Raw genomic sequence first — 49,623 nt, 5'->3', positions numbered from 1 at the left:
GTCTGCGTCGAGTTTTCTTCGTCAGCCCCACTTGTAATGTCATTGCTAACGACCCGCATTGTACTTATACATGAGAATACGCCTTCTCGATTGATTTAACGAACACCAGTGACGTTATGGAGTAGGGTATAGGCTGAATGCTAATCTTTTGCTTAAAATAGCGCATCTTGAATTCGTAGCAACTTCAGATCTATGCTCTTTGATCAAATAAGAATTATTGAGTTCGTAAGGCGTAAGAACGATAACGTTGCCTACCGCTGGCTACAAACAGAAATTGGTGCTCAACTAACTTGTGAAGAATCCGCCGCGCATGCTGGTCTGTAATTCGTAAATGGGAGGACAATTCTGATGGCGTAAATGGACGAGGTATCCGTCTCGCGTAACGGATCGTTTCAGCTTCAAGCCAGGTCAAATTTTTAGGCACATCCATCGCAATGAACTTCCCAATAAAGGAAAGTACAAACTGCTGGCAACGTTTGGGTTCATCCGTAATGGAAAGATAGGCAATCGGCATAAAGATCCAATCGTCAAGTGCTAATAAACATTGCCGCCAACATAAGTCCTTAAAGCGACGCACATCGAGGTCTCTTGCGTGGGGTCCATAGCCTTGTATTTCGATTCCTCCCTTTACATCGCCACCAGGCATATAAGCCAAGTCCAGATAACGATACCCATTGTTAGAATCACGCACCTCCCATTCGGGATATAAATCATTGAAATTTCTTACAGCAGGAAACCAGACAAAACGCAAAAATTCACGTGTGCCATGGCCAAGTCCCTTCTCCAATAATTCGCGCCTTCTGTGATTTTCTTCTTGAGCAATGACTGATTTCATCCATTCCTCATAGGCTTGGTCAAATCTAGTTATCACTTGTCACTTCCTTCCTTAAAATTGGCCGCTGAACCGAAAAAGCCACTTTGACACAATCTCACCCAGGAAGGTGGAGAATGTGTCAAAGCGGCGTGTGCTTCACGGCCAATGTTATAGTGTTAGTATAACGAGAATGAGAATTATTTCAATATCTATCTAACATGCGACTGAGCAGCATTTCATCGTTAATGGATAGTGAAGCTGACTGACCCATATCACCCTCATCACCATTATCATCCGCATATGCATCATCATCCAGTGATCATTTATCCTGTTCCATATTCGCATCATCCTCACCATCCGCATCACTATCCAATGCCTTATCATGGTATGGAAGGTGGACAGTGGACCGGCCAACAAGGTGGATGGCAAGGTAGGCATAGAGAAGAACAGACTAACAAATTTGAAACAGAGTCGGGCGAGTTTCTCGTGCGGCTCTGTCCTACTTCCATTTAGGTGGTTTATCATTGGGCCGCATTGATCATAATGGTTTCAGGATTATTATTTGGCTGTTATTTTTTTGGGCTAAAAGCGCTTTTCGGATATCTAACCTATAAAGATTAAAACTCTTCACTTTTGACGATAATTCAAGTATTAAAATAACGGGACTGATAATTATGGATATGATCATTCTTTACTCAGTTTGGATCATTACTGCTGTTCTTCTGGTGATATTTATTAAACCGAAAAATTCGATCAAAGCACAAGTAAGTTTTTTATTCATGCAAATTCCCAGTTGGTTATTTGGTGCTTGGGTTGTCCAAAAAGGATTAATTGAATACCCTGTAGGGTTTCTAAAGATAGTTTACAAATCAAGTTTTACTTTTGAATTTTTCGTCTTCCCTTCCGTAAGTGCCATTTTTAATGTTCATTTTCCTAAAGACAGATCAAGGTTTGTTAAATCTATTTACATTCTTATTTTTCCAACAGTTATTACAATAATTGAAGTCAATCTAGTAAAGTATACTCAATTGATTAAATACTTAAATTGGGAGTGGTATTGGAGTTTCATTACCATAACCTTCACTCTATTAATTTCATACGGTTACTATCTGTGGTTTTTCAAAAAAATAAAGAAAATGTATGGTAATCCATAGATATAAAAAAATTCCTATTCACCTCTAATCAATTGTGATAGATTGATTTTATAACCAGTTGGAGGTATATCACTTTGAATCCTGTCACCGAGAATTTCGTTAAGCAACATCAAAAATATTTGTCCGATAACCCCAACGAACTAGAGAAATTCGGCTCAGTCTATGATCACATGCTATTTTACTTGACCAGTATTCTGAGTATTGATGAGAAGCAAGCTTTGCAATGTATCCTTGATCTCAAAGCGGATATCTCTTGTGATCATCTTCCTTACATCGTTAAAAGCGAAATAATTTGAAAGCGGTTTAAACACCGGTTCAATTGGATCTTAGTTACGAGCTTCTACCAACCAATCCGACAATCCGTACCCTATAAGGTTGCGGATTTTTTGTTTGTTCACACTACCTCCTCGGGGTGGATGCTCTCTGTTATGCAGTTTAGCTTAGCGAAATAGTCCACGATAAACTGCTGAAACCGCCCGGCAGCCTGTGAAAGATAACGACTTTTTGACCAGGCCATTCCGATTGTTCGGTGACAGGCAGGAGACGTGATCCGAAGCCGTACAGGTGAAGGAACCGTTGTATCCGGGAGGGACAAGGCAGGCACGAAGGCAACGCCCAACCCTTTGCGTACCAAGCTGCCGATAATATTCGGTTCATCCCCTTCGAAAGCAATATTAGGCGTAAAACCAGCCTCTCGGCAAAATGCGTCCGTCAGGTTCCGAAAGCCGTACCCCTCGTTCATACTAATAAATGGCTCATCCTTTACTTCCGAAAGAGAGATCGCATCACGATCTGCTAACCGATGCTCAGGCGGGGCTAACAGGAAGATTTCCTCCGTCATGAGCGGTTTCCATTCGATGTCGGAGCCTTCGATCGGAATTGAAGAAATGCACAAGTCGATTTCCCCGTTTTCCAGCAGGCGCCTCATGGAGGAAGTCGATTCAATCAACTGCCGAAGCCTTACATGTGGAAATTGCGTTAAGAAAGCACCCAACAATTCTGGCAATATTCGGGGAATCGTCACGGCCAACGTGACCGTTCCTTCATGCAGCCCTGCTAAATCATTGAGCTCCCTTTTCCCCTCGTTCAATTCCATGAATGCACGTTCCACCCTAGCAAGAAAAGCTTTTCCGAACGGATTCAAGCGGATTTGGCGGCCTTTGCGGTCAAATAAATGTACGCCCAAATCATTTTCTAGACGAGCAATAGTCTTGCTTAAGGAAGGTTGGGCGATTTGAAGTTCTTCCGCCGCTTTAGTCATGTGCTCCAAGCGGGCAACGGTTTGAAAATAGTGCAGCTGTATAAACTCCAATGAGTGATCATTCCCTTACGCTAATAGCCTAAAAGCTATCATTTTATAATAAATTATGTATTATACTTTATCATTTGGAGTAGCTACAATAAAGGATGTGAGTTCAATTAAAGAGCAAATTATAAGGAAGTGAAGATGGATTATGAAGAGTGTTCAACTCATCCTCAGGGATTGGAAGGCTCTGCTTCAGCATAAGCACGGGCGAATCGCACTCGGATTTTTGGTTCTGGTTCCCCTAATCTACGCCGGATTATTTCTAGCTGGGTACTGGAATCCCTATGGCAGACTGACTGAATTACCTGTCGCTATTGTGAATATGGACCAAGGATCCATGTTGGACAACAAGCCTATCCACGCGGGTGACGATTTTGTTGCCGAGCTTCAAAAAAACAAAGAGCTAGACTTTCATTTCGTTACTTCAGTTGAAGCTGAAGACGGCTTAAAAGACGGACAATATTATATGACGATCATGGTGCCTGAAAATTTCTCCAAAGAAGTCGGGACGCTCATGGACGAACATCCGAAGCCGGCACAGCTGATTTATAGAACGAATGCCGGAACCAACTACGTTGCTTCCCAAGTCGGCTCTTCGGCCGTCAAGGAGATGAAGGCAAAAATCGACGCGAGCATTACCAAATCTTATGCTGACGGCGTTTTCGCTAATATGCAAGAGCTGGCAAAAGGCATTAGTGACGCTGGAAACGGCGCCAAATCCTTAAATCAAGGCACATCCCGTGCCAAAGATGGGTTCTCCCAGCTGACGGATGGCATTCGCCAAATATCCGGAGGTGCCTCGAGGTTACAAGAGAGCAGCGGCCAACTAACGGAAACCGAACACCAGCTGCAGCAAGGAGTCCAGAGCACTGCTGAAGGAACTGCCAATATGGCTGAACATATGAACCGGCTTGCCGATAGCCTTCAGTCGATCGAATTCGGCTCGTCTCAGATCTCTCAAGGCTTGATAGAGTGGTCGGACGGCAGCAAACAAGCCGCTCAGGGACAAGCTCAAGCTGCACAGGACGCAAAAAGTCTGAACAAGGCATTGGCCGACTATGTCAGCGCACATCCTGATGCTGCTAATGATGATAAGCTGCAAAGCCTCGTGAAAGCATCCGAAGGATTGACATCAAACTTAGAACGAATGTCCGCAGCTCTGTCCAAGCTTTCGGATAGCTCGCAAAAGTTAAGTGATGGACAAGTCCAAACGAGTGAAGGTATTCAAACCTTCGGTAGCAAGCTTAAGCTGGCTACTGACGGAGTTACGCAATTATCCGGCGGCGCAGCGAAGCTGCAGATGAGCTTTGTGAAATGGGGCAACGGTTTCGAGTTATTTGCTGGAGGAGTTCAAACACTCGCGAACGGCGGTCAAAGGCTAGATACAGGTACAAATGAACTGATGAACGGACTCATTCAGTTGACAGACGGTTCCGGAGAACTTTCGAGCAAACTAAATGATGCGGCACTGAAAACGTCAGGTATTCATATGGATGATGCTAGGTCATCGATGTTTGCCGAACCTGTTCAGCTTGTCGAATCGAAGGTGACGAACGTACCTAACTACGGCAGCGGCATTGCTCCGTATTTCTTATGCCTGGCCTTCTTCGTCGGTGGCATCATGGCGGCCAATATCCTTCCTCTTGGTCGTCGGCAAGAACCTAATATTGCTGGAAGCACGCACTTTACAAATAAACTTGGCCTATTCTATACAATCGGTTTAATCCAAACGGCAATTGTTGATACGATCGTTCTTCTTGGGTTCAAATTGCAAGTTACAAGCATTCCGCTGTTCATATTATTTACCTTATTAGTATCCTTTACATTCCTGACGATTATTCTCATGCTCATAAACTTATTCGGTCTGGTCGGTAAATTCGCAGCGGTGACCTTGTTAATTCTGCAGCTTGCCACATGCGGCGGAACGTTTCCAACGGAACTGAGCTCTCCAGTTATGAAAGCGATCGGTCAATGCTTGCCGATGACATATGCTCTCCATGGGCTTCAACATGTCATTACACTAGGTGGCCACACGCAAATCGGGCATTATGCCTTGATTATGCTCGGGTACCTGTTCATCGCTGCATTGATTGGTTTGACAGCAACGATGATCCAGCATCGGAAGCAAGGAGAAGCCGCGGCCCATTAAATACAGATGTTACATCATTTTTCATGCTAAAATTAACCATAAGTACTCAGTACTAGTCACTACGAATAAAAAGGAGAGTTGATGATGACAAAAGAATTTTGGCTCAATCTGCCAGTGAAAGACCTCAAAAAGTCAAAAGAGTTTTTCACGAGTCTTGGATTTTCTTTTCATCCGCGACATCAAAATAGCGATGATGCCGCTGGGTTGCTAATCGGAAATAGCAACGTTATCGTGATGCTTTTTCCGGAGTCCACTTTCAAAAGTTTCACAAAAAATGATATTGCGGACACTAAGCAAGGCACAGAAGTATTGCTTTCCTTTGATGCCGAGAGCAAAGAAGAAGTAGATGAGATGTTGGAGAAAGCGGCAAAGGCAGGCGGCACAATTTACGGTGAGCCCCATGATCAGGGCTGGATGTATGGCGCTGGATTCACTGATTTGGATGGTCATCGGTGGAATGTGTTGTACATGGATATGAGTAAGATGCCGAAGGAATAAACATGTATAATTATAAAAGAAGAACACTGTAGCCATAAAGGTTACAGTGTTCTTCTTTTGTAATAGCTTATGCTTGAACCGACAAGTCATTCCTTGACGGCACCGATGGAAATCCCATTAACAAAGAACCGTTGCAGGAAGGCGTAGACCACTAATATTGGCAGCACGCCGATAAATATCTGAGATGCCCGAATCGTTCGTTGCGATTGATTGGCAACCGCTGACAGATCAATCTTGGACATATCCGCTTGAACAATGATGGTTTGCATGAAACTTGCAAGCGGGAGATGCTCAGCATCTTTCATATAGATCAAGCCGTCAAAATAAGCGTTCCAATGTCCCACCATCGTAAACAAGGTAATCGTCGCTATGGCTGGTAATGAGATTGGCAAGTAAATCATGAAAAAGGTTCGCAAATGTCCGGCTCCGTCAATAAAGGCAGCTTCCTCAAGATCTTTAGGAACGTTACGGAAGAAGTTAAGAAGCAGAATGAGGTTATAGACTGCTACCATTCCTGGCAGAATAAGCGCCCACAGCGTATTCATCAAACCAAGCTTATAGACAAGGATATAGTTGGGAATCAGGCCCCCGTTGAACAGCATAGTTATGACAAAATACCAGAGATAGCCGGTGCGAGCGCGAAAGACGCGAGTATCTTTCGAGAGCGCGTAAGCTGCAATTGCGTTAACTAACATCGCAAGCACCGTTCCAAGGACAGTCCGTTGTATGGATACCCCAAGCGATGTAAGAAATTGGGCATTGTTAAACGTTTTTGCGTAGGCTTCAAATGTAAAACCGATCGGCCAAAACGTAACCAACCCAGCGTTGGCAGGAGCGTTTGAGCTTAAAGACACCATCAGTAAATGGATTAACGGAAGTAGGCAAAGAATAGAGATTATGATCAACAGCGTATTGTTAAACACGGTAAATATGCGATAAGATAACGTTTTGTGGTACATATGTTGTCCTCCTTAAAGTTTTCGTCAGAAAACTGGCCTCGTAAGCCTTACTGAGTTTTCGCAAGAAAACTGGCTTCGTAAGCGTTACTGAGTTTTCGTAAGCATTCGCTTAGAAAATTCGATACCCAGCGAATCGATAAGCAAGACGGTAGGATATGATGATTAAGATTAAGCTGATAAGCGATTTAGATAGACCGACTGCCGTTGCGAAGCTGAATTGTCCACTAAGGAGACCTTCCCGATACACAAACGTGTCAATAATATCTCCCTGCTGATAGATCAGAGGACTATACAAGTTAAACACTTGGTCGAAGTTCGCATTCAGCACATTGCCGAGAGCCAAAGTTGCAACTACGATTGCGATCGGTATAAGGGATGGTATCGTAACATAAAACGCTTGCTTGAAGCGGCTCGCTCCGTCAACTTCAGCTGCTTCGTACAGCGCTGGATTAATAGCCGTAAGCGCCGCTAGGAAGAAAATCGTATTGAACCCAAATTCTTTCCAGACATCACTGAAGATAATGGTAAATCGGAACCAACTGCCGTCGCCCAGAAAGAAAATCGGCTTAATGCCAAACACACTGGAAAGGAACTGGTTGACAAGCCCAGTCTGGGCAAGCAAATCAATCAGAATGCCTGCGAGTGTAACCCAGGAAAGAAAATGGGGAAAGTAGACAAGTGTTTGGATCGACCTTTTGAGCCCTATGTTCCTTACCTCATTCAATAACAGGGCGAAGATAAATGGGATGATTAAGTTCAGCACGATCTTGGCACAAGCAAAGAACAGGGTATTCCACGTAATTTTCAAAAAGTAATCATTCGCCAACATATAATGGAAATGCTTCAAGCCCACCCAAGGGGAGCCGGTTATTCCCAATCCTGATTTATAATCCTGAAACGCCATGACGATCCCCGACATGGGAAGATAAGAAAAAACGAAAACCAATATGACAGCCGGCAGCACCATGAAGTGAAGCATCCATGGTTGCTTGTAGCTACTTTTCCTTTTCACGCGTTCGGTGGCCTTGTGGGTCACTTGCAGATCTGTATTCGCCTCCATAGCTCTCTCTACCCCGTTCCATAAAAACTCATTTGTGTATTTTGACAAACCCTGATATATATAGTATCAACAAACGCTACCCTTAAACTATAAGACATTGTTAGGATTGATAGGGTTTTGTTAGGACATCTTTTAGGGGGATCGGCTATGGAGCTGCGCAGAGGCATCGAGTTAATCAAAAGAAGGATGAGTTCAAGGTTTAGCCTATTTGCCAAAATGAACGGTCTGATTGTCATTTTATTCATCCCGATCATTCTTGTATTTACCTATTCCAATAGAATCGCATTCAATGTTATAGATAAAGAACTTCAGGCATCCAACATCAAACAACTCTCTTTTCTATCCAGTCAGATTGACTCAAGGATCAATCAGATGATGGACTTTGTCATGACCTTTTCCAAAGATCCAAATGTTCAGAAATTCAATGGATTAAACATCTGGGAAGATCGCTATGATCGCATGCAGACTAGATATGCGGTTCAGGAAAAGATGGTGCTGCAGTCCGGTATTATGAACATATGGCCGGTTAAATACACGGTATATTCCCAACAGAACAAAGAAGCCATTTCTAATGCCATTAGAACGTCCGAGTACGATGATAATTATTTGAAAAGGAATATGACCGGAAAATGGACTTATGGGGATGGCGAAACGGTGCCCAAAGGTGATCTGAAGTCCTTCTATTGGTTCTATACGGATTCTTTCGGCCAACAGGATACGCTTAGTGGAAGTAATTTGGTGGTTGAAGCCAGCTTTGGTCATGAAAATATTCAAAATATGCTGGACACTTATAAGGCAGGCGGTCAAGGAGATCCTTTCTTTTACCACAAGGGAGAGACTCCTATACTGAATCGCAGCGCGTCCACGCAGCTATCCAATGACCTCATCCATTATTTGGACGGGCAGTCTCTGGCAGATACGATGCAGAAGGTCGTGAGATTAGAAAATAAAAATTATTTGGTTAGTGCTGTGAAATCTCCCCTATTGGACTGGCATCTGGTTGACATTGTTCCACTGGATCAAATCTTGGGTCCGATATCGTTCAGCCGCAATCTATTCTATTTATCGATGGTCCTGCTTTTTGTAGTCGGTATTTCTTCCTCCGTGCTGCTTTACCGGAACGTTCAACGTCCGATTAGAAAGCTGATTCGCGGATTACAGAGCGTGCAGCGGGGGGATTTTTCAGTTAGGATCAACGCCAATGCACATAATGAGTTTTCTTTTCTGTTTTATCGATTTAATGATATGTCTCAGCAAATTCAAGGTTTAATTGAAAACGTGCTCAATGAGAGACTACGGGCCAGGGATGCGACTTTGAAGCAATTGCAGGCTCAAATTAATCCGCATTTTCTTTATAACTGCCTAGGCTACATTGTTAACATGGCCCAGATGAAGAACGAAGAGGCTGTCGTTTCAATGGCGTATAATCTGAGCGCATACTACCGTTACACGACCCGAATGGAAAGGGAAACGGCTAGTCTGGACGAAGAAATTCGACTGATCGTCAACTATTTGGACATTCAGAAACTGCGTAACGGCAGAATTGATTATCATATCGATATACCCGAAGAGCTGCTGAACCAACAAGTTCCACGCTTGCTGCTGCAGCCGATTGTGGAAAATGCCGTCATTCATGGGGTTGGGAAATCGTATTCATCGGGTGAAATTCGAATCAGCGGCGAGATTGTAGGCGGCTACTGCAGGATTTATATCGATGACGACGGTCCTGGGATGACGGAGGATCAGCAAAAGGCGCTAAATTGTAAAATGCGGGAGCCCTTGCAAGAGAAAATGGGCTGCGGTCTTTGGAATACCAACCAGCGGATCATTCATCAATTCGGGGATAATTCTTACCTTTATTTCACGAAATCGCCTCTAGGAGGCTTTCGAACAGAGATTATTTGGGAAATAACCTCAGGAGAAGAGCATCGCCATCATCCCTTCATACAAGGAGACACGTAACATGCAAATGATCATAGTAGACGATGAAGCTCACTGGGTAGACAACCTATCCATGCATAAGCCTTGGCATACGCTCGGCATCGAACAGGTTCATAAAGCTTATTCTGCGCATGAGGCGCTTCAAATCCTTGAGTCGCATCCCATCGATATTGTCATATCTGATGTGCTCATGCCTGAAATGACCGGTATAGAGCTGATAGAGCGAATTCGCATGTTTGATAAAAAAATAAAATGCATTATTTTATCCGGTCATTCCGACTTTGAATTTACGAAAGAGGCGGTCCGCCACCAAGCGGTGGACTACCTGCTTAAACCGCCTACCGACAACGAGTTGTTTGACGCAGTCAAATCTGCGATTGATCAATTGAATACGGAATGGGAAAGCATTAGCTCCTATGAACGCACCCAATACACGCTTCGGGAAAACTTACCGCTTCTTCGCGGCCAATTGCTTCTTGATGCCTTACGGGGTCATCGCATGCCCACCGAAGAATGGAGTCGGAAGCTGGAGAATTACGGACTACCGTTTCGTTATGGGGACTGTGCCCTCCTGCTCGTCCGAATGGAGGAAGAATTCGGGCAATATAAACACAATGGGCAGCAATTAATGGAATATGCCATCATCAATATGGCCGAAGAGATTATCGGAGAATTCACAGAGGTCTGGGGTGTTAAGGAAGAGCATGGGTATCTTGCCTTTCTTCTTCAGCTCAAGGAAGACCATTCTGACGTTGGGAAAGAAACTATTTTAGAAAAGCTTGCCATGCAGCTTCAGTATAAAGTGAAACAATTCTTGAAAGGATCTCTGTCCATCGTGATTACGGAATGGTTTCAATTTCCCGACCAGCTACCTGATCATTATCGGCAGGCCTCAGCCTATTTCCGGCAAATTGTAGGGGATGAACGGGAGTTCGTTATGCGGGTTGGTGATTTCGAGCAAAACGTTTCGAAGGGAACCTTGGACGCTATTCACATGCCTCCAACATTGATTAATCTGCTTGAGGTTGGGCGTTGGGATGCAGCGGAAGATAAACTAGGGACCGTGTTCGCGGAGCTAGATGATAGATGGTCCGAATCCTGGGAGCACTGTATGGAGGCTGGATTTTCAATCGCTGCTTCCTTCACGCATCTAGCGCATCGGAACGGCTACACGTTGGCCAACTTAATTGGCCCGGAGATTGAAACCTTACAGAGCGGAGAAGCCTTCTCCTCCATCAGCAAGCTTAGAAAGTGGTCTCTGGGCGTGCTTGGCAAGCTCAAAGAGAATACATCGAATGAAATCAAGGATATTCGATCCCTTTATGTGAAGAAAGTCCAGGATTTTGCGGAGAAAAACCTTCATCTCGATGTTTCGCTGCGTGCGCTGGCAGACCACGTGAATTTGCATCCGACACATTTATCCAAAATTTATAAGATTGAAACCGGTGAGGGAATAAGCGATTACATGTCCTCTCTCCGAATGGAGCGTGCTTGTCATTTGCTAAAAACAACCGACAAAAAAGTGTATCAAATCAGCATGGAAGTCGGTTATTTGGATCCAGCTTACTTTATCAAAGTGTTTAAACGCCAGTTCGGTGTAACGCCGCAAGAATTTAGAGACAGCAATTAATTGCCTAACAAAGTCTTACGGAAACTAAAATAATCATATAGATACCTTCCCCAATAAGTTGGTAGAGTTAGCATGTAGTAATCTTACACCGTAGGGGGAAATCAAAAGTGAATACATTCAAAAAATCATGGCTGCTGCTCGTGGCCACTTCACTCATCGTAGTCTCGGCTTGCAGCTCAAAGACCGGTGAAGCCGGAAAACCAGACACTACCGGTTCGAAAGACGTTGCTGCATCCGATGCTGGATTCACCAAAGGCAAATACGATCCGCCAATTGAAATTAGCACCGTCGTCATGTTTGCCCCGCCAAAGAAATATGTCAAAGGCGACACCAAAGAAAACAATGTCCACGACCGTTGGATGTTGGAGACACTTGGTATCAAGCACAAAGATACCTGGTACCCTGCAGGCGGGGATCAATATAAGCAGAAGCTTCAGCTTGCTATTGCTTCCGGCGAGAAACTGCCAGATTTCGTATTCGTACCAACGGACCCCGTACTAACCAACCAATTGATCGATTCTGGCCAGTTTGTTGCCATTGACACGTTATTTGATAAGTACGCTAACAAAACTTGGAAAGACCATGCCGCTCAACATCCAGAACTATGGTACCCATTCACGAGAAATGGCAAGAAGTACAACCTGCCAATTCTGGAATATACAGATAATGACGATACGATGTTGTGGCTTCGGGAAGATTGGATGGAGAAGCTGAATCTTTCGGCTCCTAAGACGATCGCAGATTTAGAGAACGTGATGGACAAATTCAAGAATCAGAACCCGGACGGGTTGTCTCCTAAGGACGTCTATCCGCTCGCGATTTCCTTGAAAAATAATACGAACACATGGATGGGCGGGCTTGATTGGCTGTTCGGGGCTTACGGCTCCGTTGAGGAGCAATGGAACAAAGATGCGAATGGCAAGCTTGAATATGGTTCTATCAATCCGGGGGCCAAGAAAGCGCTAGCGAAGCTTCAAGAGTGGATGAACAAAGGCTATATTCATCCAGATGCAGCTTTGTGGGACGAAGGTAAATCTGCCGAGATCTGGACAAAAGGAAATGCAGGTGTGTTGCCTGGAGCTAACTGGGTTCCAGACTGGCCGGCTCCGGATTTAATTAAGAACGTAAAAAATTCGAAATATAAAGCCTATCCGGTTCCCGCAGGTCCAGATGGACTGGCCGGCACGAAATGGCAAAACTCTGGCGTAAACAGCAGCTTCATGATTAATAAAGATGCTAAGCATCCAGAAGCCATCTTCCTGTACTACAACTATATGCTAGACAACTTGGCCAACCCGCCAACCGGCAGCAAATTCGAAAACGGCTTTGCCAAAGGCTACGACTGGGACATCGTGGACGGAAAACCAACCAGTGATAAAGATAAAATCAAGGACTTCAGCAATGACTTCACATTCATAACCGGACCAGCGCGGATTCCAGACCTGTATATGAAGACGCTGGTTAAGCTTGCGGACGGTAAAACTCCGGAAACTCCTTACGAGAAGCAGATCGCAGATTTCCGCAAACCTGAAAACTGGTATGCTGCGAAAGTCGTTATGTCCCAAATGGATATTCGCAAGCAAAACTATTTTACTGGTGCGGCGACGCCGACCATGATTTCGAAATGGAACCTTCTACGTCAGTCTGAAATGGAAACATTCAACAAAATCATCTATGGCAAATTGCCAGTGAATGCGTTTGACGAATTCGTCGCTAGTTGGAAGGCTAATGGCGGTGATCAGACAACGAAGGAAGTCAACGAGTGGTACACATCAGTAACCAAAAAATAAAATGGTAATATGAAAACTTCGATTTAGAAAACGGGCGAAAGCCCGTTTTTTTTACGTCCTATTTGAGCAATGAAAGTGTGAGTTCTATAGAATTATTCATAAATGAGCGATCTGGCCGTGATTTCATCATGACAGTAAGCCCAATTAACGATACTACAAGCGTCTGTGCTAAGGCTAATGCATTCGTAACGTTCTCAAGCTCACCCGATCGTATGCCCCGCTCAATCGTTTCTTGAAATATAGCGGATAGATACATCTGATGCTCTCTTGTGAGTATTTCAAATTTGGCGTCGTGAGGTGCAAGTTCCACCATCGTGTTCAGGCAGAAGCATCCCCGATTAGGCCCCTCCTCGTATTCTTCAGTCACTATACTTTCAAAATAGAAACGAAATGCTTCTTTAACGGATGACTTTTTTTGAAGTCGAGCTCTAACATTAGAAGCGTGAAACTGCGTATATTTACGAAGCGCAGCTTCAAACAGTTCTTTTTTGTCACCAAATGCGGAGTAAATGCTTGGACGCTGGATTCCCATTTTGGACGTCAAATCACTTAACGAGGTTGCCTCGAATCCTTTTTCCCAAAATACATGCATAGCTGCGTCTAATGCCTTTTGCTCATCAAATTCACGGAGCCTCGCCATGCTAATTCCCTCTTTTCATAACGATCAGTATGATATAATACTATACTTCCCGGTGATTCATTGTCAAACAGTTGACAAAACAGAGTTATTCGACATATATTTTTATCTTAATAACGTACTGATCAGTATGTTATTATGTAATTTATTCAAGGAGGCGAGTGCACAATGGAAAAGCTTGAAGAAAATATGGTGGTTACTATTGGAGATGCAAGCGGGGTAGGAGTGAATACAGTACGAATTGAGTCCGACATATCTGAATCGGGTGAATCCCAATTGATTCACACTTCATCACTTTCATGCTCGGCCACACTGATGCTAACAGTCGCCAGCGGGCTGGCTGTCGCCAATATCTATTTCGCACAACCGCTGCTCGACTCTATAGCTAAGGAGTTCAGCATCAATCATTCGTTCATAGGCATAATTATTACAATCACTCAGATTTGCTATGCTTTGGGACTTCTACTTTTAGTACCGCTTGGCGATCTATTTGATCGACGTCGTTTGGTTGTCAGTATGCTGCTATTATCCGTATTAGCACTTTTCACTGTAAGCATTGCTCCTACAATAACTGTGCTTTTGGGGGGTATGGCTGTGGTAGGGCTGCTTGCCGTCGTGGTACAGGTGCTTGTCGCATTTGCTGCAACTTTGGCTGCACCGACTGATCGTGGCAGAGTGGTTGGCTTGGTGACAAGCGGTGTCGTGATCGGCATTCTGTTGGCACGCACCATCGCTGGTGTACTGACGGATCTCGCTGGCTGGCGTGCCGTCTATTATGTCTCCGCGGCAATAACGCTTTTCATGGCTATCGCTTTATTTCGGATGCTGCCACACCACGATAAAGTAAAAGTTCCCCTATCCTATCCGCAATTGCTGCGCTCCGTGGTCACCCTGTTCATTCAAGAACCGATACTGCGCATACGTGCTGTCATCTGTATGCTAATCTTTGCTGCGTTCAGCATTTTATGGACTTCGCTCGTACTGCCGCTCAGCGCTCCTCCATTATCTCTTTCACATACATTAATCGGGTTGTTTGGACTAGCAGGTGTTGCGGGAGCGCTAGCAGCTGCGCGAGCTGGACGTCTCGCCGATCGTGGACTAGGACAGCGAACAACCGGTATAGCTCTTGTTCTGCTTCTAGGATCTTGGTTGCCGATTAGCTTTACCGAGCATTCGCTATGGGCATTGATCATCGGAGTTGTCGTTCTGGATCTCGCGGTGCAGGCTGTGCACGTCACCAATCAGAGCATGATTTTGAAGTTACGTCCAGAGGCACGCAGCCGTCTCACTGCTGGCTACATGATCTTCTATTCAATCGGCAGTGCTGTCGGTTCAATTTCTTCAACTGCTGTCTACGCTCATACTGGCTGGATCGGCGTATGCTTGCTGGGTGCCTCAGTAAGCGTCTTGGCTCTGCTCTTTTGGGCATTAACTCGACGCCTAATGCTTACGTCTTAAATTTACGAACTCTAGGAGTTAAAATACAAAACCCGGTTTACTGCCTATCAGCAGCAGAGCCGGGTTTATCATGAATGGAAATCATTATCCTCCTCACAACCGGTAGGCATAACGCTATAATTCGATTTTTAAGTCTTTCAATTCAATAGAATTCTCCTCTTGTTGCCTAAAATAGTTTCATGAATGCAATCATATCTGGAACATGTTAAATGTCTTCAGGATGAAATGTTTAATTACTATTAGATTCCCGTTAGCCATCCATGTCCCTCACAGGACACCACAGAATAATGAAAATTAGTTTCGTGAACAGCTACTTTCAGGGTAGTTATTTAACACGCTTGGCGTAAATGTTAGGATAAATAAAATTGAATAATCGATTACTTCTGTACGATTAATGGTAGAATATTCATTACGGAACGTACATTCGATACAATTGAAGTGAAAGGTGTGATAGATTTGAACGTCCTTCTTTTCGGAGCTACAGGCATGGTCGGACAGAGCGTGCTGCGCGAATGCCTCCTCGATCCTCAAGTTCAGAGCGTGCTAACTGTAGGTAGAAACACCACCGGTCAGAAACATCCCAAATTGCACGAACAGGTGCATGCTAATCTTCTGGATCTATCTGACATTGAGCATAAACTGTCGGGCTTCGACGCTTGTTTTTTCTGCCTTGGTGTCTCTTCCGCGGGCATGACCGAAGACCGCTATCGGGCAATCACCTATGATATTACGATGCATGTTGCTGAGACATTAGTGAGATTGAACCCCAACATGTCGTTCTTTTATGTAACAGGAATGGGAACAGATAGTACGGAAAAGGGTCGCAGTATGTGGGCGCGGGTGAAGGGAAAAACGGAGAATGATTTGCTTAAGCTTCCATTTAAGGCGGCTTACATGTTCCGTCCAGGAGGTATTCTTCCATTGCACGGCGTCAAGTCCAAGACTAAACTGTACCAGAGCATTTACACCATAACGAAACCTCTCTACCCAATGTTAGAAAAATGGTTCCCGAATTCGATTACGACTTCAGAGAAGATCGGACGCGCAATGATCAAAATTGCCAAACAAGGGTATCCAAAATCAATCATTGAAGGCCGTGATATCAATCTCATTTGAGAATTTGGCAATGATGAATCTCCCATAAACTTGGGGCTGTCCAAAGTGGATATTATGCCTCTACGGAAGAGCATGACCATTGGGAAAAACCTTCCTTTCGTGTACGCAGTAAAATATGCAAGAACAACACAATGAAGAATATGGGTTCCCCAGTGTGGATATTCTCATGCGGATTATAACGAAATAACGAAATGTACGGCTCAGAATGGTTGCAAATAGCTTCAAAAAGTTCATATCGAATGAAATATTGACAATAAAATAAAGGAGTGTTATAAAAGTAAGGAATGGCACTCAGCAACTGAGAGTGCTAATAATCATCTCTGACTAATTTCTACATATTCGAAAGGAGATCTCCCATTGGAAAAGAAACAGTTTCAAGCTGAATCCAAACGCTTATTGGAAATGATGATCAATTCGATTTATACGCAAAGAGAGATATTTCTAAGAGAGCTTATCTCCAATGCCAGTGATGCTATCGACAAAATTTATTACAAAGCTTTGACCGATGACACGTTGGTATTTGACAAAGATAGTTATTTCATTAAAGTGGTTGCCGACAAAACGAATCGCACACTCACACTGCGTGATACGGGTATTGGTATGACGAAGGAAGATTTGGAGAATAACCTGGGGATCATAGCGAAGAGCGGATCTTTGGCTTTCAAAAAAGAAAATGAAGCAAAAGACGGTCACAATATCATCGGCCAGTTCGGCGTTGGCTTCTATTCAGCGTTTATGGTTGCAGATGTTGTTACGGTTATTAGTAGAGCTTTAGGCAGCGATACTGCTTACAAGTGGGAGTCCACTGGCGCCGATGGCTACACGATCGAAACAGCGGAGAAAAGCGAAGTGGGCACGGAGATCATTCTGAAAATTAAGGATAATACAGAAGATGAGAACTTCGATGAGTTTTTAGACGAGTATCGTTTAAAGGCGATCATCAAAAAATACTCTGATTTCATCCGTTACCCGATTAAAATGGACATCACGGGAAAAAGGCTGAAAGAAGGCAGCGAAAGCGACTTCGAGGATTACCAAGAAGAGCAGCATGTCAACAGCATGGTTCCTATTTGGAGAAAAAACAAAAGCGAACTGACTCCGGATGATTACGAGAAGTTCTATCACGAGAAACATTACGGCTTCGACAAGCCGCTCAAACATATTCACGTTAGCGCAGATGGCGCTGTCGTCTATCAAGCCATCCTCTTTATCCCGGAAAATATTCCTTTTGACTATTATTCCAAAGAGTACGAAAAGGGCTTGGAGCTCTACGCCAATGGCGTATTGATCATGAACAAATGTGCGGATTTGCTTCCTGACTATTTCAGCTTCGTTAAAGGAATGGTTGATTCCGAAAGCCTATCGCTCAATATTTCCAGAGAAATGCTGCAGCATGACCGTCAATTGAAGCTGATTGCCAAAAACATTTCAAGCAAAATCAAAGGCCAGCTGCAAAGCCTGCTGAAAGACGAAAGAGAGAAATATGAGCAATTCTACAAATCCTTCGGCCGACAGCTCAAATTCGGTGTCTACAGCGATTATGGAAGCCATAAGGACGTCTTACAGGATCTGCTGATGTTCCACTCCTCCAAGGAGAAAAAGCTGGTTACGTTGGACGAATATGTGGCAAGAATGCCGGAAGATCAGAAGTACATTTACTATGCTTCTGGAGAATCGATGGAAAGAATCGATAAGCTTCCACAAACCGAGCTTGTCACTGACAAAGGCTATGAGATTTTGTATTTCACTGATGATATCGATGAATTCGCGATCAAAATGATCATGACTTACAAAGAAAAAGAATTTAAATCCGTTTCAAGCGGCGATCTTGGTATTGAAGTAGATGACAGCCAAGCGGAATCTGATGCTGACAAAAATGACAACAAAGAGCTTTTCGATTATATGAAAAATCTGTTGTCAGGCAAAGTTACAAACGTCAAAGCATCGAAGCGTCTTAAAAAGCATCCTGTGTGCTTATCGACGGACGGCGATGTGACCATCGAAATGGAAAAAATCTTAAATGCGATGCCAAATAACCCTAACGTGAAGGCTGAGAAGGTACTGGAAATCAACGTCAATCACGAAGTGTTCGCATCCTTAAAAGACGCTTTTGACAAAGATAAAGAGAAGCTGAATCTTTATACAGCCCTGCTGTACAATCAAGCACTCTTAATCGAAGGTTTGCCTCTTCAAGATCCGGTTGAATTCACGAACGACATCTGCAAAATCATGGTTTAATACGATTAAAGCACTACAACCCTTACGTTGTAGTGCTTTTTTTATACGATCAACCACTCTTATAATCTGGAAAGGTTTCCTTTACCTCATATTGTTCCTTCGAGTCCGAGTTTGCATACACATAAGCCAATAAGCGATCTTGATCAATTCCGAGAGAGTTAGCAACTTTTACGATATCTAATTCATAAGAAATGCTTGGAATTTGATTGGACTTGACGGACATATGCTTCAACCATCCTTCGAATAATGTAATAAATGGATACTCAATCCGTAAATATGATATAGTTTTCTTACAAACATAAATCGGTACGATAAAGGCAAAACCACTGAAAAGTGGTGACGCAAAGCTACAGGGACTAAAATGGCATTCTAGGAATGTCCAAAATGTCAGCCAGCTACCGCCTCCGTCCGATTGATGTAGAAAGACTAGGAGGGAACAAAGATGATGGGAAAAATTACGGTGGATGGTAGAATGAGTTTGGATGTACAGCAATTAATAGATAACTTGCATCTTCCAGAAAGTGATCTTTTAAACATGTTCTCCTTTAAGTTTGATAACAACGTTTTAACCCCAGATGAAGCTATTCGGTTTATTCATTTTCTTAGGAGTGAACTGGACAAACGCACTCAATAAAGGAATTATGCACGAAAGCATACAAAAATACAGTCGGTTGATGTCTAAAGATTTATTTTTTTCAAATAAATTTTAATCCCATGATTGTTGATTTCACGGGAAAAATAAGAAAAGACAACGGGAATCCCGCTGTCTTTTTCTTATTTTTTGTCATATTTACAGATTAAATTATTCATTTTGCATTATTTATCCCGGAGCAGTCCGGTATCATGCTTTCCCAATATTTGCGTAAGCTCCTTCAGGAACATATTGATGTCCTTAAACTGTCGGTATACGGAGGCAAAGCGAATGTACGCCACTTCATCGACGGGGTACAGCTGTTCCATGACGATTTCGCCAATGCTTAAACTATCCACTTCAGCATGAGCCGTGGTGCGAAGCTGCATTTCCACTTCAGATACCATCATCTCAAGCCTCTCCATCGATACCGGGCGCTTCTCACAAGCTCGAATCAAGCCTCTTAATATTTTCTCTCGACTAAATTCTTCCCTACTTCCATCTTTCTTAATCACGATTAACGGCGTTTCTTCCACCATCTCAAATGTGGTGAATCTTCTCGCACATTTCTCACATTCTCGACGACGACGAATCGATTTGTTTTCATTAGCTGAACGTGAATCAAGAACTTTCGTACCGGAATAGTCACAGAACGGACACTTCATTCGCTATCTCTCCTTTCTCTTTTTTGATCTATTACCATATGTTACATGTCATGAACTTAGGAGATATGCACACAATACTATTACCAAACGACAAGGAGGTGAACAGACATGGGCGCAGGACAAAACCGTAACAGCAATACTTTAGTTGTTCCTCAAGCTAACGCAGCCTTGGATCAGCTAAAATATGAAGTAGCACAAGAGCTTGGTATCGCCATCCCACAAGATGGTTATATGGGTAATATGGCTACTCGTGATGCTGGTGCCATTGGTGGTAACATCACTCGTCGCTTAGTACAAATTGCAGAGCAATCCTTGGCTGGTCAATTCAAGTAATCTTGAATCCTAGCTACTGAAGCTCCAAAACAGGAAGTATTGGACTCTAAGCCCCCACAAGGAGCTAGTCCAATGCTTCTTTGTTTATGAAGAGAAGGAATCCTAATTCTTATTCCCCCATTGTTCCGAATAAAGCTTCGTGTATTTCTCGTAATAATAGAGCACCCGCTGAACATAATGACGTGTTTCCCCGAATGGAATTTGATTAATATGCGCTTCCGAACCATCCCAAACGTTATTTTGCTTCCATTTATTCACATTCCCTTGGCCTGCATTATAAGCCGCAATCGCATAAATTAAATTACCATTATAATGCTTCTTAAGCCAGCTCAAATACCAAGAACCAAGATTAATATTTACGTCCACTTTTAATAAATCTTCCTGCATGTGAGGCCCTAAATTCGTGGATTCTACTATCCAGTCTGCTGTGTCAGGCATAAGCTGCATAAGGCCTAACGCGCCTTTTCTTGACTCCAAATGATACTTGTAATTCGTCTCAACCTTAATAATCGCAGCAATTAAAAATGGATCTATATTGTGTTTCGCCGCGCTCTGCCTAATTTCCTGCTCAAAGTAGATCGGGTATAGCTTTCTTCCGATAAAATCACTATTCATAAAGAGAACCAGAACAAAACAGACAAGAAGCAGGGCAAAAACTCGTTTTTTACGTAAAAAGATCATGAAAGCCCCTTGTCTAGCCAAAACCGCTCCACTTCAGCGTTCGTTTCTTCCCATGTACCACTATTGTCAATGACAACATCCGCGAATTTACGTTTCTCCTCAATAGACATCTGAGCTTCTATGCGATTATTCGCCGCACTTTCCGTCAGTCCATCGCGCTCAATAAGCCGCTCCAACTGTACCCAACGCGGCACATAAACAACCATAACCTCTTCAAACAGGTAGGATAAATTAGATTCGAATAATAAAGGGACATCCACCACAACCAGTTTATCCGGAAATTGCCGTTCATAGGCTTCCATCTGTTCACGTATTTGTGCACGAATTGGCGGATGCAGAATACTTTCCAACTGCTTGCGTGCCTCCGTATTCCCAAAAATGATCTCTCCGAGCTTCTTGCGATGAAGCGAGCCGTCTGCCTGAAGAACGGCTTGTCCAAATTGTGCAGCAACCTGTTCAAGAACAGGGCTGCCGGGCTCAACAACATCGCGTGCTATGGTATCCGCATCTACTAATAGGGCGCCGCGGCTGACCAGCATGGCGCTAACCGTGCTTTTGCCGCAAGCGATTCCTCCTGTTAACCCGATATTCATGGGCAGATCTCTCCTAATCGTTTTCCACTCGGAAAACTTTCTCATATCCCAATGATTTACGAAATAAATGATTTCTTTGCATAAAGGACGTGCTACAACATTTTCAAAAGCCCCATAATAATGAGTACACATCCCGGCAGAACAGACAGTTTCTTCATCCAATTCATTTCCGCGTACCGTAAACCAAACCGCAAACCTAACGCTATAAATGAACCACTGGATATCGATATGACGGAAGCTGTTAGCAGTGGAACGAAACCAATTAATGCTGCGCCTATGCCTGCACCGAACGCATCCAAAGATAGCGCCAAACCAAGCAATGTAGCTTCTGAAGCTGAAATATAACCCGATTTGTCAACATCTGCAATGGATGGAGTGCGCAAAATTTGAATAACCAGTCCGAAGCGTTTCAGTTCGATATTCAGTATTTCCTTCGTTCGCTGCAAAGTATCAAATGTGAGAACCTCTCCAGATCCAGGTTGATTACCCTCTGATGAAGGAAGAACACTGCTTATTGATGCTTGATCCAAAGAGGAAGCTCCCTCTCGTTCCTGATGCTCTTGCGACTTTTGTTGTCTCGTTTGTGCCAATGCCCAGATGCCAATCCCGATCAATATAAGAGCACCGAAACGCTTAGCTACCAAGGGAGACATGAAGGAAGACATCAATACACCGATCTGCATCGAGCTGTAGATAATGATACCAGACCAAAGTGATATAATCGCAATGGATACGAACGGAATTCTTATTTTACGTAATCCATACATCACTCCAACGCCGAAACCGTCCAAAGAAACTGCGAAAGCAAGAATAAGTAGTGAAACTACAGGAAGCATAATACCCCTCCTAAGAGTTTTACCTAGAAACCAGCTTGTAAGCCGATTCTCTAGGCTAAGTACTCCTTATCATATGGGAAGGGCATGCTTCACGTGCCTATTTCTCTAATTTCTTTCGGGTTCTCGTCTTCTTTAACGGTTGACAGGTTGGGCAAATATGCGTTCCTCTGCCGCCAACAACGGTTTTGTAAATCTCTCTCCCGCATGTTTTACACGGTTGTGACTGTCGGCCATAAATGTTGAATTGATGCTGGAACAAACCAATTTCGCCTTGTCCATTCACGTACGATTTAATGGAGGAACCTCCAACTTCAACCGATTCACGAAGTGTACGAATGATGGCGGAGTGAAGGAGTTCGAGTTCCTTCTTGCTCAGTGAAGAGGCTTCGCGTTCGGGATGGATGCCAGCCAAGAAAAGGGACTCGTCTACATAAATATTCCCGATTCCCACGATATATTCTTGATTGAGCAGCAGCGGTTTAATCTTCGTCGAACGATGAGCGATCCGGTCTCGAAAAGCCTCGAAGGTGAAGTCTTCATCAAGCGGCTCAAGTCCGAGCTTATGCAGCGGAGGCTGTGTGAGCTCTTCCCCTTTGGGGAACAGATGCATCGTTCCAAATTGTCTTACGTCCTTATAACGGAGCTCGCTGCCATCTGTGAAACGGAACAACACATGAGTGTGCTTCTCCACCGGATCTTCAACATCATACAGACCATATCGTCCTTCCATCCGCAGATGCGAAACCATGACGTAATCGGTAAGAATGAAGCGCAGAAATTTCCCTCTGCGTTCTATCGTCTCGACCGTTTGACCTTGCAGCAAAATCTCAAACATACGAATATCATCAGGCTTTTGGATAATGCGAGGCAGTCTGACCTGAACATGCTCAATCGTTTTTCCGGTGATTAATTGGTTCAGCGTACGTCTGACCGTTTCGACTTCAGGTAGTTCAGGCACGGATGTTCACCTCTTTTTGTGTGTGATGTAGCATTACTTACTTAGCATCGTACCAAGTAAGACCAAAGTCAACATCTGCGCTCAGCGGGACATCCAGCTTAAGAGCTCCAGCCATGACTTCCGGTACGACGCGCCGCATGGTCTCAAGCTCCTCTTCAGGGACTTCAAAGACGAGCTCATCGTGTACTTGAAGGAGCATGCGGCTTTTGAGTCCGTCTTGTTTCAAACGATCAGCCATCTGGACCATGGCTAGTTTAATGATATCTGCGGCCGTACCTTGTATCGGCGTATTCATGGCTGTACGTTCGGCAAAGGAACGCAGATTAAAGTTCGATGCCGTGATCTCTGGAAGATAGCGGCGGCGCTGCAGCAAGGTCGTGACATAACCGTCTCTGCGAGCATCCTTCACGATCTCATCCATATATTTGCGTACCCCTTGGAAAACAGCAAAATACTGTTCAATGAACTGAGCTGCATCCCTGCGGGTAATGTCTAAGTTCTGGGACAAGCCGTAATCGCTGATGCCGTAAACGATCCCGAAGTTGACGGCTTTGGCCTGGCGGCGCATGTTCGCGTCAACGGCGCTCTCTTCCACCCCGAAGACATCCATGGCCGTCTTCGTGTGGATGTCCATATTCTGAAGGAACGCTTCCTTCAGATTGTCATCCTGCGAGATGTGCGCCAGCACGCGCAGCTCGATCTGCGAGTAATCCGCAGCAAGCATGTACCATCCAGGCTCGGATGGAACGAATACCTTGCGGATCTTACGCCCCTCCTCCAGACGAATAGGAATATTCTGGAGGTTCGGGAACTGGCTGCTGAGACGGCCCGTGGCGGCAATCGTCTGCCGGTAATAGGTGTGCACCTTACCGGTCTCCGGCCGCACCTCTTTGAGCAGCCCCTCGACGTACGTCGATTGCAGCTTCGCAAGCGAGCGGTAGTTCAAGATCTCCCCTACGACTTCGTGGTGGGGCGCAAGGCGCTCAAGCACCTCGGCATCCGTCGAGTAGCCGGTCTTGGTCTTCTTCCAAGCTGGCAGCCCCAGCTTCTCAAACAAGATCTCGCCAAGCTGTTTCGGCGAGTTGATGTTGAACTCTACACCGGCGAGGTTGTAGATGCGGGTCATGATCGCATCCAGCTTGCTTGCAAGCTCCACGCCGAACGCTTTAAGCCCCTCGGCATCCAACGCGATGCCGCGCAGCTCCATCTCTGCGAGCACGCCCGCGAGAGGCAGCTCTAGCTCGTAGAAGAGGCTATGCATCTCGCTCTTCTCCAGCTCTTCGCGCAGCACCGGCACGATGCGCGCAATAGCCATCGCTTTGCGCCCTAAGTGGTCGCTAAGCGCTTCAAGCTCAGGCATGCGAAACTTCGCTCCCTTGCCGAATACTTCCTCGTCGGTCTTGACGCCCGGCAGGCCATACTTGCCCGTTAAGCCGCTCAAGCTAAGATTCGACTCTGTCGGATCGAGTAAGTAAGCGGCCAGCAGTGCATCGAAGTCCACACCTCTGAGTTGGACGCCTTGCCAAGCCAGCACAAGCTGTGCGCGGTGCTGGTCGAAGAGCTGTTTCTTCTTGGTATCATCGCTTAGCCAAGTACGCAGCGGCTCGCCCGCTTCACTTTTCAGCAGCGCTATAGGCACGAAGTAAGATGTATTTGTTTCCCCATCAAACGTAAACCAGACAACGCCAACCATCACAGCTTGATGCGGATTTTCCCCTATAGCCTCAACATGGATGGCTGCGTTATCGCCTATTTTGCCAATCAGCTCTTCCATGTTGTTTTCTGTTACAACAACTGCTTCCAAACTTTCGACAGCTTGTCCCTCTTCGACAACGCTTGGGCCGAAATCCATCTTTTCCAGGAGTGATTTGAATTCCAGCTTACGGAACATACTGGATAAAGCTTGTCCATCAAAGCCATCATAGCGGAAAACATCCCATTCGGTTTCCATCGGAACCTCACGGAAAATGGTCGCGAGTTCTTTACTCATCATGGCACTTTGCGCATGCTCCTCGACTTTTTCCTTCATTTTGCCTTTGAGGCTTGCTGCATTAGCAAGCACTTCTTCCACCGTTCCAAACTCATGCAGCATCTTGAGTGCAGTCTTTTCCCCAACACCCGGAATGCCTGGGATATTATCCGACGTATCCCCCATCAACCCTTTGAGATCGATAATTTGCGCAGGCGTGAGCCCGTATTTCTCTTTTATTTCTGCAGGATTATAAAGATCAACTTCGCTAATTCCTTTCCGTGTGATCGCAACGGTCACATGCTCGGAAGCCAGCTGCAGCATATCCTTATCTCCCGAAACGAGAAGCACCTTCTCGCCTTTTTCATCGGCAGCTTTGGTCAAGGTTCCAATAATATCGTCAGCCTCATAGCCTGTTAGCTCAAACTGTGGGATCTTGAACGCTTTAAGCAGCTCTTTGATCAGCGGAAACTGTTCGGAGAGCTCAGATGGCGTTTTGGCACGTCCACCTTTATATTCCGTATATTCTTTGTGTCTAAACGTAATTTTCCCAGCGTCGAATGCAACGAGAAAATGCGTAGGCTTTTCTTCTTCTATTAATTTCAGCAGCATCGTTGTAAATCCATAAACCGCATTCGTGTGTAAACCACTGGAATTACTGAGCAAAGGTAAAGCATAAAAAGCTCGATTCGCGATAGAGTTACCATCAATAATAATTAGCTTATCCATAAGTTCGCACCCCGATTTTTGACATACTTCCTTCATCATAGCATACGAAATTAAAATAAAAAAACGGTTCCGCACATAAACATGTATGGAATCCATTATTCAATGGGCCGGTCTTCAGAAGGAGGTTCTCCATATGAGCCCTTTTTTCTCACCAATACGCAAAAAGGTTATTTTTTTCGATATGAATAATACGATCCTGGATCGCAGACAATGCTTTGATTCGGCCTTCCTTGAAGTCATGAACGACTTTACGGCGAGATGGGATCCAGGCGAAATGCTTTTTACCTCCCAAGAAGCCCTACAAAGCTATAAGATGGAGTGGAGCCGTCACCGAAAGACACCGATCCGGAGCCCCATATCCCCTGATGAGCTGCGCCACATTTGTTTACGTAAAGCTCTTCAGCCTATGCCAGTAAGCGTTACACCTGCTTTTACGCGGTCTTTTTTCGAACAGGTGGAAGAACAAGAAGATCATTTCGTTGCTCTCTTTCCCGGCGTTGAAGACACACTTGAGGCACTATCACATAACTATAAACTGGCTATCATTAGTAACGGGAATCGAAAAAGGCTGCTGAACAATTTGGAGAAAATGAAACTCACCAGGTGGATTGATCAAGATCGTTTATTTAGTTCGGAGAAGGATGGGCCGCGAAAGCCTCACCCCGCTATCTTCGAAAGAGCTTTAAAGACGATGAGCACAGCCTCAAACCAAAGTGTCATGGTTGGGAATTCGTGGCGTAATGATGTCGTAGGGGCCGCGTCAAGCGGAATGGATGCGATCTGGATACATCCGGGGAATATCAAGAAAATTTCCGAGCGCCGAATCGGCAAACAGAAGGTCATTATTATCCGTTCTTTTAAACAATTGTTATACACTTTCTAGTTCAAGTCCACTTGAGCCAATTTTTTCGAAATAATAAATACTTCCTTGATGCGCTTTTGCTTTCTTTTTAAGTAAAGCGGCCGTTTGAGAAATGTGTTCGAGTGAAATGGGAGATTCGCATTCACAGACGACTAAAGAGAGCGAAAGCGTTACTCCCTCGCTCTTCACCTTGTTGCCGCTCCGATCCCATACATACTCCCACTCCTCATCCTCATAGAACATCTGCACTCCCTGTTCGAAGCGGCGAATGATTTCCTGACACAGTTGTTTGGGAGATAAAGTGGCAGAGATCGCGATAAAATCATCGCCACCCACATGCCCGACAAAATCATGCGGTGTCCCACAAACCGCGATAGATTGCTGCATGACATCCGCTGTATATTGAATCAGTTGATCCCCTTTTTGAAATCCAAACCGATCATTGAACCATTTGAAGTAATCCAGATCCGCATAAACCACCTGAAAAGGTTTCTTCTCACTTATCCTCTTATTCAATTCGCGATTGATTTGCAAATTCCCTGGCAGTCCTGTTAGTGGACTAGCCACTCGCGCAGACTCCATCCGTACATTCGTGATACTCTCAAGAATCGTTCGGATGGATGCTACTCCTCCCATCTTCCCATTGTTTGTAACGATGACAAGGTCGTATAGGTGGTTTATTGCCCGTGAAGTAGCCATTTGCGACACTTCCTCAACTGGCATGAACTCGTCCACAATTAGCGGCGATTCGTCCATAATGCTGTCAATGGTTCGATTCCAGAACAAGGAGAAAGCGTATTGCCCGGTTAGCTGTTGAAATAAGCGATCTCTCATCATGAGGCCAAGCGGTACATCTTCGTCTACGATGACGGCACCCACTGCCTCTTGATTTTTTTTGAAGTAATCTGCCACTTCCGAAATCAGTTTTTTCTTATCAAACACTTTCACAGGAGTTTTCAAATCGCCAATGCTCCAAGTCATACTGCCTCCTTGTACTTTGCGATGCTGCCAAATCAACATTTTATGAATGTCCTGCACCTTCGCAGGAGATTCATTTGGCTTTCCAAGCAAATAGCCTTGGGCATAATGTACGCCGAGCCGTGTTAATTTGGTTAGTTCATCCGCATGTTCAATGCCTTCAGCAATAAGGGAAATGTTCATTTTATGGGCAAAAGTAACGAACGTTTCAAGGATATACTCTTTCACTTTGTTTTTATGTATATTTTCTATGAGGGAACGATCTATTTTAATAAAATCCGGTTGAAGCTCCGCAATGGCTTGTAGGGAGGAATATCCCGCACCCGCATCATCTATGGCAATTCGATAGCCTTGTTTACGGTAATGCTCCAGAATCTTTTGAGCTAAGGAGAAATCCTCAATCGAACTTCTTTCCGTAATTTCAAAAACGACATTGCTTGGGCGAAGTCCGTACTTCTGTAAAATCTCAAGCGTTTTACCAGGAACAAACCCTGGATCGTAGAGGACTTGGGATGAAATATTGATAAAAAGCAATTGCTGCGGATGCTCCAAAATGGATCCTTTAATCGCTTTTTCACGAGCAAGCTGTTCAAGCATATAAAGTTCACCTTGCTGCTCAGCAAATTGAAACATGGTCAAAGGTGAATGAAAGGGACTATCTTTAGGACCTCGCGTTAACGCTTCATACCCCATTACATCACCATCCTGCAGCGAGATAATAGGTTGATAAACGGAATAAATGTACTCTTTATCTATCATCTTATAGAATTGTTCCAGCATTTCTGACTGAGCACTCATGTCCATCATCCCTTACCTGAATATACTTATTTCTCTAGTCTATCAAACCAAATGACTGGCTTTATTATCCAAATGTAAAATGTATGTAAAGACTTCAAAAAAAAAAGAGGGAATTCAATCTTTTTCCCGAAAAAGAGAGGGATGGATTGTTAGGTGCGTACAAGCTTGTACAAGCACGGAAAGGATTTGAAATGGAACAACAAGTAAAAATCTTGGCGGTAGATGACCGCTACGAGAACTTGCTGGCTCTGAATAGCATTCTGGCCTCTTCCAACTATGACGTTATTTCTTTGCAATCAGGCGAGGAAGTTCTAAGATATTTATTAAAAGAACCCGCTGATCACATCGCTGTTATATTGATGGATGTGCAAATGCCTGGACTTAGCGGCTTTGAGACGGCCGAACTGATCAAGCAGCGTAAAGCTTGTCAGGATATTCCCATCATCTTCCTAACAGCGCTCAGCACCTCTATCGAGCATGTTTTGAAGGGTTACCATGTGGGCTCTATTGATTATTTATTCAAACCTATTCATCCTAAAATGCTGCGCATGAAAGTCGATGGCTTCGTCAATATGCACCTCAATCATCAAAAAATCAAAATCCAAAGTGAATTGCTGCATAAGCGAACGTTAGATCTCGAAGAGACGAATCGCAAATTAGCTGAAGCGGAAGAGAAATTAAAGCAGCAAAATTTTCTTTTGGAACAATGGGTGGAAGAGCGAACCTCCGAATTAGTGGACGCCCATGAAAAACTGATAAAATCACAAGAACATTTCAAGAAAATGTTCATGCTCTCTCCTTCTTTGATGGCCATCCGTCGTCTATCAGACCTCACCTATCTCGAAATTAATGAAAGCTGGAAACAATATACAGGGTACGGCGATGAAATCATTGGAACCACATTAGATCTCTTATCTGCGGAAGCTGGGGATTCAATGAACTTTAGTGATGTCATCCATAATTGCAAGGTCAAGTACGAAACCAAGTCCAAGGAAATTCGAACAGCTCTGCTTTCAACGGAAATCATTGATATCGAAAATGAAAGCTGTTTGCTCGAAGTTGCTGTCGATATCACGGAAAGCTTGCGGTTTGAATCGGAAATGGCTCGTCTAGCTCAACTTAATCTAGTGGGGGAAATGGCCGCCGGTATTGCCCATGAGATTCGCAACCCGATGACGACCATTCGCGGCTTCCTCCAATTATTTCGCGAGAACGATCGTCATATGCAAAAAGAATACATCCCTATTATGCTAGAAGAGTTGGACCGAGCGAACGAAATTATTACCGAATATTTATCCCTAGCCAAAAATAAGCAGTCCCACCAACAGCCTGAAAATATCAATCGTATTATTGAAATGCTCCTCCCCCTCATCCAAGCAGAAGCCGTCATGTCCGGTAAGCATGTTCATTTCCAATTGAAGGATTGTCCTGTCATTCAACTCGACGATAAAGAAATGCGTCAACTCATATTGAATATGTGTATGAATGGTCTGGAAGCCATGAGCCTCGGCGGTAAGCTCAGAATTGAAACCTACACGGAGGCAGAACACGTCGTCCTGCTTATTGCTGATGAAGGTATAGGAATTAATGAAGAACATCTAGAGAAGCTCGGAAGACCTTTCTTCACGACCAAAGATGAAGGTACAGGGCTCGGTTTAGCTATTTGCTACAGTATTGCTGCCAGGCATCAGGCTTCGATTGAGGTTCAGTCCAGTGAGAAAGGAACAACCTTCCTCATTCGCTTTCCTATCCCAGCGGCGCGCATACAAGGATAAACGACTCCGTCGTCCTTTTGGGACGAGCGCGTTTGTCAAGACTGATGACGCGAAGCAAAAGTATAAAACTTATACTTTCTTACGCCAATCAACGAAAACAAAACATATAAATTCTGTAGAAAAAGGGACGCTCACAAGTCATAATGACTTAGGAGCGTCCCTTCTATGTTGGAATTACTTTGATTTACTCTGATTTACTTAGATATTCAAATCTTTACGTTTCCCAGTGACCATGTAAATAACACCTTCACCGATATTCGTTGTATGATCAGCTACACGCTCTAAGAAATGAGCAACAAACAACAAATGAGTCAATTGACGGTTACGATTGAAATCCGAACCCATCATCCCCATCAATTCATGCATCACTGAGCTGTAAAGCTTATCAACACGGTCATCTTTCTCGGCAAGCGCTGCAGCCCTATGAACATCGCGCTCCGTATAAGAAACGAGGCTCTCATGCAGCATCTCTATGGCAATATCGGCCATTTCGGGAATGACTTCGAGCGGCTTAACAAGCTCTTCTCCAGCGAGACGGATCGTAATCTTCGCGATATCTACGGCATGATCAGCAATTCGTTCCAAGTCTGTAGCTATCTTAAGGGCTGTACCAATGATTCGCAGATCACTCGCCATTGGTTGTTGCAAAGCAATTAATCGAAGACAAAGCTCATCGATTTTCGTTAAATAATCATCAATGTGATCATCATTCTTAATGACCTGCCGCGCCGTATTCTCATCGGACTTGGCTAACGAATCCACCGACTTGAGAATTAAATCCTTAACGCTTTCCCCCATATCTTGCAGTTCTTTTTGCAAAATTGACAATGATTGATGAAACCCAGGTCTTGCGTCCATTTCGTGTCTCTCCCCTCAGTTGTTGGTTAACCAAATCTTCCCGTAATATAATCTTCCGTACGTTGATCATTCGGATTAGTGAAAATTTTATCTGTCTTGTCCGTTTCAACTAAGTATCCATTTAGGAAAAAGGAGGTCATATCCGAAATCCTTGCCGCCTGCTGCATGTTATGCGTAACAATGATAATGGTATATTTCTCTTTCAATGTTTGTGTCAACTCTTCAACTTTGAGCGTTGAGATTGGATCTAGCGCGGATGTAGGCTCATCCATAAGAAGAACATCCGGCTCTACAGCTAGTAAACGAGCGATACATAAACGCTGTTGTTGTCCACCAGACAAGCCTAGAGCAGATTTATGCAAACGATCCTTTACTTCATCCCACAAAGCCGCTTGTACAAGACTGCGCTCTACGATTTCGTCTAGGACTGCTTTCTTCTTCGTTCCATGAATACGAGGACCGTAGGCAATGTTGTCATAAATGCTCATCGGAAATGGATTTGGACGTTGAAATACCATCCCTACGCGCTTACGCAGTGAAACAACATCCGAATCGGAATCATAGATATTGTGACCATCCACGGCTACATTTCCTGTAATACGTACACTGTCGATGAGATCATTCATGCGGTTCAAGGTGCGCAGGAAGGTGGATTTCCCACAGCCTGAAGGACCGATCAAAGCGGCGATTGTACCCGTTTCAATAGCTAATTCAATATCGTGGAGAGCATGATTATCTCCGTAAAATAAATTTAATTTGTCCGCTTTAATCTTATGCTTGGTCGCCACGATTTATTTCCCCCCGGAAAGTCTTTTTTGTAAAATTCGGCTTGGAATACTGACAAGTAGGTTAAAGATGAGTACGACGATCAGGAGCAGCGCGGCACTTCCTTTAGCAATTTCCTTGGCATCTGGAACTAACGCTTCAGCACCAACATACCACAGATGAACGGATAATGTTTCCCCCATCTTCAGTGGATTGAAATCTGGAAAGAAGCGAGAAACCGATAAGCCGGCCGTATAAATTAGGATGGCAGATTCGCCTAATGCGCGTCCTGCAATCAATGTAATCCCTGTAATTAAGCTTGGCAGCGACGCAGGGATGAGTACTTTGCGAATCGCCTGCCATCTAGTTGAGCCAAGAGCAAGGCTTGCCTCCCAATACGATTCAGGGACCGTACGGATAGATACTTCTGTGACCCTTACCATAACAGGTAAATTAAGCAGGGCAACCGTCGCGGCCCCACCAATAATGGAAAACTTCAGACCTAGCAAATTGGCGAAAAGCAAGAAACCGAACAATCCAAATACGATTGAAGGAACAGAAGCCAGAGCTTCAACCGAGATTCGCACGAGATCAGTAAACCAATTTTTTTGTGCATATATCGCCAAGTAGATCCCTGAGAATAAACCGATTGGAATGGATATCAAAAGGGATAAGAATAGGACATAGAAGGAGTTGAACAATTGCGGGCCTACACCACCGCCAGCTTTGATCTCTTCTGACTTCCCGAAGATGAAATTCCATGATAAATGCGGAATGCCATCACCTAAAATACGAAATAGAAACCAAGCTAGAATCAATATAATAACAATTCCCGATGCCCAGAAATACAATGTGGCCAAACGGTCAGTCGTTTTGCTTTTCATTTAAGTTCACTCCTTTTAGCTACGATACGGATAATAAGAATTAAGGACAAGGAGATCACGAGTAATAATAGCGCCATCAAATAAAGCGCATTATTCCAAGTGCTTCCGTAGTTCGTATTCCCCATATCCTTCACGATCGCGGTCGTTAATACCGTCGTTGAGTCAAGGAGTGATTTCGGCATTTGCGGGGAGTTACCAATGACCATGAAAACAGCCATGGTTTCACCGATCGCACGCCCCATGCCAAGGATGATTGCTGTTAGAATACCTGGTCTAGCGGCAGGCAAAAGGACACGCCACATCGTTTGCCAACGTGTTGCACCTAATGCGAGTGATGCTTCCTCCAGACGGCTTGGCAATGCGCGGATCGCATCTTCGGAGATAGAGAGAATGGTTGGTAAGATCATGATAGCGAGAATGATGGAAGCTGGTAAAATACCGTATCCAACCCCGCCTGTAATTTTACCAAGCGCTGGGACGATAACGGTCATACCGATTAGACCATAAACAACCGAAGGGATACCTACGAACAGATCTGTTGCAGGTCGCATAATTTCACGCATCCATTTCGGAGCAATTTTAGCCATGAATAATGCCCCTGACAAAGCAAGCGGCACTGAAAACACAACCGAAACCAATGTCATGAGCAGTGTGCTGTATAGAAAAGGAAAAGCTCCGAATTTATTTTGACCTGGTGTCCAATCCGTTGAAAAGAAAAATTCTAAAGGATTGACTCCTTGAAAAGTCTTCATCCCTTGCATTCCCACAAATACAATGATAGAAAAAATAATGGCAGACACGAGTGCAGCACTTCCAACAAAAACCCACCTCATGATGTTATCTTGTCTATGTTGTCCTTGGGTCCATTTCGTGACAATTGGACGACTTTCGTCTGATTTCGCGTTCGTTAGTTTGTCTGCTACGGAATTCAATGGGTAATTCCCCTTTCTCTTAAATACACATTACTCTTATGATAGTTCATAATTGTAATTGGATCGTCAATGAATTGTTAAGGGAATGTAAAAGTTTCGTTTATTTAGGTAAATAAAAAGAGCGCGGCATAGGATGCCAGCGCTCTTAGTTTATTCTAATTCTTATTTTTTAAGCAAATCAGCAGGTAAGAATTTCAAGTCACGAACTTGTTTACCTTGGAATTCTTTGCTTGAGATGTAAGCGATGAATGCTTTAGCAGGATCTTTCGCTTCACCTTTCGTGTACATATGCTCAACACCAAACAATTTGTAAGTACCGTTTTTGATGTTGTCCTCGGAGAACGCTACACTATCAATTTTCAATGCTTTAACTGTGTCATCAATGTAAGGTGTATCTACATAACCAATGGAGCCGGACTGACCAGCAACAGCCGTTTTCATTGCACCGCTGTTTTCTTGTGTGATACCGTCTTTTGTGAATTCTTTGCCATCAAGAATGATTTGTTTAACTAATGTACGGGAACCTGAGCTATCTGGACGGTGAACAAGAACGATTTTCGCGTCATTGCCGCCAACTTCTTTCCAGTTCGTTACTTTACCCATGTAAATGTCTGCTGCTTGTTGTTTTGTAAGATTATCAACTTTAACATCTTTGTTTACGATCAATGCGAATGGAGCAATGGCAACAACATGATCTTTAAGATCTTTATCTTTATATTCAGCAGCTGGCTCAACGTCGGAGTTACCGATGTCTGAAGTACCGTCTGCTACGTTTTTAATTCCTGTGCCTGATCCGCCTGCAGTAACGTTGATCGTTACTTTTGGATTTTTTTCCATAAACTCAGTAGCAGCTTGTTTAACTAATGGAAGAAGCGCGCTTGAACCTGAAGCAGTAACCGTACCGCTTAGTTCTGTTTTTGTTGGAGCAGCAGAAGCAGCTGCACTAGCAGCTGGTGTTGCAGAAGCAGCATTTTTAGTATCTGTTTTGGCGCCGCAACCAACCAATGACCCCATCATTAATACCGCGGAAAGTGTAAATGTAATTCCTTTTTTCGACATGAACTTAAACATAGTTAGCATGTCCTCCTTTGATTTGTATGTTGCTTGTTATGTTAGTATCGATTCCCACATGATTGTCCGTCGAACTAACTTACTTACCTATCGTAACAACCGAATGTAAAATTCACACCCACGAAACGTAAACGTAATGTAAAACTTTTATTTTTTCTTTCAATTCGTTAGAAGTATGGGTAATTTTACATATCTCTAACATAGTTAGATGCTTTAGTTAATAGAAGTATCCTATATTAATAGGTATCAACACGAAAACAGTCGAATATTGTCAAGTATTTATAGGAGGAATGACTTATGAAGAAGATCAAAATCAATATGACCATGCGCCTAAAATTAATTGCCAGCTTCAGCGGAGTGCTTCTCATTTTTCTTTCCGTTTCGTTGTTTAATCTGAATCAAGTTAATCAGATCAAGAATCACATGACGGATCAGAACGATAAAGTCGAACTAAAGGTGCTAGCGTTGGAGCTTAAAAATATGGTTCAGGATATGAATATCATTGCTTCAGGTCTGGAGATTTCCAAGAAACCGGAATACATCGAGAAATACAATGCAAAACGAAAGCCTTATAACGATTTCATTCAAAAAATTGGCGATACGGCTTCCACAACAGATCAAAAGAAGTGGCGAAGCCAATTAATTCAACTATCCGTTGATTACATCAATAATTTCGACTCTGCAGCCAAAATGGTCCAAGATCCTAACTTGAAACCGACGGATCTGCAAATTAACCTCCTTTACCTCTATAATGAGTCTCAGGATTTGAAAGATAAGATTTTTGATCTAGTTGATAAATTCTATGTCACTTATGCTGATTCCGCCGAACAAGCAATAGCCCAATCAACGAAAGCACTCAATGAAAGCAGCAAGGTGATGTTGATTGCTTTTGCTATCGTCGTTATTGTAACCATTATTATTGCTTTTCTAATCATAAGTTCCTTCACACGTCCTATTAAAATTTTACAAAATGCTGTAACTCTCATTGCCGCTGGGGATTTGTCCCATACGATTAATTCTAAATCCAATGATGAGCTTGGCATGCTAAGCAACAGCTTCGACCATATGATCATTCAAGTTCGTCAGATGCTGAGTGCTACCATGCAAATTGCTTCTTCATTATCAGAGCATTCCCATGAATTTCATCGCTTCTCCAAGCTTACAGCATCAGCGAATACGGACATCTTGAAGGCAATTACAGAGATATCGACGGGTGCTGATGAGCAAGCCATGAAAACAGAACAAAGTTCTATGATCATAGCAGAACTAGAAGCGGAGATTCGAGATATTTCAACATATACATATGAAATGAAGCGTTCCAGCGAAGAAGCTGCGTCTGGTACATTACAAGGGACAGCATCCGTAAGAGCTCTGAAATCATCGTCAGACCAGTCCCAGGCTGTCCTGCAGAAGGTCGATGCCGCCATGTTGTCCTTGTCTGACAGCTCCAAGCAAATTGGCGCTATTATTCACTCGATCACGGAAATTTCAACACAGACAAACGTGCTTGCCTTGAACGCAGCGATTGAAGCAGCTAGAGCCGGCGTACATGGCCGCGGCTTCTCGGTAATTGCCGATGAAGTTCGTCAGCTTTCTCAGCAAACGAATGATTCCTCCAAGACAATCGGCGGCATCATTCAAGCGCTTCAGAAGCAAATCAAAGAATTACAGAGTTCACTGATCGAAGCTCGCGAATCTGCGGTTACACAAAACCATCGAGTAGCAGATACACTCGGTTCTTTCGAGGGCATCGAGCAATCGATGAAAGGAATTATCGGGCAAATTGAACAAATCCATGTGAAAATTGAACAGGTACAAGCGAAGAATGACCGATTAGTAAATTCCGTTCAGTTCGTAGCAGCCATTGCGCAAGAAACAGCAGCCGGTGTCGAGGAAGTTAGCTCAACCTCGATTCAGCAAGATGCATCCATTCGCCGAATCGCCGAAGAGTCGGATGATATCCTTGAACTTGCGCAGCAATTATTTGCGGAGATCAGCAAATTCCAGATTAGTGAGACTGCTGAGATGAATGATCAGGAGAGTTTTGAACTTCAATCGGAGCCAACCCTGTTCAAGAATGTGGCGCAATTCGAGGTTTTTGAAGATAATCAAGTTAGCCATAAGCCGCAACATAATGAACTTTTGACAGTTACAGACGAAGGTTTGACAACCAATAACAGCAATGAGGTTCTTTCGCAAACTGAAATGGATTTGTTTGAAGTGGAGCTGGAAAGATCAGCTGCTGAAGCATTGCCGGATGATCAGAACAAAAGTGAATCTAAGAAAGACGAATCTAAGAAAGAAAACAAAGAGCCTGCTCTCGTAGGAAAAGATTAGCTAGCAAACCGTGGGGAACGTCGATTCGCTATTTGGACGAAAAACCCCTGAAATCAGGAGGAAGAGGAACGTCGATGCGTTATATCGCGGTTTTTGCCTTAGGATCGACGTTCCGCTAACCTAAAGATTCAAAAGGCTTTTCTTGCAGGAATCCAATAATTATAGTCTAATGCACAAACCGACCATCCTTAGGTATCGCTAACTCCTCAAAATTCTCCGCAAGACGGCCTAATTCGCGGCTTAGTTCTTCACCGACCATCGGTTTGCCATGTCCCGTTATCGCTAAAGATGGATGCAAATCTCGAAGCTTTCTAACCGATTCCCCCGCTGCTTGCCAGTCTGTCGTGAAATACTTAGGCGGTCCGCTTATTTCTTGCTCTTGCGTGAACACCTTGTAAAGCGACTCTTGTTTAACGGTAACGAAGGCATCTCCGACAATTAATGAACGATCTTTGGCGCGAAAAAGAGAAATGTGTCCTGGTGTGTGGCCCGGCGTATGAATCCATTGCCATCCGGTCAGTCCTGGAACAATGCCATTAGCAGGCAAAGGATGTACATGATTACCAATATCAATACCGTGGTTTGGAAAAAGGGGGGACAATTCGCTTATTAGCCCGCCATCTACGGTAGAATCCCCTTTAGGATAATTGGATTTTCCCGTCAAATAAGGGATTTCCAACTCATGGGCATATACCGGAACATCCCAGTATTCCAATAGACTCTCTATAGCCCCGACATGATCGAAATGACCATGTGTCAAAATGATCGCCGTTGGCTTCTGATGTGCTCCAAATCGCTCCTCAGCGACACGAATGATCTCATCTGCCGATTGCGGCATACCAGCGTCAACTAAACACCATTCTTTATCTCTGCTAGTTGGGTTGCCCATGATACAAATATTCACGAACTGAATGCAATAACCGTATATATCAATGGCTATTTCCTTGCCTTCACCGCTGGATAATGTCGTTAGCGGGATATACGTATGCTCATATGTAAGCTCTCTATGCTCCGTTTTCTCCAAGTAAACCTCTCCTCGTTATTACAAATTCTACATTACTTTCCCCAATTCGTTGTTAAATTACTCCGTATTTCTCGCTATGAACTGTGTTAATGAACAAAAAAAGGCCAGAGTCTGGCGACTCTTGGCCTATCTTTCATGATAAATCTTATGGGTATTTGCTCTTATTTTGCAATCTCATCCGTTTTCTTAATGTTACGCAAAATGTTCACTTCAACACGCCGGTTCTTTGCTCTACCTTCTGTTGTATCATTTTCAGCGATTGGCCGGTATTCACCGAATCCGATCGAAGAGTAAGAAGCAGGCTCAATTTTACTGTTATTCAGAAGTATTTTCATAAAATTGACCGCACGCTTGGCGCTTAAATCCCAGTTCGTTTCAAAGTCCGCTCGGCGAATCGGGATATTATCCGTATGGCCTGCTACCTGAACCTCGTACCCTGGATATCTGCCCAGCAGATTAGACATTGAAACAGCAAGCTTCTGTGATTCTTGTTTAATTGTGGCTGATCCTGAATCAAAGAGCGCACGGTCACTAATCGTAATGGTCAGCTTCTCATTATCCAGCTTCGTGGTTAGCTGCTCACTCATATTGTTCTCTTTAATGTAAGCATCCATGCTTTGCTTTAACTCTTTGAGATCCTTCTCTTCCTTCTGTAGCTTGGCAGCCAGTTGACTGTCGGTTTTACTCTCTTCCTTCGGCGGAGGATTTTGGCTCTTATTATTGTTTTTCGTAGAATTCCCCGCATCATTTATTGGAACCATATTTGACATCGCGAAGGGTGCTTCTCCCCCCGTGAAGGCATTATTCAAGGAACGCATAATCGAGTCGTATTTCTTAGAATCCACCTGACTAGAAGCAAACAGGATAATAAAGAGGGCTAGAAGCAAGGTAAGCAAATCCGCATAGGGAATGAGCCAAGTTTCATCAATATGTTCTTCATGATCCTCATGCTTCTTCTTTTTACTCACTGTGAAGCGGCCCCCTTCGAATCTTCGTCATACGACGCACGTTCATTATTGGCAACGAAGATCATCATTTTTTGCTTCACGGAATTGGCAGATACACCGGATTGAATGGAGAGCAGCCCTTCTACGATCATAAGCTTAATTTCAACTTCCTTCTTAGACTTCTGCTTCAGCTTATTTGCAAATGGGTGAAATATAACGTAACCAAGGAAAATCCCGAACATCGTTGCAACGAATGCCGCTGAAATCAGATGTCCTAGTTTCTCTACTTCACTCAAATTACCAAGAGCTGCGATGAGTCCAACTACGGCGCCAAGTACGCCGAGTGTCGGTGCATATGTACCAGCTTGCGTAAAAATGCTTGCAAATTTCTTATGTCTTGATTCCATTTCAGCAATATCTTCGAGCAATACGTCACGTACAAAATCTGCGTCATTCCCATCAATAATGAGGCGCATACCGCTTTTCATAAAAGGGTCTGACAGCTCTTCTGCTTGCTTCTCCAAGGAAAGTAACCCTTCACGACGTGTAATGGACACCCAGTCGATGAAAGTTTCGATCAGTTCTTTCTTAGGCATTAATTTCTGTTCCGTAAAAATAATTTTCAATAAGGTCGGAATCTTCTTTATTTCTTCCATTGAAAAAGCGATAAATAAGGCTGATGCCGTACCACCGAAAATAATTAAGGCAGCAGCAGGATTCAGCAGTGCAACCAGGCTTGCCCCTTTCAATACCATACCCATGCCAATGGATATAAAAGCTAATACAATTCCGATTAGTGATGACTTCTCCATATTCAAGGCACCTCTCCCTATGATCTAATTTTCATGAGTTGTCATGCTTCCTAAAGATCTCAACAAGCTTGTCAACGTTTCCTGTTCTTCCCCCAGTTTAGAAAAAAAACGGCGATCGGCTTGCTCGACAATGTCTATCGCCTTGGTTATCAGTCTCTCTCCAGCATCCCCGAGAGGGGATTGCGAATTTAACCACTCTGTGGTGTATTTATTATTATACAATCGTTTTTTGTCGAAAACTAGGACTAAAGTCTTGTTTTTTTGTGAATACAGATAACAAATTGACGAATGCTAGCGTCCTTCTCTTACTTATTTTATACTTGAGGAGAACGAATTCCTGCTTGAACCGATAACCGTGTGAAGAAAACAACTTTCATTTTTAAATTTGGTATGACCTGGCATCCTTTTTGGAAACGATAGGAAAGAATGAAATTAGCCATTATACATACAAGGAGTGAATCATGTGGAGAAGCGTTCGTTTGGTTCGACCGGGCAGCAATTTCCTGTCCTAAGCTTTGGTGCTCAGCGCATTGTCGACGAGCACAATTGTACCGAAGCAGAAGCGATTCAAATTGTGAATCGTGCGATTGACGAAGGGATCACCTATTACGACACAGCACCTAGCTATTCGGACGGACAATCCGAGGAACGGCTTGGCAGAGCATTCGCACGCGATGGACGAAGGAATGAGGTATGGATTGCTACCAAAACGCATGATCGAACCAGAGACGGTTCCCTGAAGCTGCTGGAAGCCAGTCTAAAGCGTCTGCAAACCGATCATGTCGAAGAATGGCGATTGCATAATATCATGACCATGGAGGAGCTTGATCAGTGCTTCGCCAAAGGCGGAGCGCTGGAAGCGCTTCTTGAGGCGAAGGAACAAGGGATAATCAAGCATATCTCGATCAGTGGGCACACGAACCCTAGAGTTCAACTGGAAGCGATTGAACGATTTCCGTTCGACAGCGCACTTGTTGCTTTATCCGCAGCGGATCATCTCATCTACAGCTTCGCTCATGAGTTTTTGCCTAAAGCCAATGAGAAAGGTGTCGCTGTCATTGGCATGAAAGTAATGGCGCTCGGTAAGCTGGCTCCTTGGTACGAGAAAGCACTCCAGTATACATTCTCGCTGCCGATATCTACGGCGATTGTCGGGATGGAATCCATGGCGCAGCTGGAACAAAATCTGGCCATTGCTAAGAGCTTCAAGCCAATGACTGAGCTGGAGCAGCTCGAGTTCCTCAAAGAAATTGCCCATCTTGCAACGCCAGATGTCTTGCGTTGGAAAACAACCGATTGGGTATCTGGTGAATGGTACGTTCGTAATTAAACAAGGATAAACGACTCCGTCGTCCTTCAGGACGAGCGCGTTTGTCAAGGTAGATGCGAAGCAAAAGTATAAAATTTATACTTTCTTATCTACTAAAACAAGCCAGCAGTTAAGTGCCACGATTATCGGCACTAACCTGCTGGCTTTTTCAATTGATATGGATTGGGTTTGCCACTCGTTTATTCTTCGAAGATATGAGTCAAAAGCGCCCCTAGCTCTTTGATTGCCTGCTCCTCTTGCTCGCCGTCCACTTCCAAAGTGACTTCGTCATTCTGTTGAATGCCAAGTGTGAGCATGCTAAGCGAGCTTTTGCCATTGACCTTCTTATCGCCTTTGATCACATTTACTTTGCAAGGAAATGTGCCCACCTTCTGGACGAATACTTTCGTCGGACGGGCATGAAAACCAGATGGATTAAGGACAGTAAATGTTTGAGATATCATTTCAAGTCACTCCTTGTTCTCTGTTCTACGAATTGTTTAATTTGGGCCTGACTGCTCATGGATAAAATCTGCTCCGTGTAGCCTGCCCACTCCCTATGTGAAATTTGTTTAATTAAAGCTCTCGCTGGCAATATCGAGCTGGCACTCATGCTGAACTCATGGAGTCCCATGCCAAGAAGAATCGGTATAGCCGTTTCGTCACCAGCCATTTCTCCGCACATGCCAACCCATTTTCCTTCTTTTGCAGCTGCCTTGATAACCATTTGAATTAATCGTAATATAGCTGGATGGCAGGGTTGATATAAGTATGAAACCGTTTCGTTCATCCGATCAGCTGCCATCGTATATTGGATAAGATCATTCGTTCCAATACTGAAGAAATCGGCCTCTTTCGCCAAGAAATCCGCTGCTAGCGCTGCAGCCGGCACTTCAATCATAATACCGACCTCTATATTAGAGGACACGGCAATGCCTTCTTGAACTAGCTTCTCTTTCTCTTCTTGAAGCAATTGTTTGGCTGCCAGCAGCTCATCCACAACGGCAATCATCGGGAACATGATCTTCAATTGTCCATAGCTGCTCGCTCTGAGAAGCGCCCTTAGCTGTGTGCGGAACAGATCCTGCTTGCTCAGACATAATCTCACCGCGCGCAAGCCAAGGAATGGATTACTTTCAACAGGAAGCTTCATGTATGGGAGCTCTTTATCTCCGCCTATATCGAGTGTACGTATAACGACGGGCTTATTGTCCATTCGTTCCAACACATGCTTATAGACCTGGAACTGCTCTTCTTCACTAGGCAGAGCGCTGCGCCCCATATAAAGAAATTCGGTCCGAAACAATCCGATGCCTTCCGCCCCGTTAGCTAACACCTTCTGTAAATCTTCCACACTGCCGATGTTGGCAGCCAGTTCTACGCGGCGCCCGTCAGAAGAGATTGTAGGTTGATCCAACAGCTTGCGCAGTTCGACTCTTCGCTCATCGTATGCTGCTTTACGAGCCTGGTAGGTCTCCATCTCTTCATCGTTTGGAGCGATAAGTACGGTGCCTTCTACAGCGTCCATAATTATCATTGTGCCTGTTATGATTTCCGCTGCCGCTGCTCCAGCACCAACAATAGCCGGGACCTCCAGCGAGCGAGCCATGATCGCCGAGTGAGAAGTACGGCTGCCGATCTCTGTTACAAAGCCGAGCACATAATCGAGATTTAACTGTGCGGTATCGGACGGCGTCAAATCCTCCGCTATCAAAATGCACGGCTCGTTGATGGCCGCAATCGCCGCATAGGAGACTCCGCGGAGCCTGCTCATGATTCGGCCTGTGACGTCGCGCACATCACTAGCGCGTTCACGGAGCAGCTCATTATCCATAGAGCTAAGCACTTCGATGAAGCTGCTTGCAACTTCATGCAGCTTAAATTCAGCATTCAAGCCTTCGCCTTCAATACCTTCGATAATGGCATCTATATAATCAGGATCTTCCAAAAGCATCAAATGGGCTTCAAAAATTTCAGCTTTTGCTGCACCCATGCGCTGTTCAGTCAAATCTTTAATCTCTTCTAACTCAAGTTTCGCTTCCTCGACAGCTTTGCGAAAACGTTCTACTTCTATAAGAGCGTCTACCACCTTCTCACGGACAGGTTCGTAATGATCGTTGTTCAACCGAAAAGCTTTCGCTATCGCAATGCCGGGGGAAGCAGCAATGCCGGTTAGTCGTTTTGTCATCATTTTAGCCAATAGGGAACTCCCCTTTCTCAAGATCGATCTGATTGCTGTAATTGTTCATATTGCGTTTTAATCATCTCATGGATCAGGTGATCTTCACCAATGGTCGTATACTTCGTAATCGTTTGGGCAACTCCAAACTTTTGCAAATCCGCTTGAATCTCTACCGCTTCAGGATCTTCCTGATCCTTAAATAAGAAGGCAGCGGCCATCGCCATCGCTAAATAGGTCGGTTTCATCCCAAGCTCATAGGCCTGCAAAGCGGGCCGAACAAGACGATCATTGCTTGATAACTTACGAATAGGCGATCTTCCTACCCGAGTAACCTCGTCGATCAAATGGGGGTTTATGAATCTGTTCAAAATTTTATCGATATACTGCTCATGCTGAGCAAGATCGAAGCCGTGCTTTTTGACAAGCAGTGCACCGGTTTCATGCATCACATGACGCACTAGCGAGGCAATTTGCGAGTTCGCCATCGCATCTTGAATCGTCGTGAAGCCATGTAAATATCCAAGATAAGCTGCGCTGCAGTGCCCTGTATTGACAGTAAACAGCTTTCGCTCAATGTACGGCTCCAAATGTTTCACATAATGGATGCCATCCATGCGATGGAAGCCCTCCATCATTTGGGACTCGTCAACAACCCATTCGTAGAAAGGCTCGACTGTCACATGCAGCGGGTCTTCATTATGTTGGATGGGAACAATCCGATCAACAGCAGCATCAGGAAATGCGATACTTGCGCTAACTTTATCGTGCAGATCTTCATTAAGATGAGCGAAAACGTGTTCTTTGAGCTGTGTGCTTCCACCAATTGCATTCTCACATGCAATGATGTGCAGTGGCGCCGCGCCGCGTTCGATCCGCATTTCAATCCCTTTGGCGATGCCAGCGGCAATATGTTTCAAAATATTTACGCCAACGGCTGTTGTAACCAGGTCAGCCTCAGCAACGGCTCTAGCTACATCTTCCAGATTTTTACCATTAATCGCTGTAACATTTGAAACCGTGAACGTGTCTTGCTCCTCATTAGCTAAGCGTACGGTATATGACTTTCTCTCCTGCAGCAGCTCAACTAAGCTATCATTCACATCGGAGAAGATCACCTCATAACCGGCTTGGGACAAAATTAAACCAATGAACCCCCTGCCGATATTTCCTGCACCAAAATGGACAGCTCTCATGACGCCATCCCGCTTTCAAATATTTTCACCATTTCTTCCGGCGTCGCCGCTTTCATGATCAGCTCCATGTTCTCATCTTCGGAACAAATCATCGCGACATTCGTTAAGATATCGAGATGATCATTACCCGCGGCTGCAATACCAATGACTAAGTTAGCTTTTTCGCCTTCACCGAAATCCACACCCTCCGGAATTTGTACGATCGACAATCCTGTCGATAAAATCAATGATTTGGAATCCTGCGTACCGTGCGGGATAGCCAGACCATTTCCCATATAAGTAGACAAGGTTTGTTCTCTTTCCAGCATTTTATCGATGTAAGCAGCTGACACATGACCCGCTTCTACTAATAATTGACCTGCCATCCGAATGGCCTCGAATTTATCCTTGGGCTTAGCGTTTAGTTTAATTTTATTCGTTGATAAGATTGTCATAGTTGTTTGTCTCTCCCTATATCCGATTTATTTTTTATTTTCTAAAAAGGCAGCGAGTTCCTGGGATAGAAAGTGCTTGATCTCTGATTGAGTCCCCGATTTCAACAGGTCGATCATTTCTGGAATCAATAGAAAAGAACTTATTTCACTGAGTACTTCTAGGCTTTCTTTCGGTAGCTCTTTCGGACCTAGCATGAGAAGCAAATGCTGTACATCTGACCCCATACCTTGGTCTAACAGCAGGTCTTCCTTTAATCGAAACAAGGTGAAAGATGGCTTCTTAACCTGTTCGCTTCGAATGTGAAAGAGAGCAAGGCCCGTGTCTGGGATCACTTGACTGCTTAACCGTTCTCTTTCAAGCAGCAGGTTGACAATGGGTTCAACATCGTCGATCACTCCTGATTGTCTCACATATCCACAAATAACTTCCAACGTATCTCTCAAACTGTGAAAGGATTGATCGATGTGATACACCATGAATTGATCGATGATGCTGACAATTTCGTTTATATAGTGTTGAATACGATGTAATCTGTTCGTTGAATCCGTGTCTTGAAGCGATTCACTGCGTTCCCCAGCTTCTTTTTGCAGCGTAACATTTTGAATAAATAGCCTTAGCCGCTCGGCTTCTTCCTTCGTTAACAGTGGGCTTAGCTTCAAGTACTGATCTTCATCCAAGGGCAGATCTACCGTAGATATGATCAAATCGTATTCCTTTTCGGGGATGCGCGCTGCTTCAAACCAAGATGCATGACCGATGATATCAATTTGCGGAAGCTCTTTCGTAAGTCTTACGGCCAACATTTTGGAAGTCCCGATCCCACTTGTACATACGAGAATCGCTTTTACATTGCGCCTAAACTGCTTTTGTCTCTCGATTGAAGCTCCGAAATGCATGACCAGAAAGCCAATTTCTTCATCTGGCACTGCAATCTCGGTTATCGTTTTATCTACAGCTCTTCGTATAGCATCAAATAGAGCCTCATAATCTTTCTTGATTTGCGATAAAAGCGGATTACGAATGGTTGCTCCTGCTTGAAGCCGCCTCAAAGCGGATTCCAAATGGCTAAGCAGCCCCTCTCGTAATGAACGATCATCGCTGAAACGGACCGCAATACTGCTCTCCATGCTCCGGATGAGCTTCCACACAATTTCCATATAGCTTAGTTCTTGCATAGGAAGCAGCTCATTCGGATGTTTGAGTGACTTGGGCTCCAGTAAATCGGCTATATAGAAAATTTCCGGTGTTGTTAATTCAATTAGAATGACCTTTGATAACTGCTCAATCGTATGCGTAAGCAGCTTATTGGGACGAAGCGAGTAAGGTTCAGAGTGAAGTTCAATCTGTCTCCCCTGCTGAATTCTAGCAATAGTTATCGAAATATGAATGAGCAGATTGGTGTAATCCTGCTCGGATAGTTCACTTAAGCCTTCATCTTCAGCAAGCCAAAGAGCGGCTTCCACTTTAGTAAAATTTTCTTTCCCAATGAGCTCCAACAGTCTTTGTGTAACGGGCGATTGCGAATTCACATGTTTCCCAAATAAATCAGCTTCATCGAGACCGTTTTTGGCCAGCTGAGCAATCATCCTGCGTTTATTCGCCTCAGAACCGCTCAAACCAACACCATACCCTCTTTTTCGTACAAGGATTAGGTCAGACTTCTGTACCCAGCTATCCAGCTCATCGAGATCGTGCGTGATGGTTGGAACCGTTACACCCAGATCATGAGACAGAGTGAATAGTTTGACAGGCTCATCTTCTTGCAGCAAGGTGCACAGAATCATGATTTTGCGATCCTCGGCAGAAAATTCAATGTCCATCATCCCATATAACAATCGCCGGAATGCCTCAAGTTTATCCGGTTCTGCTTGAAGATGTATTCCCTTCCCCGATTTTTTTTGCAACGTTAATCCGTAAGCTGCCAAAATCGTCTCCAACTCGGACAGCTCCCTATGAACCGTTCTTGTGCTTACATTGATTTCGGCAGCGATTTCTCCTGCTGTAATATCATCCGTTCGATTCATTAACAGCTCTAGGATTTGACGATTCCTGTTAGACAGGCTCATGATTATTCTCCTCGCGAACAAAATGGAGATAACGCCGGCAAATAGCCAGCGTTAGAAAGGTGTTTTAACTTAATCTTTTAACAAGTTCATCGTATTCTGGACTTTTCATGAAATTGTCGATGGAAATGTGTTCAGCCTCCGGAGCCTTATTACGCGCTCGATCGGTTAATGACTTATGGGTGATAACGATATCTGCATCGGGTGGAATCTCACTAATAGCTGTATTGACCACGATGACATCGATATCAGCTTCTTTCATTTTCTTTCTTAAAATGGAAGCACCCATCGCGCTTGAACCCATGCCTGCATCACAGGAGAATACAATCTTTTGTACTTCGGAAGCTGGCGTCAACGTCGAGGCGTTGACTTTTTCAGCTGCCGCAGCTGCAGGCGCTTGTTTCATTTCTTTCATTTTCGCTGTAGCCTGCTCCAAATCTTCTTCGTTTTCGCTTTGCTTCGTCGTTTTCAACAACAAGGCACCGACTGCAAAAGAGACAATCGTGGATGTGATAACCCCAGTGAAAATCGGCAGCATACCGCCTTTAGGAGCCATGGCAATGTAAGCGAAAATGCTTCCCGGTGACGGTGGAGCAACCAGACCTGCATTGAACAAGGAGAACGTGAACGTACCGGTTACGCCACCTGCGATAACTGCCAAGATCAGACGAGGATTCATGAGAATGTACGGGAAGTAAATTTCATGGATACCACCAAAGAAGTGAATAATAGCAGAACCAGGAGCCGAAAGCTTCGCAGCGCCGCGTCCAACCAACCAATAGGCGAGCAGAATACCAAGACCTGGACCCGGATTGGACTCCAGCATGAACAAGATCGACTTGCCTGTTTTGGAAGCTTGATCCAAAGCTATCGGACTTAGCACTCCGTGATTAATCGCATTGTTCAAGAACAAAACTTTACCTGGTTCAATCAGAACGTTCGCTAGGGGGAGCAGACCTGCATTCACAAGTGCTTGAACTCCCGAAGCAAGAGCTTTACTCACGACCTGAACGGCAGGACCAACTACCGTGTAAGCAAGAACGGCAAGTATAGCGCCGAGGATGCCTGAGGAAAAGTTGTTGACGAGCATTTCGAAGCCGGATTTAATTTTGCCTTCAATCGATTTGTCGAACTTCTTGAGCACCCAAGCGGCGAACGGACCTACAATCATCGCCCCAAGAAACATGGGGATATCCGTTCCGATGACAACCCCCATCGTGGTTACAGCGCCGATGACGCCGCCGCGTGTCCCGTGTATCATCGTCCCTCCCGTATAACCAATTAGAACAGGGAGTAGGTAAGTAATCATGGGGCCGACGAGCTTAGCCAAATATTCATTTGGAATCCAACCAGTCGGAATAAATAAAGCCGTAATCAATCCCCAAGCGATAAATGCGCCAATATTAGGCATCACCATACCGCTCAAGAAACGGCCGAAACTTTGTACTTTCACCCGGAATCCTCCGGACGTTTCTTTCTTTTGTGCAGCAATTGCACTCATTAGGATAACCTCCCTTTGTCTGTTTCATGTTCTTATCGTAATGCAAAAGCGCTTACATATTCAATCAAATCATAATCCCTTTTCGTCATGAACAATGTTGACAACATTTTAAGGTGTGAGTTGTCTTGGCTTACACATCTTGGATGAGCGTTTTTTTCATTGTTGATGCAAAGCAGGTTGCACCCAAGATAATTCTCAACTGGCGCGAATCCTAGGCGGTTGCAGCAGCGCCACACGGTGGGTGGTCAACACTTGTATAAATATTCGATGTATTCGCTGGCTCCATCCTTGTAAGTTGTATTCTGTACAACAATTAGCAAGTTAATCCACGTTTTCCCCGCGAATGTTGCAAAAAATACAACAATTTCACGAGAAAGTAGCTCAATAGCAGGAAATACGGCTAAATTGTTGAGCAACATACATTACCGATGCAAAATAGCTGACATGATCAGTAAGTCTTCACGTATAAATACAATTACTTAAATATATTGTATTTATTACCATTTTGTTTTTCTGGGTACAAGCCAAAAAAGTAAAGACTACAGAAAATGACGCGTTTTTACCATTAATTTACATTTTATTCTTGTGTCTCCGCTATTCTCTCACTATGATGCGCTGTGAACTTAGCCGTTCTTTTGTCTTGCTCGTCTTCTGTCGACCCTTTGAAGTTCTACTTGGCGGGCGAAAGACAGCATTTACAAAGTTAGACCAGCTATCATAGAAATAGATTCGCAATAACTTTAGCGTTGTCC

The 49,623-nt window shown here is 44.1% G+C and carries 43 protein-coding genes and 1 riboswitch; of the genes, 16 read left to right on the top strand and 27 right to left on the bottom strand.

Features of this window, described 5'->3' with window-relative positions:
- Window positions 1–214 precede the first annotated feature (214 nt).
- A complete protein-coding gene (locus tag G519_RS0140265) occupies window positions 215–868 on the bottom strand; it encodes a transcriptional regulator (RefSeq protein ID WP_029199346.1) in 654 nt (217 codons plus the stop codon).
- Window positions 869–1,488: 620 nt separating this feature from the next.
- Here G519_RS0140265 and G519_RS53215 point away from each other — a divergent pair.
- Entirely contained in the window at window positions 1,489–1,968 is a 480-nt protein-coding gene (locus G519_RS53215; protein WP_051254194.1) for a CBO0543 family protein, read from the top strand.
- A gap of 74 nt (window positions 1,969–2,042) precedes the next feature.
- Window positions 2,043–2,264, top strand: a complete 222-nt coding sequence (locus G519_RS0140255) for a hypothetical protein (RefSeq protein ID WP_029199344.1) — start codon at window positions 2,043–2,045, stop codon at window positions 2,262–2,264.
- Window positions 2,265–2,362: 98 nt separating this feature from the next.
- Here G519_RS0140255 and G519_RS0140250 read toward each other — a convergent pair whose 3' ends face one another.
- On the bottom strand, window positions 2,363–3,280 hold the full coding sequence (locus tag G519_RS0140250) for a LysR family transcriptional regulator (protein ID WP_029199343.1): 918 nt from the start codon (window positions 3,278–3,280) through the stop codon (window positions 2,363–2,365).
- A 142-nt stretch (window positions 3,281–3,422) separates the two neighbouring features.
- Between G519_RS0140250 and G519_RS0140245 the strand changes: the two genes are divergently transcribed.
- The gene (locus tag G519_RS0140245; protein WP_029199342.1) at window positions 3,423–5,423 is read left to right on the top strand and encodes a YhgE/Pip domain-containing protein; all 2,001 of its coding nucleotides are present in this window, start codon (window positions 3,423–3,425) and stop codon (window positions 5,421–5,423) included.
- Between the two features lie 84 nt (window positions 5,424–5,507).
- Entirely contained in the window at window positions 5,508–5,921 is a 414-nt protein-coding gene (locus G519_RS0140240) for a VOC family protein (RefSeq protein WP_029199341.1), read from the top strand.
- A gap of 86 nt (window positions 5,922–6,007) precedes the next feature.
- On the opposite strand, the gene G519_RS0140235 is transcribed toward G519_RS0140240, so the two are convergent.
- Both G519_RS0140235 and G519_RS0140230 read right to left on the bottom strand, forming a co-directional pair.
- Entirely contained in the window at window positions 6,008–6,880 is an 873-nt protein-coding gene (locus G519_RS0140235; RefSeq protein ID WP_029199340.1) for a carbohydrate ABC transporter permease, read from the bottom strand.
- Between the two features lie 109 nt (window positions 6,881–6,989).
- Window positions 6,990–7,940, bottom strand: a complete 951-nt coding sequence (locus G519_RS0140230) for an ABC transporter permease (RefSeq protein WP_036635827.1) — start codon at window positions 7,938–7,940, stop codon at window positions 6,990–6,992.
- A 147-nt stretch (window positions 7,941–8,087) separates the two neighbouring features.
- On the opposite strand from G519_RS0140230, the gene G519_RS0140225 reads away from it, so the two are divergent.
- The 3 genes from G519_RS0140225 (at window position 8,088) to G519_RS0140215 (ending at window position 13,301) form a co-directional block, all read left to right on the top strand.
- Entirely contained in the window at window positions 8,088–9,902 is a 1,815-nt protein-coding gene (locus tag G519_RS0140225) for a sensor histidine kinase (protein ID WP_051254193.1), read from the top strand.
- A gap of 1 nt (window position 9,903) precedes the next feature.
- Complete coding sequence (locus G519_RS0140220) at window positions 9,904–11,511, top strand: response regulator transcription factor (protein ID WP_029199337.1); 1,608 nt, start codon at window positions 9,904–9,906, stop codon at window positions 11,509–11,511.
- Window positions 11,512–11,618: 107 nt separating this feature from the next.
- Window positions 11,619–13,301, top strand: a complete 1,683-nt coding sequence (locus tag G519_RS0140215) for a type 2 periplasmic-binding domain-containing protein (RefSeq protein WP_029199336.1) — start codon at window positions 11,619–11,621, stop codon at window positions 13,299–13,301.
- A gap of 58 nt (window positions 13,302–13,359) precedes the next feature.
- Here G519_RS0140215 and G519_RS0140210 read toward each other — a convergent pair whose 3' ends face one another.
- The gene (locus tag G519_RS0140210; protein ID WP_029199335.1) at window positions 13,360–13,941 is read right to left on the bottom strand and encodes a TetR/AcrR family transcriptional regulator; all 582 of its coding nucleotides are present in this window, start codon (window positions 13,939–13,941) and stop codon (window positions 13,360–13,362) included.
- Between the two features lie 312 nt (window positions 13,942–14,253).
- On the opposite strand from G519_RS0140210, the gene G519_RS47010 reads away from it, so the two are divergent.
- The 3 genes from G519_RS47010 (at window position 14,254) to htpG (ending at window position 18,750) form a co-directional block, all read left to right on the top strand.
- The gene (locus G519_RS47010; protein ID WP_244280379.1) at window positions 14,254–15,396 is read left to right on the top strand and encodes an MFS transporter; all 1,143 of its coding nucleotides are present in this window, start codon (window positions 14,254–14,256) and stop codon (window positions 15,394–15,396) included.
- A 456-nt stretch (window positions 15,397–15,852) separates the two neighbouring features.
- Window positions 15,853–16,512: an NAD-dependent epimerase/dehydratase family protein gene (locus G519_RS0140200; protein ID WP_029199334.1), complete on the top strand. Its 660-nt coding sequence runs from the start codon at window positions 15,853–15,855 to the stop codon at window positions 16,510–16,512.
- Between the two features lie 357 nt (window positions 16,513–16,869).
- The gene (gene htpG / locus G519_RS0140195) at window positions 16,870–18,750 is read left to right on the top strand and encodes a molecular chaperone HtpG (RefSeq protein WP_029199333.1); all 1,881 of its coding nucleotides are present in this window, start codon (window positions 16,870–16,872) and stop codon (window positions 18,748–18,750) included.
- Between the two features lie 49 nt (window positions 18,751–18,799).
- Here htpG and G519_RS51000 read toward each other — a convergent pair whose 3' ends face one another.
- Window positions 18,800–18,973 (bottom strand): hypothetical protein, encoded by a 174-nt coding sequence (locus G519_RS51000; RefSeq protein ID WP_154669677.1) that lies wholly within the window; start codon window positions 18,971–18,973, stop codon window positions 18,800–18,802.
- An 83-nt stretch (window positions 18,974–19,056) separates the two neighbouring features.
- A riboswitch (cyclic di-GMP riboswitch) is annotated at window positions 19,057–19,153 on the top strand.
- 39 nt (window positions 19,154–19,192) lie between these two features.
- Here G519_RS51000 and G519_RS0140185 point away from each other — a divergent pair.
- Window positions 19,193–19,384, top strand: a complete 192-nt coding sequence (locus tag G519_RS0140185) for a hypothetical protein (RefSeq protein WP_029199332.1) — start codon at window positions 19,193–19,195, stop codon at window positions 19,382–19,384.
- 182 nt (window positions 19,385–19,566) lie between these two features.
- Here G519_RS0140185 and nrdR read toward each other — a convergent pair whose 3' ends face one another.
- A complete protein-coding gene (gene nrdR, locus G519_RS0140180) occupies window positions 19,567–20,046 on the bottom strand; it encodes a transcriptional regulator NrdR (RefSeq protein WP_029199331.1) in 480 nt (159 codons plus the stop codon).
- A gap of 108 nt (window positions 20,047–20,154) precedes the next feature.
- Here nrdR and G519_RS0140175 point away from each other — a divergent pair, with 108 nt between their 5' ends.
- Window positions 20,155–20,379, top strand: a complete 225-nt coding sequence (locus G519_RS0140175) for an alpha/beta-type small acid-soluble spore protein (protein ID WP_029199330.1) — start codon at window positions 20,155–20,157, stop codon at window positions 20,377–20,379.
- 102 nt (window positions 20,380–20,481) lie between these two features.
- On the opposite strand, the gene G519_RS0140170 is transcribed toward G519_RS0140175, so the two are convergent.
- The 5 genes from G519_RS0140170 to polA all read right to left on the bottom strand — a co-directional run bounded on the left by G519_RS0140170 (window position 20,482) and on the right by polA (window position 26,145).
- A complete protein-coding gene (locus G519_RS0140170) occupies window positions 20,482–21,081 on the bottom strand; it encodes a lytic transglycosylase domain-containing protein (protein ID WP_322786742.1) in 600 nt (199 codons plus the stop codon).
- Entirely contained in the window at window positions 21,057–21,653 is a 597-nt protein-coding gene (gene coaE, locus G519_RS0140165; protein WP_029199328.1) for a dephospho-CoA kinase, read from the bottom strand. Before coaE ends, G519_RS0140170 begins: the two co-directional genes overlap by 25 nt.
- Window positions 21,654–21,745: 92 nt before the next feature.
- Window positions 21,746–22,489 (bottom strand): MntP/YtaF family protein, encoded by a 744-nt coding sequence (locus tag G519_RS0140160; RefSeq protein ID WP_029199327.1) that lies wholly within the window; start codon window positions 22,487–22,489, stop codon window positions 21,746–21,748.
- 97 nt (window positions 22,490–22,586) lie between these two features.
- The gene (gene mutM, locus G519_RS0140155) at window positions 22,587–23,447 is read right to left on the bottom strand and encodes a DNA-formamidopyrimidine glycosylase (RefSeq protein WP_029199326.1); all 861 of its coding nucleotides are present in this window, start codon (window positions 23,445–23,447) and stop codon (window positions 22,587–22,589) included.
- Between the two features lie 37 nt (window positions 23,448–23,484).
- Entirely contained in the window at window positions 23,485–26,145 is a 2,661-nt protein-coding gene (gene polA, locus G519_RS0140150) for a DNA polymerase I (RefSeq protein ID WP_029199325.1), read from the bottom strand.
- A 133-nt stretch (window positions 26,146–26,278) separates the two neighbouring features.
- Between polA and G519_RS0140145 the strand changes: the two genes are divergently transcribed.
- A complete protein-coding gene (locus G519_RS0140145; protein WP_029199324.1) occupies window positions 26,279–27,028 on the top strand; it encodes an HAD family hydrolase in 750 nt (249 codons plus the stop codon).
- Here the strand turns inward: G519_RS0140145 and G519_RS47005 are convergent.
- Window positions 27,014–28,783, bottom strand: a complete 1,770-nt coding sequence (locus G519_RS47005; RefSeq protein WP_051254191.1) for a GGDEF domain-containing protein — start codon at window positions 28,781–28,783, stop codon at window positions 27,014–27,016. The genes G519_RS0140145 and G519_RS47005 overlap by 15 nt on opposite strands.
- 191 nt (window positions 28,784–28,974) lie before the next feature.
- Between G519_RS47005 and G519_RS47000 the strand changes: the two genes are divergently transcribed.
- The gene (locus G519_RS47000; protein ID WP_036635838.1) at window positions 28,975–30,558 is read left to right on the top strand and encodes an ATP-binding protein; all 1,584 of its coding nucleotides are present in this window, start codon (window positions 28,975–28,977) and stop codon (window positions 30,556–30,558) included.
- 198 nt (window positions 30,559–30,756) lie between these two features.
- Here G519_RS47000 and phoU read toward each other — a convergent pair whose 3' ends face one another.
- The 5 genes from phoU to G519_RS0140110 form a co-directional block, all read right to left on the bottom strand.
- Window positions 30,757–31,416 carry a phosphate signaling complex protein PhoU gene (gene phoU, locus G519_RS0140130; RefSeq protein WP_029199323.1) on the bottom strand — a complete coding sequence of 220 codons (660 nt, stop codon included), beginning with the start codon at window positions 31,414–31,416 and terminating at the stop codon, window positions 30,757–30,759.
- A gap of 26 nt (window positions 31,417–31,442) precedes the next feature.
- Entirely contained in the window at window positions 31,443–32,207 is a 765-nt protein-coding gene (gene pstB, locus G519_RS0140125) for a phosphate ABC transporter ATP-binding protein PstB (RefSeq protein WP_036635822.1), read from the bottom strand.
- On the bottom strand, window positions 32,208–33,065 hold the full coding sequence (gene pstA / locus G519_RS0140120) for a phosphate ABC transporter permease PstA (protein ID WP_029199321.1): 858 nt from the start codon (window positions 33,063–33,065) through the stop codon (window positions 32,208–32,210). It lies immediately after the preceding gene.
- Window positions 33,062–33,997: a phosphate ABC transporter permease subunit PstC gene (pstC, locus tag G519_RS0140115; RefSeq protein WP_029199320.1), complete on the bottom strand. Its 936-nt coding sequence runs from the start codon at window positions 33,995–33,997 to the stop codon at window positions 33,062–33,064. Before pstC ends, pstA begins: the two co-directional genes overlap by 4 nt.
- 162 nt (window positions 33,998–34,159) lie before the next feature.
- Complete coding sequence (locus G519_RS0140110) at window positions 34,160–35,068, bottom strand: phosphate ABC transporter substrate-binding protein (RefSeq protein WP_029199319.1); 909 nt, start codon at window positions 35,066–35,068, stop codon at window positions 34,160–34,162.
- A 297-nt stretch (window positions 35,069–35,365) separates the two neighbouring features.
- Between G519_RS0140110 and G519_RS46995 the strand changes: the two genes are divergently transcribed.
- Window positions 35,366–37,405 carry a methyl-accepting chemotaxis protein gene (locus tag G519_RS46995; RefSeq protein ID WP_051254189.1) on the top strand — a complete coding sequence of 680 codons (2,040 nt, stop codon included), beginning with the start codon at window positions 35,366–35,368 and terminating at the stop codon, window positions 37,403–37,405.
- 166 nt (window positions 37,406–37,571) lie between these two features.
- On the opposite strand, the gene G519_RS0140100 is transcribed toward G519_RS46995, so the two are convergent.
- From G519_RS0140100 to motA, 3 genes are all read right to left on the bottom strand, one after another.
- Window positions 37,572–38,429, bottom strand: a complete 858-nt coding sequence (locus G519_RS0140100) for an MBL fold metallo-hydrolase (protein ID WP_029199318.1) — start codon at window positions 38,427–38,429, stop codon at window positions 37,572–37,574.
- Window positions 38,430–38,590: 161 nt separating this feature from the next.
- Window positions 38,591–39,397 (bottom strand): flagellar motor protein MotB, encoded by an 807-nt coding sequence (gene motB, locus G519_RS0140095; RefSeq protein WP_029199317.1) that lies wholly within the window; start codon window positions 39,395–39,397, stop codon window positions 38,591–38,593.
- Window positions 39,394–40,188: a flagellar motor stator protein MotA gene (gene motA, locus G519_RS0140090; protein ID WP_029199316.1), complete on the bottom strand. Its 795-nt coding sequence runs from the start codon at window positions 40,186–40,188 to the stop codon at window positions 39,394–39,396. Before motA ends, motB begins: the two co-directional genes overlap by 4 nt.
- A gap of 463 nt (window positions 40,189–40,651) precedes the next feature.
- On the opposite strand from motA, the gene G519_RS0140085 reads away from it, so the two are divergent.
- Window positions 40,652–41,518, top strand: coding sequence for an aldo/keto reductase (locus G519_RS0140085; protein WP_029199315.1), 867 nt, complete (start codon window positions 40,652–40,654; stop codon window positions 41,516–41,518).
- Between the two features lie 179 nt (window positions 41,519–41,697).
- On the opposite strand, the gene G519_RS0140080 is transcribed toward G519_RS0140085, so the two are convergent.
- The 6 genes from G519_RS0140080 to G519_RS0140055 all read right to left on the bottom strand — a co-directional run bounded on the left by G519_RS0140080 (window position 41,698) and on the right by G519_RS0140055 (window position 48,871).
- Complete coding sequence (locus tag G519_RS0140080) at window positions 41,698–41,961, bottom strand: HPr family phosphocarrier protein (RefSeq protein WP_029199314.1); 264 nt, start codon at window positions 41,959–41,961, stop codon at window positions 41,698–41,700.
- Window positions 41,958–43,685, bottom strand: coding sequence for a phosphoenolpyruvate--protein phosphotransferase (gene ptsP / locus G519_RS0140075; RefSeq protein WP_029199313.1), 1,728 nt, complete (start codon window positions 43,683–43,685; stop codon window positions 41,958–41,960). Before ptsP ends, G519_RS0140080 begins: the two co-directional genes overlap by 4 nt.
- Before the next feature lie 29 nt (window positions 43,686–43,714).
- A complete protein-coding gene (locus G519_RS0140070; RefSeq protein WP_029199312.1) occupies window positions 43,715–44,872 on the bottom strand; it encodes a mannitol-1-phosphate 5-dehydrogenase in 1,158 nt (385 codons plus the stop codon).
- A complete protein-coding gene (locus tag G519_RS0140065; RefSeq protein WP_029199311.1) occupies window positions 44,869–45,306 on the bottom strand; it encodes a PTS sugar transporter subunit IIA in 438 nt (145 codons plus the stop codon). The genes G519_RS0140070 and G519_RS0140065 overlap by 4 nt, the downstream gene beginning before the upstream one ends.
- 27 nt (window positions 45,307–45,333) lie before the next feature.
- On the bottom strand, window positions 45,334–47,373 hold the full coding sequence (locus tag G519_RS0140060; RefSeq protein WP_029199310.1) for a BglG family transcription antiterminator: 2,040 nt from the start codon (window positions 47,371–47,373) through the stop codon (window positions 45,334–45,336).
- Between the two features lie 64 nt (window positions 47,374–47,437).
- Window positions 47,438–48,871 (bottom strand): PTS mannitol transporter subunit IICB, encoded by a 1,434-nt coding sequence (locus tag G519_RS0140055; protein ID WP_029199309.1) that lies wholly within the window; start codon window positions 48,869–48,871, stop codon window positions 47,438–47,440.
- Window positions 48,872–49,623 lie beyond the last annotated feature (752 nt).

Origin of the sequence: Paenibacillus alginolyticus DSM 5050 = NBRC 15375 (assembly GCF_000422905.1) — a bacterium.
In the GTDB taxonomy this organism is placed as follows: Bacteria; Bacillota; Bacilli; order Paenibacillales; family NBRC-103111; genus Paenibacillus_E; species Paenibacillus_E alginolyticus.
This window is presented reverse-complemented; position numbering and strand designations above follow the sequence as displayed.

Coding starts and splice junctions, on each gene's coding strand:
- G519_RS53215 (WP_051254194.1), top strand. CDS start 1,489: ATGGATATGATCATTCTTTACTCAGTTTGGATCATTACTGCTGTTCTT.
- G519_RS0140245 (WP_029199342.1), top strand. CDS start 3,423: ATGAAGAGTGTTCAACTCATCCTCAGGGATTGGAAGGCTCTGCTTCAG.
- G519_RS0140240 (WP_029199341.1), top strand. CDS start 5,508: ATGACAAAAGAATTTTGGCTCAATCTGCCAGTGAAAGACCTCAAAAAG.
- G519_RS0140235 (WP_029199340.1), bottom strand. CDS start 6,880: ATGTACCACAAAACGTTATCTTATCGCATATTTACCGTGTTTAACAAT.
- G519_RS0140230 (WP_036635827.1), bottom strand. CDS start 7,940: ATGGAGGCGAATACAGATCTGCAAGTGACCCACAAGGCCACCGAACGC.
- G519_RS0140225 (WP_051254193.1), top strand. CDS start 8,088: ATGGAGCTGCGCAGAGGCATCGAGTTAATCAAAAGAAGGATGAGTTCA.
- G519_RS0140220 (WP_029199337.1), top strand. CDS start 9,904: ATGCAAATGATCATAGTAGACGATGAAGCTCACTGGGTAGACAACCTA.
- G519_RS0140210 (WP_029199335.1), bottom strand. CDS start 13,941: ATGGCGAGGCTCCGTGAATTTGATGAGCAAAAGGCATTAGACGCAGCT.
- G519_RS47010 (WP_244280379.1), top strand. CDS start 14,254: ATGCTAACAGTCGCCAGCGGGCTGGCTGTCGCCAATATCTATTTCGCA.
- G519_RS51000 (WP_154669677.1), bottom strand. CDS start 18,973: ATGTCCGTCAAGTCCAATCAAATTCCAAGCATTTCTTATGAATTAGAT.
- G519_RS0140185 (WP_029199332.1), top strand. CDS start 19,193: ATGATGGGAAAAATTACGGTGGATGGTAGAATGAGTTTGGATGTACAG.
- nrdR (WP_029199331.1), bottom strand. CDS start 20,046: ATGAAGTGTCCGTTCTGTGACTATTCCGGTACGAAAGTTCTTGATTCA.
- G519_RS0140175 (WP_029199330.1), top strand. CDS start 20,155: ATGGGCGCAGGACAAAACCGTAACAGCAATACTTTAGTTGTTCCTCAA.
- coaE (WP_029199328.1), bottom strand. CDS start 21,653: ATGAATATCGGGTTAACAGGAGGAATCGCTTGCGGCAAAAGCACGGTT.
- G519_RS0140160 (WP_029199327.1), bottom strand. CDS start 22,489: ATGCTTCCTGTAGTTTCACTACTTATTCTTGCTTTCGCAGTTTCTTTG.
- polA (WP_029199325.1), bottom strand. CDS start 26,145: ATGGATAAGCTAATTATTATTGATGGTAACTCTATCGCGAATCGAGCT.
- G519_RS0140145 (WP_029199324.1), top strand. CDS start 26,279: ATGAGCCCTTTTTTCTCACCAATACGCAAAAAGGTTATTTTTTTCGAT.
- G519_RS47005 (WP_051254191.1), bottom strand. CDS start 28,783: ATGAGTGCTCAGTCAGAAATGCTGGAACAATTCTATAAGATGATAGAT.
- G519_RS47000 (WP_036635838.1), top strand. CDS start 28,975: ATGGAACAACAAGTAAAAATCTTGGCGGTAGATGACCGCTACGAGAAC.
- phoU (WP_029199323.1), bottom strand. CDS start 31,416: ATGGACGCAAGACCTGGGTTTCATCAATCATTGTCAATTTTGCAAAAA.
- pstA (WP_029199321.1), bottom strand. CDS start 33,065: ATGAAAAGCAAAACGACTGACCGTTTGGCCACATTGTATTTCTGGGCA.
- G519_RS0140110 (WP_029199319.1), bottom strand. CDS start 35,068: ATGTTTAAGTTCATGTCGAAAAAAGGAATTACATTTACACTTTCCGCG.
- G519_RS46995 (WP_051254189.1), top strand. CDS start 35,366: ATGAAGAAGATCAAAATCAATATGACCATGCGCCTAAAATTAATTGCC.
- motA (WP_029199316.1), bottom strand. CDS start 40,188: ATGGAGAAGTCATCACTAATCGGAATTGTATTAGCTTTTATATCCATT.
- G519_RS0140080 (WP_029199314.1), bottom strand. CDS start 41,961: ATGATATCTCAAACATTTACTGTCCTTAATCCATCTGGTTTTCATGCC.
- ptsP (WP_029199313.1), bottom strand. CDS start 43,685: ATGACAAAACGACTAACCGGCATTGCTGCTTCCCCCGGCATTGCGATA.
- G519_RS0140070 (WP_029199312.1), bottom strand. CDS start 44,872: ATGAGAGCTGTCCATTTTGGTGCAGGAAATATCGGCAGGGGGTTCATT.
- G519_RS0140065 (WP_029199311.1), bottom strand. CDS start 45,306: ATGACAATCTTATCAACGAATAAAATTAAACTAAACGCTAAGCCCAAG.
- G519_RS0140060 (WP_029199310.1), bottom strand. CDS start 47,373: ATGAGCCTGTCTAACAGGAATCGTCAAATCCTAGAGCTGTTAATGAAT.
- G519_RS0140055 (WP_029199309.1), bottom strand. CDS start 48,871: ATGAGTGCAATTGCTGCACAAAAGAAAGAAACGTCCGGAGGATTCCGG.